This is a genomic window from Paenibacillus sp. JJ-223 (assembly GCF_927798175.1).
In the GTDB taxonomy this organism is placed as follows: Bacteria; Bacillota; Bacilli; order Paenibacillales; family Paenibacillaceae; genus Paenibacillus; species Paenibacillus hubeiensis.
In genome coordinates this window covers 57,672-115,342 of sequence record NZ_CAKMMP010000015.1, presented here as the reverse complement: position 1 = coordinate 115,342, position 57,671 = coordinate 57,672, and the positions used below count along the sequence as shown (strand labels likewise).

General features: G+C 54.1%; 50 protein-coding genes (2 of these 50 cut by a window edge). 30 read left to right on the top strand and 20 right to left on the bottom strand.

The window, feature by feature from the left end:
- Positions 1 to 2,063, bottom strand: partial view of a YhgE/Pip domain-containing protein gene (locus L6H98_RS23975; protein ID WP_236420204.1) — the 5' portion only. The gene continues 124 nt to the left of window position 1, outside the view; 2,063 of the gene's 2,187 nt are visible here — the first part of the coding sequence; it begins with the start codon at positions 2,061 to 2,063; its stop codon lies beyond the left edge, outside the window.
- A gap of 58 nt (positions 2,064 to 2,121) precedes the next feature.
- Positions 2,122 to 2,700, bottom strand: a complete 579-nt coding sequence (locus L6H98_RS23970) for a TetR/AcrR family transcriptional regulator (protein WP_236420203.1) — start codon at positions 2,698 to 2,700, stop codon at positions 2,122 to 2,124.
- A gap of 250 nt (positions 2,701 to 2,950) precedes the next feature.
- Between L6H98_RS23970 and L6H98_RS23965 the strand changes: the two genes are divergently transcribed.
- Positions 2,951 to 3,499: a hypothetical protein gene (locus L6H98_RS23965; RefSeq protein WP_236420202.1), complete on the top strand. Its 549-nt coding sequence runs from the start codon at positions 2,951 to 2,953 to the stop codon at positions 3,497 to 3,499.
- Between the two features lie 53 nt (positions 3,500 to 3,552).
- Positions 3,553 to 3,903, top strand: a complete 351-nt coding sequence (locus tag L6H98_RS23960; protein ID WP_236420201.1) for a DUF4190 domain-containing protein — start codon at positions 3,553 to 3,555, stop codon at positions 3,901 to 3,903.
- 488 nt (positions 3,904 to 4,391) lie between these two features.
- Here the strand turns inward: L6H98_RS23960 and L6H98_RS23955 are convergent, their stop codons facing one another.
- Positions 4,392 to 6,158 (bottom strand): HAMP domain-containing methyl-accepting chemotaxis protein, encoded by a 1,767-nt coding sequence (locus L6H98_RS23955; protein ID WP_236420200.1) that lies wholly within the window; start codon positions 6,156 to 6,158, stop codon positions 4,392 to 4,394.
- 422 nt (positions 6,159 to 6,580) lie between these two features.
- On the opposite strand from L6H98_RS23955, the gene L6H98_RS23950 reads away from it, so the two are divergent.
- Positions 6,581 to 8,602, top strand: a complete 2,022-nt coding sequence (locus tag L6H98_RS23950; protein WP_236420199.1) for a CotH kinase family protein — start codon at positions 6,581 to 6,583, stop codon at positions 8,600 to 8,602.
- Between the two features lie 350 nt (positions 8,603 to 8,952).
- Here L6H98_RS23950 and L6H98_RS23945 read toward each other — a convergent pair whose 3' ends face one another.
- Complete coding sequence (locus tag L6H98_RS23945) at positions 8,953 to 9,870, bottom strand: EamA family transporter (protein WP_236420198.1); 918 nt, start codon at positions 9,868 to 9,870, stop codon at positions 8,953 to 8,955.
- Between the two features lie 117 nt (positions 9,871 to 9,987).
- Between L6H98_RS23945 and L6H98_RS23940 the strand changes: the two genes are divergently transcribed.
- The 7 genes from L6H98_RS23940 to mglC all read left to right on the top strand — a co-directional run bounded on the left by L6H98_RS23940 (position 9,988) and on the right by mglC (position 19,673).
- A complete protein-coding gene (locus tag L6H98_RS23940; RefSeq protein WP_236420197.1) occupies positions 9,988 to 10,884 on the top strand; it encodes an AraC family transcriptional regulator in 897 nt (298 codons plus the stop codon).
- 242 nt (positions 10,885 to 11,126) lie between these two features.
- Complete coding sequence (locus tag L6H98_RS23935) at positions 11,127 to 12,839, top strand: response regulator (protein WP_236420196.1); 1,713 nt, start codon at positions 11,127 to 11,129, stop codon at positions 12,837 to 12,839.
- A gap of 29 nt (positions 12,840 to 12,868) precedes the next feature.
- Positions 12,869 to 14,668, top strand: coding sequence for a sensor histidine kinase (locus L6H98_RS23930; protein WP_236420260.1), 1,800 nt, complete (start codon positions 12,869 to 12,871; stop codon positions 14,666 to 14,668).
- The gene (locus tag L6H98_RS23925; RefSeq protein ID WP_236420195.1) at positions 14,643 to 15,794 is read left to right on the top strand and encodes a substrate-binding domain-containing protein; all 1,152 of its coding nucleotides are present in this window, start codon (positions 14,643 to 14,645) and stop codon (positions 15,792 to 15,794) included. Before L6H98_RS23930 ends, L6H98_RS23925 begins: the two co-directional genes overlap by 26 nt.
- A gap of 193 nt (positions 15,795 to 15,987) precedes the next feature.
- Entirely contained in the window at positions 15,988 to 17,061 is a 1,074-nt protein-coding gene (locus L6H98_RS23920; protein WP_236420194.1) for a galactose ABC transporter substrate-binding protein, read from the top strand.
- 71 nt (positions 17,062 to 17,132) lie between these two features.
- A complete protein-coding gene (locus tag L6H98_RS23915) occupies positions 17,133 to 18,638 on the top strand; it encodes a sugar ABC transporter ATP-binding protein (protein WP_236420193.1) in 1,506 nt (501 codons plus the stop codon).
- Positions 18,639 to 18,653: 15 nt separating this feature from the next.
- Positions 18,654 to 19,673, top strand: a complete 1,020-nt coding sequence (gene mglC / locus L6H98_RS23910) for a galactose/methyl galactoside ABC transporter permease MglC (RefSeq protein WP_236420192.1) — start codon at positions 18,654 to 18,656, stop codon at positions 19,671 to 19,673.
- A 177-nt stretch (positions 19,674 to 19,850) separates the two neighbouring features.
- On the opposite strand, the gene L6H98_RS23905 is transcribed toward mglC, so the two are convergent.
- The gene (locus L6H98_RS23905) at positions 19,851 to 20,180 is read right to left on the bottom strand and encodes a hypothetical protein (protein WP_236420191.1); all 330 of its coding nucleotides are present in this window, start codon (positions 20,178 to 20,180) and stop codon (positions 19,851 to 19,853) included.
- Positions 20,181 to 20,379: 199 nt separating this feature from the next.
- On the opposite strand from L6H98_RS23905, the gene L6H98_RS23900 reads away from it, so the two are divergent.
- Positions 20,380 to 21,954 carry an ATP-binding protein gene (locus tag L6H98_RS23900; RefSeq protein ID WP_236420190.1) on the top strand — a complete coding sequence of 525 codons (1,575 nt, stop codon included), beginning with the start codon at positions 20,380 to 20,382 and terminating at the stop codon, positions 21,952 to 21,954.
- A gap of 91 nt (positions 21,955 to 22,045) precedes the next feature.
- Here L6H98_RS23900 and L6H98_RS23895 read toward each other — a convergent pair whose 3' ends face one another.
- Genes L6H98_RS23895 through L6H98_RS23885 form a run of 3 tightly spaced genes read right to left on the bottom strand, consistent with a single transcriptional unit; the run spans position 22,046 to position 26,139 of the window.
- The gene (locus tag L6H98_RS23895; protein WP_236420189.1) at positions 22,046 to 23,869 is read right to left on the bottom strand and encodes an ABC transporter ATP-binding protein; all 1,824 of its coding nucleotides are present in this window, start codon (positions 23,867 to 23,869) and stop codon (positions 22,046 to 22,048) included.
- Complete coding sequence (locus tag L6H98_RS23890; protein WP_236420188.1) at positions 23,862 to 25,670, bottom strand: ABC transporter ATP-binding protein; 1,809 nt, start codon at positions 25,668 to 25,670, stop codon at positions 23,862 to 23,864. The genes L6H98_RS23895 and L6H98_RS23890 overlap by 8 nt, the downstream gene beginning before the upstream one ends.
- A gap of 34 nt (positions 25,671 to 25,704) precedes the next feature.
- The gene (locus L6H98_RS23885; protein ID WP_236420187.1) at positions 25,705 to 26,139 is read right to left on the bottom strand and encodes a MarR family transcriptional regulator; all 435 of its coding nucleotides are present in this window, start codon (positions 26,137 to 26,139) and stop codon (positions 25,705 to 25,707) included.
- A 280-nt stretch (positions 26,140 to 26,419) separates the two neighbouring features.
- On the opposite strand from L6H98_RS23885, the gene L6H98_RS23880 reads away from it, so the two are divergent.
- From L6H98_RS23880 to L6H98_RS23865, 4 genes are all read left to right on the top strand, one after another.
- Positions 26,420 to 27,349 (top strand): NUDIX domain-containing protein, encoded by a 930-nt coding sequence (locus L6H98_RS23880; protein WP_236420186.1) that lies wholly within the window; start codon positions 26,420 to 26,422, stop codon positions 27,347 to 27,349.
- Positions 27,350 to 27,455: 106 nt separating this feature from the next.
- On the top strand, positions 27,456 to 27,947 hold the full coding sequence (locus L6H98_RS23875; protein WP_236420185.1) for an NADAR family protein: 492 nt from the start codon (positions 27,456 to 27,458) through the stop codon (positions 27,945 to 27,947).
- Between the two features lie 5 nt (positions 27,948 to 27,952).
- A complete protein-coding gene (locus tag L6H98_RS23870) occupies positions 27,953 to 28,849 on the top strand; it encodes a TIGR02452 family protein (RefSeq protein WP_236420184.1) in 897 nt (298 codons plus the stop codon).
- Positions 28,850 to 28,885: 36 nt separating this feature from the next.
- Positions 28,886 to 29,308 (top strand): macro domain-containing protein, encoded by a 423-nt coding sequence (locus L6H98_RS23865; protein ID WP_236420183.1) that lies wholly within the window; start codon positions 28,886 to 28,888, stop codon positions 29,306 to 29,308.
- A 123-nt stretch (positions 29,309 to 29,431) separates the two neighbouring features.
- Here the strand turns inward: L6H98_RS23865 and L6H98_RS23860 are convergent, their stop codons facing one another.
- The 6 genes from L6H98_RS23860 to L6H98_RS23835 form a co-directional block, all read right to left on the bottom strand.
- Complete coding sequence (locus tag L6H98_RS23860; protein ID WP_236420259.1) at positions 29,432 to 30,382, bottom strand: iron-hydroxamate ABC transporter substrate-binding protein; 951 nt, start codon at positions 30,380 to 30,382, stop codon at positions 29,432 to 29,434.
- Between the two features lie 41 nt (positions 30,383 to 30,423).
- Positions 30,424 to 31,461: an iron ABC transporter permease gene (locus L6H98_RS23855; RefSeq protein ID WP_236420182.1), complete on the bottom strand. Its 1,038-nt coding sequence runs from the start codon at positions 31,459 to 31,461 to the stop codon at positions 30,424 to 30,426.
- Complete coding sequence (locus tag L6H98_RS23850) at positions 31,461 to 32,432, bottom strand: iron ABC transporter permease (protein ID WP_236420258.1); 972 nt, start codon at positions 32,430 to 32,432, stop codon at positions 31,461 to 31,463. The genes L6H98_RS23855 and L6H98_RS23850 overlap by 1 nt, the downstream gene beginning before the upstream one ends.
- Before the next feature lie 207 nt (positions 32,433 to 32,639).
- Entirely contained in the window at positions 32,640 to 34,391 is a 1,752-nt protein-coding gene (locus tag L6H98_RS23845) for an AraC family transcriptional regulator (protein ID WP_236420181.1), read from the bottom strand.
- Between the two features lie 37 nt (positions 34,392 to 34,428).
- Complete coding sequence (gene fetB / locus L6H98_RS23840) at positions 34,429 to 35,178, bottom strand: iron export ABC transporter permease subunit FetB (RefSeq protein WP_236420180.1); 750 nt, start codon at positions 35,176 to 35,178, stop codon at positions 34,429 to 34,431.
- Positions 35,179 to 35,192: 14 nt separating this feature from the next.
- Entirely contained in the window at positions 35,193 to 35,939 is a 747-nt protein-coding gene (locus L6H98_RS23835) for an ATP-binding cassette domain-containing protein (protein ID WP_236420179.1), read from the bottom strand.
- Positions 35,940 to 36,151: 212 nt separating this feature from the next.
- Here L6H98_RS23835 and L6H98_RS23830 point away from each other — a divergent pair, with 212 nt between their 5' ends.
- Positions 36,152 to 37,153 (top strand): Gfo/Idh/MocA family oxidoreductase, encoded by a 1,002-nt coding sequence (locus L6H98_RS23830; protein ID WP_236420178.1) that lies wholly within the window; start codon positions 36,152 to 36,154, stop codon positions 37,151 to 37,153.
- Positions 37,154 to 37,513: 360 nt separating this feature from the next.
- On the opposite strand, the gene L6H98_RS23825 is transcribed toward L6H98_RS23830, so the two are convergent.
- Together L6H98_RS23825 and L6H98_RS23820 are read right to left on the bottom strand one after the other, a co-directional pair.
- On the bottom strand, positions 37,514 to 38,347 hold the full coding sequence (locus L6H98_RS23825; RefSeq protein ID WP_236420177.1) for a 1,4-dihydroxy-6-naphthoate synthase: 834 nt from the start codon (positions 38,345 to 38,347) through the stop codon (positions 37,514 to 37,516).
- Positions 38,344 to 39,123: a futalosine hydrolase gene (locus L6H98_RS23820; RefSeq protein ID WP_236420176.1), complete on the bottom strand. Its 780-nt coding sequence runs from the start codon at positions 39,121 to 39,123 to the stop codon at positions 38,344 to 38,346. The genes L6H98_RS23825 and L6H98_RS23820 overlap by 4 nt, the downstream gene beginning before the upstream one ends.
- 379 nt (positions 39,124 to 39,502) lie before the next feature.
- On the opposite strand from L6H98_RS23820, the gene L6H98_RS23815 reads away from it, so the two are divergent.
- From L6H98_RS23815 to L6H98_RS23790, 6 genes are all read left to right on the top strand, one after another.
- On the top strand, positions 39,503 to 39,892 hold the full coding sequence (locus L6H98_RS23815; RefSeq protein ID WP_236420175.1) for a GntR family transcriptional regulator: 390 nt from the start codon (positions 39,503 to 39,505) through the stop codon (positions 39,890 to 39,892).
- On the top strand, positions 39,885 to 40,787 hold the full coding sequence (locus L6H98_RS23810; RefSeq protein WP_236420174.1) for an ABC transporter ATP-binding protein: 903 nt from the start codon (positions 39,885 to 39,887) through the stop codon (positions 40,785 to 40,787). Before L6H98_RS23815 ends, L6H98_RS23810 begins: the two co-directional genes overlap by 8 nt.
- Positions 40,762 to 42,789 carry a hypothetical protein gene (locus L6H98_RS23805; RefSeq protein WP_236420173.1) on the top strand — a complete coding sequence of 676 codons (2,028 nt, stop codon included), beginning with the start codon at positions 40,762 to 40,764 and terminating at the stop codon, positions 42,787 to 42,789. Before L6H98_RS23810 ends, L6H98_RS23805 begins: the two co-directional genes overlap by 26 nt.
- 290 nt (positions 42,790 to 43,079) lie before the next feature.
- Complete coding sequence (locus L6H98_RS23800) at positions 43,080 to 43,985, top strand: hypothetical protein (protein WP_236420172.1); 906 nt, start codon at positions 43,080 to 43,082, stop codon at positions 43,983 to 43,985.
- Positions 43,986 to 44,091: 106 nt separating this feature from the next.
- Entirely contained in the window at positions 44,092 to 44,286 is a 195-nt protein-coding gene (locus L6H98_RS23795) for a hypothetical protein (RefSeq protein ID WP_236420171.1), read from the top strand.
- Entirely contained in the window at positions 44,255 to 45,136 is an 882-nt protein-coding gene (locus L6H98_RS23790; RefSeq protein ID WP_236420170.1) for an alpha/beta hydrolase, read from the top strand. Before L6H98_RS23795 ends, L6H98_RS23790 begins: the two co-directional genes overlap by 32 nt.
- A gap of 96 nt (positions 45,137 to 45,232) precedes the next feature.
- On the opposite strand, the gene L6H98_RS23785 is transcribed toward L6H98_RS23790, so the two are convergent.
- Positions 45,233 to 46,423 (bottom strand): MalY/PatB family protein, encoded by a 1,191-nt coding sequence (locus tag L6H98_RS23785; RefSeq protein ID WP_236420169.1) that lies wholly within the window; start codon positions 46,421 to 46,423, stop codon positions 45,233 to 45,235.
- 235 nt (positions 46,424 to 46,658) lie between these two features.
- Positions 46,659 to 48,656, bottom strand: coding sequence for a S9 family peptidase (locus tag L6H98_RS23780; protein WP_236420168.1), 1,998 nt, complete (start codon positions 48,654 to 48,656; stop codon positions 46,659 to 46,661).
- Between the two features lie 260 nt (positions 48,657 to 48,916).
- Here L6H98_RS23780 and L6H98_RS23775 point away from each other — a divergent pair, with 260 nt between their 5' ends.
- From L6H98_RS23775 to L6H98_RS23755, 5 genes are all read left to right on the top strand, one after another.
- Entirely contained in the window at positions 48,917 to 49,786 is an 870-nt protein-coding gene (locus L6H98_RS23775; RefSeq protein WP_236420167.1) for an aldo/keto reductase, read from the top strand.
- A gap of 175 nt (positions 49,787 to 49,961) precedes the next feature.
- The gene (locus L6H98_RS23770) at positions 49,962 to 50,366 is read left to right on the top strand and encodes a GntR family transcriptional regulator (protein WP_236420166.1); all 405 of its coding nucleotides are present in this window, start codon (positions 49,962 to 49,964) and stop codon (positions 50,364 to 50,366) included.
- A complete protein-coding gene (locus L6H98_RS23765) occupies positions 50,350 to 51,048 on the top strand; it encodes an ABC transporter ATP-binding protein (protein WP_236420165.1) in 699 nt (232 codons plus the stop codon). The genes L6H98_RS23770 and L6H98_RS23765 overlap by 17 nt, the downstream gene beginning before the upstream one ends.
- A complete protein-coding gene (locus tag L6H98_RS23760) occupies positions 51,045 to 51,782 on the top strand; it encodes a hypothetical protein (protein WP_236420164.1) in 738 nt (245 codons plus the stop codon). Before L6H98_RS23765 ends, L6H98_RS23760 begins: the two co-directional genes overlap by 4 nt.
- A gap of 92 nt (positions 51,783 to 51,874) precedes the next feature.
- On the top strand, positions 51,875 to 52,375 hold the full coding sequence (locus L6H98_RS23755; protein WP_236420163.1) for a hypothetical protein: 501 nt from the start codon (positions 51,875 to 51,877) through the stop codon (positions 52,373 to 52,375).
- Positions 52,376 to 52,488: 113 nt separating this feature from the next.
- On the opposite strand, the gene L6H98_RS23750 is transcribed toward L6H98_RS23755, so the two are convergent.
- A complete protein-coding gene (locus L6H98_RS23750) occupies positions 52,489 to 53,379 on the bottom strand; it encodes a WYL domain-containing protein (RefSeq protein WP_236420162.1) in 891 nt (296 codons plus the stop codon).
- Positions 53,327 to 54,679, bottom strand: coding sequence for a WYL domain-containing transcriptional regulator (locus L6H98_RS23745; protein ID WP_236420161.1), 1,353 nt, complete (start codon positions 54,677 to 54,679; stop codon positions 53,327 to 53,329). Before L6H98_RS23745 ends, L6H98_RS23750 begins: the two co-directional genes overlap by 53 nt.
- A gap of 481 nt (positions 54,680 to 55,160) precedes the next feature.
- On the opposite strand from L6H98_RS23745, the gene L6H98_RS23740 reads away from it, so the two are divergent.
- The 3 genes from L6H98_RS23740 to L6H98_RS23730 form a co-directional block, all read left to right on the top strand.
- On the top strand, positions 55,161 to 55,967 hold the full coding sequence (locus L6H98_RS23740; RefSeq protein WP_236420160.1) for a nucleotidyltransferase domain-containing protein: 807 nt from the start codon (positions 55,161 to 55,163) through the stop codon (positions 55,965 to 55,967).
- Between the two features lie 42 nt (positions 55,968 to 56,009).
- A complete protein-coding gene (locus tag L6H98_RS23735) occupies positions 56,010 to 57,431 on the top strand; it encodes a 3' terminal RNA ribose 2'-O-methyltransferase Hen1 (RefSeq protein ID WP_236420159.1) in 1,422 nt (473 codons plus the stop codon).
- Positions 57,432 to 57,544: 113 nt separating this feature from the next.
- Positions 57,545 to 57,671 carry the beginning of a polynucleotide kinase-phosphatase gene (locus L6H98_RS23730; protein ID WP_236420257.1) on the top strand. Its footprint extends 2,456 nt past the window's final position, so the window shows 127 of its 2,583 coding nt (coding positions 1-127); it begins with the start codon at positions 57,545 to 57,547; the stop codon falls past the right edge of the window.

Genomic DNA, 57,671 nt, shown 5'->3' with positions numbered 1-57,671 from the left:
CAGGCTACGCCGAACAAGCCGCTGCTAATGATCGCTTTGTAGCCTGTTACCGAATAGGTCATCGGCAGCCATGGATTGAAGCCTTTCATCCAATCCGGAATGAGCTCCAGCGGGAAGGTTCCGGCACTGGTGGTCAGTTGGAAAATCAACATCAGAATGGCGATGAAACGTCCCGGATTATCCAGCCAGGTCACCAGCGCTTGTATGATGAACATGAAGGTCAAGCTGGTCACAAAGCTGAACAGCAGGAAGAGCGGAACGCTTTGGACCTCCAGCCCGAGTCCGTAAAGCACAAGCAGGGAGGCCAGCAGCGACTGCGCCGCGCTCATGAGGCTGAATGCCAGCGTTTTGCTGACGAACCGATTCCAGCTGCTGGCTTCAGCCACGGCGCCGTCACGCACCGGCACGACCAGTGTGGCGATCAGCGCACCGACGAATAGACCCAGGGACATGAAGTATGGCGAGAATCCCGTACCATAGTTCGGAACTTCATTATATTTCTGTTCTTCGACCTGAACCGGCTGCGCGTACATGGAAACAAGTTCATCTGTTTTGGTGACGCTGGACGTTTCCTCTGCTGCTTCATTTAACTTGTCGGCCAGCGTACCTGATCCGTCAGCCAGCTTGACGGTGGCATCGTTGAGTTTGCCCGCGCCTTCATCCAGTTGGCGGGAGCCGTCCGCAACCGTTGCGATGCCTCCAGCGAGCTGCTGCACGCCATCGGTGAGCCGACCGGTGCTGGCGTTTAACTGTCCGGTGCCCTGAGCGAGCTTTGCTCCACCCGCCGCGGCTTCGGCCAGCTTGGCGTTGAATTGCTTCATATTGTTCGCGAGCTGATCCTGCCCATCGGCCAGCTGCGATACCCCTTGCAGCAATTGCTCCTGGCCCTGCACAAGCTGCGAACTGCCCTGATGCAGCTGCTGCTGGGCAGCTTCCAGCGTCCGGCTGCCTTCAACGAGCTGCTGCCCGCCCTGATAAACCTGCTCGCTGCCTGCGGCAACGGCCTGGCTTGCGGCGAGCAGCTTCTGCACTTCGGGGGTTGCCGCCAGTTGCGGGCTGCTCTGCGCGAGCTGCTCGAGCCCTTGGGCCAACGCTTTCGCACCATCGGCGACTTGGCCGCTGCCCGCCACCGAGGTCTGCAGTCCGGCGGTGAGCTTCGCCGCGCCTGCCTCGGACGAGGCCAGGCCTGCATCGAGCTTGGCTGCGCCGTCACGCGCGGCCTTGGCACCGCTCAGCAGCGGCTGTCCTCCGGCGGACACTTTGGCGGCTCCTGCCGTCAGTTGGTCCCCCGCATCGGACAACCGGGACAAACCGCCCGAGAGAGTAGTTGCGGCGTCATGCAGTTTGCCGACGCCTTGCGCCAATTGTTTCGCGCCGGTTTGCAGCGTTTGCGAACCGTTTTCCAGCTTGCCCGCGCCGCTGGCGAGCTTCGCCAGATTTTCCTTGAGCGTGGTTGTTCCATCATGCAAACGGGATGCCCCGTCGCTCAACTGTCCGGCACCGTCCCCCGCATCTGCCAGTCCGTCCGAGATGACGGCTACCTGGTCGAGCAGCGTTTCCGTATAGGTTTCCGTGACTTTGGCGGACACTTTGGCTTTGATCTGTTTTACCGCCGTTCCCCCGATCTGGCCTGCGAGGAAGTTGTATCCTTCGTTTGGTTCATAGATCAGTTCGGCAGGCTCGGGATGATCGTCCATCAAGGTCGTTGCACGGGCGGAAAAGTCCTCAGGGATTACGATCGTCATATAATACGCGTTATCCCTCATGCCCTCGTCGGCCTGTTCGCGCGAGACGAACTGCCAGTTGAAGTCATCGCTTTTCTTCAGCTCGTCGACCAGATTCTGCCCGACTTCCAACGTTTGCTCATTATAGGTTGCCCCTTGGTCATTGTTGACCACCGCGACAGGCAGTTCGTTCATTTTGCCGTAGGGGTCCCAGAAAGCTTCCAAAAACATGCCGCTGTACAACACCGGAATAAACAGCACAACGACAATCGGTATGATTACTTTCGGTTTTCTGAGGGCGGACCCGAGTTCCCGGAAAAACACAGTCATTGATTTCATGATGTTCTCTCCCCATCGTTTCTTGTTCTCTCTATATGGATTGCATGCGCGGGTTCCTCTAATTCGGGGATAGTCCGTTCTTGAGGAACGGCCCGACAAATGCCTTAATCTGCTCCTTATGGAGCGCAGGATGCACTTTGTTCCAATCGGAGGCCAGGGTGACGTACAGCTTAAACAGCACAAATGCGACGATCTTCGGGTCTTCCTGCCTGATCTGTCCCAATGTCATTGCACGTTTGACCTGCCGCTCCAAATATTCGAGAATCGCCGTTTCCACCTTTTGCAGCCCTTCCTTCGCCTGCGGCGTTCCGAAATCATGAACCTCCTGAAAGAGCTTCAATAACAGCTCGTGCTCCTGCCTGTACTCCAGCAAAACATCCATGCTCTCATGCACATTGTCGAGAAAAGAGTGCTCTTCTTTCACGGTTTGCTCCGTAATTCGTTTCATGTCGGCAATGATGGAGTGCAAAATTTCGCGGAACAGCTCTTCTTTGTTTTCGAAAAAATTGTAAATCGTACCTTTGCCCACATGCGCCAGTCTGGCCACTTGCTCCATGGTCGTCGCCTTATAGCCAAACAGGGAGAAGGATTTCTCCGCAGCGGAGACGACCTGCTGCCTTCGGTTGATATCGGCCATGCATATTCACCTCCTTGTCAGAAAGGGTGTTGATCTCATGTACTGTTGTACCTGATTTAAGGAATTGACCGATTTACTATATTGGTCATTTGGTCGAATTAACTGTAGCATCTGGACCAGAGATCCGCATGTGATGTTCGTCATACTTTTGGAAGGTAATAGAGGAAATGGGAAATGAAAAGAGGGAGTAACAATAATGTCATCCACCTATTGGGTGATTATGGTACTTTTTGTGAATAGGGGGGACGTCATGAAAAGGTTAGGCATTTGGCTGCTGCTTGGGCTCTCGTTGACAGGCTGCTATGGTGAGAAAGAAGCGACGGAAACTTCCCGTCTTGAGGGGATCGGCAGTGAGGCAAGCAACATGGATGAGCTGGAACAACTGCGGAATGAAAATGCAAAGTTAACGCAGCAATTAGAAGCGCAGGATGCTGGTCTGGTGAATGAAGAGGAATTGCAGGAGAACATCCGGGAGACGATGAATCTGGCATTCAAGCTGATTTCCGCCATGGAAAACGAGGACTATGCTTACATGGAGTCCGTGGCTTCTTCTCATGTTGACATCCTCAAAGCGCAAAATTCGATCCGCTTTGAAGACGGCGAGCATAAATACGAAACGGCATTTCTGAAGAACGTCCGTCCGGGAGATTTGGAGTTCAGAGGGTACCATCAGGAAGAAGCGAATCGCTCTGTTCTCATGCTGGCTCGGCTCTATGATGAAGGGTACGCGGAGTTGGTATTCAATTACATTCGTGCCGAAGATGGGGGCTGGCAGTGGGATGGTTTCTTGACGAACTGAATATCAGTACCCTAGTAATGGGGGTTATTGAAGAGAAGTAGGGAGGGTTTACTTTGGAACAGCATCAACCTGGTTGGAATCAGCATAGATTAACCCCACCTCCGCCTTATGGACCAAAGACGAACGGTAAATCCATTGCCGCTTTGGTCTTGGGCATATTATCGATCATCACTCCGTACGTGGGGCTCCTGATCGGCATTGCTGCCATTATTTTTGCGTCGTTGTCTCTTAAAGAGATCCAACGCAATCTGGAACAAGGACGGGGAATGGCCATTGCGGGCCTGGTATGCGGCATCATTGGCACGCTTATTTATGCGATACTGTTTGTGCTGCTTTTGTTTATGGTCTTTTTGTTCAACGAGGTATCCATGTCGGGTGGTGACGTGGGGATTATAGGGATGTAAGGCAGGATTGCTGCAACTCAGACAAAGGTTGATTCAGTCTGTAATCAGGTGCGAATCTCAAGCTCACATGGTTTTCCTAGGGGATTCGCACCTCAGAATTTGTCGAAATTTAGCGAATCATAACCTTTTGGCAACACCTGTCGCAGGAAGTTAGCATGAATAGGGGGTATTGATCATTGGAAGTTGCGGAATAACGTGTTAAATTGTTTAGGAGAAAGACATATACGTCTTTTTTCGCTGTCGCACTCCGTATGGAGTGCGTGGATTGAAATTGTAAAGGGGCGGGGCAGGATGTTTGCCCCGATATCCATACGCAGTGCGTGGGTTGAACTTTTGAAGCTGATAAAGCTAAAGCTGTAATCTTCTTCTTCCAGTCACACTCCCAGGCACCAGCAACCAACAAAAAAACCAAGGCATCGAGTCAACAACTCAGATGCCTTGGTTTTTTGCGTAATAATGGTCTTCTTTTTTGGTCGGTTAGAAACTGATCAGTTTCCTTTCACCTTAAAGAACGAGATCAGTTCCTGCAGCTGCTCCGAAACCGCGGACAGCTCGTCGGAAGCTGTAACGATGGAGGCCATGGAGGCTTCCTGCTCGGCCACAGATTGCTCGATCTGTTTCGTGCTGCTTGCCGCCTTGCTGACGCTCGAGGACAGTTCATCCGCCGTGGCGGACATTTGCTCCGTGCTGGCCGAAATTTCTTGGGTGGAGCTGGAGATGTCCTGAATCTGATTGGCGACTTTGCCCGTCGCAGACAGGATATCCTCGAAGAATACGCCGGTTTCGCTAGTCACGCTCATCCCTTTTTCAACCTCTTGGGAACCGAGCTGCATCGCTTCGGCGGACTGCAAGATGTCTCTCTGGATCTCGTCAATAAGAGCACGGATCTGCGTGGCCGATTCCTGAGATTGTTCTGCAAGTTTCCGGACTTCTCCGGCCACCACTGCAAATCCTCTGCCTTCTTCGCCGACGCGCGCCGCTTCGATGGAAGCGTTCAGGGCAAGCAGGTTGGTTTGCCCGGCAATGTCGGTAATGATATTGACGATGCTGCTAATCTCGTTGGAACGGTTCTCCAAGGATTGGATGGACGCGTACGTGTTCTGTACCGCGCCGGATATCAGGCGCATCTGATCAATGACTTGCTGCATGATCTCATGGCCGGAATTGGAGCGCTGCTCCATGGTCAGCGCTTCGTCGGCCGCGTCTGCCGAGCTGCTGGCGATCGTCTGCACCACTGTGGACATTTCGGTCATGGCACGGGCGCTTTCTACGGTAGCCAGATTCTGTGAGCGGAGTCCCGCAGAGATTTCGCGGATGTTGCTGCTGATCGATTGAATGTTTTCGTTGTTCGCGGCCGAGATCTCCAACAGCTTTTTGGACGAGTCCGAGAGGTGGCCCGACGTCGTTTTCACCTTGAACATCGTATTGTTGATGCGTTCGATCATCGTATTGAATTTTTCGTTGATGATGCCCAGATCGTCCCGTCCCGTTTGGATGGATACGTCGAGGTTGCCCGTGCTGACTTCTTCGATGCCCTTCATCAGGTTGCGGATCGGACGCAGTGTCTTTTTCAACAGAACGTACTGAAGCACCATGAACAGAAGCAGGAAGCCGATAAGGAACATCAAACCGTATGTAAGCAGTTTGTCCAGTCCTTTCGGAACTGCGCTGGCATCGACGTCGAAAAAGAGAGCGGCGTAAATGGACCCGTCGGCATTGTTGATCGGATACATCAAGGTGGTCCATGTTCCATATTCATCCGTATAGAAATCGCTGAAGGCAGGTTTGCCGTCGATCTTCATTTGTTCCAGGACAACGACGTTATTTTCGGGAAGAGGGTACATTGCGCCTGCTGCCAGATTGCTCTCCTCAAAGGGCTCCAACAAATTGGTAGGAACCGCAATAATGGACGTGCCGTTACCTTGCTCCAGTTCCGAACCGAAAATGTACGCTTGCGCGATGTTTGGATAAAACTCATGGATGGAGTCCAGATACGTTCTAAGTTCCGATTGTACGGGACCGGAATAACTTTTTTCGTTGACAGCCTCGGCGACTTTGCCGGTGTCCAGGTCGTTGTACCATTTTTCGGTAATGACGGTGGCCTGGTCGTGCAGCTGTTCAACCAAAATATTTTTTTGCAGCTGATATGCTGCCGTAATCAGGATAATGCCGATCAGCGTGATGCTGCCGAACGAGATGATCAGGTTTTTTGCGAAAAATGGAAGGGTACTCCATCGAAGCTTTGCAAACAACATGGTTCACTCCTCTTTAGTTTGTATTTGTCGAATTTTCATGTTTGTGCAACTTGCTTAATCCTATCCATGAAGGAAGTATTATACGTGCTCATATCATATTTCCCATATATTTCATTTGGAGGGGGTATATTTAACTAAAATAAGCTGTACAAACATGAGGCATTCAAGAAATATATCGGATACTAAGTAACTTTTATGTTAGTTTTGGAATCAAAAGGGTGCTAAAGGACCAACATTTGAAACGCATTTTCCGCGTTTCTTTCACATTTATGTTTATTAATGAATATTTGCGCAAATCTCAGGTATTAAATTTACAACGATTAACTTCTTCTTGGATTTAAGATTCATTCAAGGTTTGTCTCCTAGACTGGGTATATAAGCCAATGTTTTGCTTACAGAAACCAAAAGGGAGGACTTGATACGTGAATAGGGTCATGAAACGTTTTGCAGCTGCGGCACTGTCGCTGTCGATGGTTGCGGCGCCTCTGGCATGGACGTTGGGAACGTCGACCGCCTATGCCGCGGAAGAGGGAAGCACAACATCCACGCCAGCGTATTCTTCGCTGTTTGAGGGAGACCGCGTGATCGATGTGAAGGTGACGATCAGTGATGAGGACTGGGAGAGCATTCTCGCCAGCCCGATGGACAAGGAATACAAAAGTGTAAGCGTAGAGGTAGACGGCAACAAGCTCGATAACGTCGGTTTTTCCACCAAAGGCAACATGACGCTGAGATCGGTAGCCTCGATGGAGGATTCGGACCGTTACAGCTTCAGACTGAAGTTCGACAAATACGATAAAACCCAGACGCTGCTCGGATTGGACAAAATGGTGCTGAACAACAACTACACCGACCCGTCGTACCTGCGCGAATACCTTCATTATGAGGCACTGCGCAGCATCGGGTTGGACGTGCCGGAAACGACGTTCGTCAACCTGTACATCAACGGCGAGTTGTTCGGATTTTATACCGGGGTCGAGTCGGTAGACGACAGCTACCTGGAACGGAACTATGGCGAAGGATATGAAGACGGCGTTCTGTACGATACGGAAGAGAGAAGTTATCTGCAATATGAAGAAAATGAGGAGTACAGCACCCTGACAAAGGATTTGGGCTCCGACAAGGACAAAACAAAGCTCAAAAACTTCATTAAAGTGCTGAATGACATGCCTGATGGCGAAAAAGGCGAGATCGAGAGCGTACTGGACGTCGATTCCGCGCTCAAATATATTGCAGGGAACGTTGTATTCGGCAACTATGACAGCTACAACGGGGACAAAGGGCATAACTACATGTTATACGGCGACGCCAACGGCAAATTCAGCGTCGTGCCGTGGGACTTTAACATGTCTTTCAACGGATACTCCGCTGGAGGCGGTGGACGTGGAACGACAGGCACCACCGCAACAAACACAAATGCAACGACCGCATCCTTAGATGAACCGGTACTGGGCATCAGCATGGATAGCGTGCCAATGATCAGCAACCTGCTGGCCGTGCCGGAATACAAAGCGAAGTATCTCGGCTACGTGAATGAGCTGACCGATTACCTTGAAGGCATTCAAGACCGGATCGCCGATCTTTCCGACCTGATCCGTCCGTATGTGGAAGCCGATCCAAGCAAGTTCTACACGATGGAACAGTTCGAGTCCAACATTACGTATTCCGCAAATGCTGAAGGAGAGGGAAGTATGGGCGGATTCGAGGGCATGACGCCTCCTGAAGGGTTTGAAGGCATGACACCTCCGGATGGAACGACAGCGCCGACGAGACCTGACGGTACGGCAAGCGGAACGGCGGATGGCAGCGACGAGGCGGCGGCTGCCGGGGATAACGGCAGCACGGCAGGCAGCATGCCAACGCCTCCGCAAGGCGGTTTCGGCGGCGGGCAAGGCATGGGTAACATGGCAGCCGGCTCCTTGACCACCTTTGCGCTCAACCGCCTGGCCAACCTACAGGAACAGCTTGGACGCGAAGTAACGCCATTGCCGGAAACGTCCGATGGAGCAAGCGAATCAACGGGTACGGATGCTTCTTCTGGTACGAGTGCAGGAACAGCTGCGGGCAATGCTTCCTCAGGTTCAACGAACAAGGATATTTCCGTAACGCTGGACGGCAAAACGGTGTCGTTCCCGAATCAGGCACCGATTCTGAAAAACGGAAGAGTTATGGTTCCTGTGAATTCGATCCTTGAAGCGTTGGGTGCGAAGGTCACTTGGGACAAAACTGCGAAAACCGTAACCGCCGAGCTGGGCGAGCAAACGCTGGTCATCAAGATCGGCAGCAGTGCAGCCACGCTAAACGGCGCATCGCTGGATCTCGGCACACCGGCCATCCTTCAGAACAATCGCACGCTTGTGCCGATTCGCCTCGTTACCGAGGCATTGGGAATGAAAGTGGACTGGGACAAGACGGCTTCGCAAGTGAGCCTGACATCCAAGTAAGCAGCTTGTGAAAAGAGCAGGGACGTTGATGCAATGATGCATCAACGTCCCTTTTTGGGCTGACGAACCTCAGACACGCTATCCGGTCATCTTTGGGTGTATTTTTTCGCTAAAGAACTTCAGATACCTTATTCGGCTCAAAATGAACCAGATGAACGCGATGTGTTCGGTATAACGCCTCTCATGTTCGTTAGAATTCGAAATGCTCGAAATGACGCCTAATAAAACGTCTCAGGTTTGTTAGGCATGAATGCCTTCCCCGGCTGCGAAGCTCCTGCTCAAAGTTCAGCAGAAGTGCACCGCATCAACCCAAGCAGAACGAACTTCACGCCATCGGTCTGCGCATACGCCTATCCCGTCGTTGAGGTGGTCGATTCCGCCGGTTTGTCGGCAGCCATAAAAGCAACGATGATCAGAATGCACGCCGCGCCGATCCACTGGAACAGGCCGAAGGGGTCATGCAGCCAGAACACGGTCGTGATCACGGCGGCGAGCGGTTCGAGACTTCCGAGCAAGCTTGTTTCTTTGGGGGCGAGGTAGTTCAGGCTTTCGACATAGAACCAGAACGCAAGCATCGTGCCGAACAAGATGACGAAGGCCAGATACAGGTAGGCATCGCCCGTCAGAAGTCCTTTTTCGATCCGCCACGGCGGGTGAATCAGGGAAAGGGCAGATCCCCCGATCACCATCGACCAACCTACGATGACGAGCGAATCGAACTTTTTGAGCAGCGGAATGGCATACAGCGTGTAAAAGGCGGCCGCGACGCCCGACAATATCCCCCATACGATGGCTGGCGTGGGAACGGACAACTGGGAGAACGAGCCGTTGGTCAGGAGCAGGAAACATCCGGCTAGCGCCAGCGATACCGTGATTCCATCCCTGGGCGTCAGCTTGGCCTGTCTGCTTATAAACAGGTACCCGATAATCATAACCGGTGACAAGTATTGCAGCAGGGTAGCTACGGCGGCATTGCCTTCTTTGATCGAAGCCATGTAAGTGTATTGGACGGCAAGCATGCCGATCAGTCCAAAGATGAGCAGACGCAGCGCGTCTTTCCAGTGGGTCCAAATGGACCAGATTTGGCCGCGATTGCGGTTAAAGCCTTGAATGGACAGCAGCAATACGCCTGCCAGGAGCAATCGCACCGCGACGAACCAATTCACGTCCACGCCGTAGTGCTGGAACAGTTTTTTGGCCACGGTGCCGCCAATACCCCAGAATATGGCCCCTGTAATAATGTAAAATAATCCTTTTCCCCGATGCATTTTCATCTCTCCATCATGAATGTAAAAATAGTATGTTATATTGTAGATATTAAAAGGAAACGACTGAATATTATACTCGAATCGGATGAAGAAATATAAATATATTGAGGTAAAGGGATGCAAATCATGGATTTTCAAATCGACCCCGATTTAAGGGAACTGACAGAGCATCGCACGATCGTGCTGCCGCTTGCATGTTACCGGACGACCATTCGCAAACATATGCAGGGACATATTCCGCTTCACTGGCACGAAGAGTTTCAATTTGTCCGCGTGATGAAAGGGCAGGCTGATTTCCGGGTGCAGGATAAGCAGGTTCGTCTGGGTCAGGGAGAAGGTTTGTTTATCAACAGCAGTTGTTTGCATATGGCGACGGATGAACATCGGACGGGGTGCGTATATATCTGCCTGAACGTAGCGCCATCGTTTGTGGTGTCCCAAGAGCTCTATTCGGCTTACGTTTATCCTTACATGCAAGCGACCAATCTGCCTTATGTACGTTTGAATGCAGAAGAGGAGTGGGCTGAAGCCATCCTGGAAGCCATTGTTGCCATTCATCAGCTGGTGGAGCAGCGCCCGGCCCATTATGAACTGGACATTACCGCAAATCTCGCCCGCTTGTGGAAAAACCTGATCGCCAACGGATTCCCGCTGGAATACGAACAGGCAGAGATGCTGAGAAACCGGCGCATGAAGGCGATGCTGGACTGGATTCACCGACACTATGCCCAGAAAGTGCTGCTGGACGATATCGCGCGTGCAGGGCAGCTAAGCCGGTCCGAATGCTGCCGTTATTTCAAGCGAATGCTCAAGAAATCACCGCTTCAATACGTCATGGACGTCCGCATTCGGCAGAGCCTGGTGTTGCTCCAGCAGCCGGAGCGCAGCGTTACGGATGTCGCCTATCAGGTGGGATTCAACAGCACCAGTTATTTCATCCAGCAGTTTCGCCAATCGATGAACATGACACCCATGGCCTATAAAAAGTCCACGCAGAACGGTCTTTCTTCCTGACAAGGCTTGCTGGATCAGGCGGTTAAGCTAAGTAGCATGTTGGAAGTGCATAACGATTCATCCATGCGCAGAGTATGGATATTACGAAGTCATCCTTGATGGGTGGCTTTTTGGCCTGTAATAAAGTAAGCGGTTACAAAACAAGACCGATATTGTATAGTATGATGGCAAGCTTGAGCCGTTGAGACATATATATAACTGCCTGGGCACATGCCCTGCTTGAATAAAAAGGAGGAATCCCGATGTACCGGGTGCTGCTGGTTGACGATGAAGAGGATGTGCGGGAAGGTTTGGTCGTGGAATTGGACTGGGAAGCGCTGGATTTGCGGATCGTTGGTCTTGCCGAAAACGGAAGAGAAGCGCTGGAAATGGCCGAACGGGTCGAGCCGGACATCGTGGTGACGGATATCAGCATGCCGTTCATGGACGGTCTTGAGCTGGCCCGCAGGTTAAGGGAGCGCAATCCGCTCGTCAAAGTCGTCATTCTGACCGGATACGATGAATTCGATTACGCCCGGCAGGCTGTTTCGCTGAGCGTGGATGAATATTTGCTCAAACCGTTTTCTGCCGCGCATCTGGCCGAACTGCTCACCCGCCTGCGCGGACAAATGGCCGCCGAGGTGGCAGAACGCGAAAATGTGCAGCAGCTGCGCGAACATTACTATGCCAGCCTGCCTTTGATGCAGGCCGACCTGATGGCGACCTTGCTTCATCGGCGGAAGCCGCCGGCCTACATTCACGGCAAGGCAGAGCAATGCGGGCTGGATCTGAAGGGCATCCGTTACGGCGTATCCGTGGTAACCCTGCATACGGACGGCAAAACGCTGAAACAGTCCCTGAACGCTTCTTCCCTCAAGTCAGATCAGCGTGAAACAACGGAAGAAGTTCAGGCATCTGCCGCGGGCGCCATACGGGACTCGGAAGACGGGGAGCTGAAGCAGTTCGCCGCCTTGAATGTTGCGGCAGAAGTATGGGCAGAGCATGAAGCAGGCCATGCGTTCATCCATCAGGAGGCCATTGTGCTGCTGTTCGTCGACCGGTGGGGCGGAGAGGATGGCGAGAAACGACAGCAGCAGGCGCTCGAAACGGTCATTCGCAGCATCAACCACTATTTGCGCATGCAGGCTACGATCGGTTCTGGAGCTTTGGTCCAATCGCTGGACCAAGTGAAGCACGCTTACGAGGATGCGCTGCTGGCGCTGGATTACCGGCTTGTGCCAGGAACGGACCCGCTCATCTATATCGGCGACGTGGAGCGGCAGGCGGCTGGCAAGCTGCGCTTCGACGAGTTGAAACAGCAGGCGCTTACGCGCTGCCTGAAGGCAGGCACGCAGGATGAACTGGATGAGGTGCTGGACATCATTTTCCGGGAAATTACAGCCGAACACGGCCGCAGCGACATCCAGCTCTATTTGATCGAGGCGTTGACCACGGTTTGGAAGGCGGCGCAGGCCTCCGGGGAACAAATGGAGGATATCTTCGGAGCGGGATTCCAGCTGTACGCCGATCTGTTCCGGCTGCCCGGTCTGCCGGAAGCCCGGGGCAGGGTGCGCGAAGTATGCGCCAACGTCCAGAGACGGATCGCCAGCGGACGCCAGCATGCATACAAGGATATCGTGGAGCAGGCGCTTGCGTTTACGAAGCAGCACTATGCCGACCCGGAGCTGTCCATCCAGAAGGTATGCGGGCATCTGCACATCAGCTCCGGTTATTTTTGCGCCATTTTCAAAAAAGAAGTGCAGCTGACCTTCCTGCAATACCTGATGCAGATTCGCATGGAGGCCGCGAAAGAGCTGCTTCGTTCCACGGATCTGAAGTCGTTTCAAATCGCCGAGCAGGTCGGTTTTGCCGAGCCGAACTATTTCAGCTTTTGTTTTAAGAAACATATCGGCATCTCTCCCAAGGAATATCGTAAGCAAGCATCCTCCTCTCCGGACGGAGGAAGGATGCCATGAGGAGCTTGGCCGGCTGGATCGGACGCCGCATGCTCCGGGTTCGTACCGGGCTGCAGTCCTTTGCCTGGAACAGCATCGGTGCCATCATCATGCTGTCCTTTTCCGCGTTCATCGTACTTGTGATCACGATCATGTCGATGCTGCTCTACGACAAATTCGCGCAAACGGCCGAACGCAGCGCCGAGCTGAGCACGAAACAGATCGTGGACCAGGTCAGCTACAATCTGGAGGATTATGTCCGCAGCATGTCGCATCTGTATCGCGCGATCGAGGAGCATATGCTGCGGGACGGCACCTGGGAGGGCGAGCAGGTCGACAAACAACTCGACACCTTGCTTAGCAGCAGGGAGGATATCCTGTCCATCACACTGCTGGATTCGGACGGTCGTCTGCTCAAGAACAGGCCTGCGGCCGCGCTGAAGCCGAGCGCCCACGTCACCCAGCAGGGGTGGTTCCAATCCGCGCTGCGGGTACCCGATCATTTGAGTTTTTCGTTGCCGCACATCCAAAACATGTACGAAGGTCCCTATCGGTGGGTCGTCTCCATGAGCAAAGGCATTACCGTTCAGCGGAACGGACAGGAGCAGCAGGTCATCCTGCTGGTGGACATCAACTTCAAACAGATGGACGAGCTGAGCCGCAGGGTCAGCCTTGGACAGCGCGGATACGTATACATCATCGACGAAAGCGCGGGCAACATCGTGTATCATCCCCAGCAGCAATTGATGTACATGGGGCTGCGCAGCGAAAACATCGAACAGGCGCTTGTGGCCACAGGCAGCTACGAAGACGAAGCGGACGGCCAGAAAAGGCTGAACACGGTCAAATCCGTCCCCAATATCGGATGGAAAATCGTCGGCGTTGCCTATCTTGACGAGATGCTTACAACCCGGCAGGAAGTCGGCGGGTATATGGTTCGCGTGCTGGCGGTGGTGCTGGTGCTCGCCGTTCTTGTATCCCTTATGCTCTCCGCCAGCCTGACGCGGCCGATCCGGCGCATGGAACGCAAGATGAAGGCGGTGGAACGCGGCGATTTCAACGTGGAACTGCCCATCGAAGGTCCGCTGGAGGTGGAGCGGGTATCGCGCCGTTTCAACCTGATGGTGCACAAAGTCCGTACGCTGATGGATGAAATCATCCGGGAACAGGAGCAGAAACGGCGTTTGGAGCTGGAAGCGCTGCAGGCGCAGATCAATCCCCATTTTTTGTACAATACGCTGAATTCGGTCGTGCGCATGGTCGGCATGAGCCGCAACGAAGAGGTCGTCACGATGATCACCTCGCTGTCGCGCTTGTTCCGCATCAGCCTCAGCAAAGGAAAAACGATCATTACGGTCAAAGAAGAGCTGGAGCATGCCCACCATTATTTGACGATCCAGCAGATGCGGTTCAAACGCAAATTCCGATTCACTTTAAACGCGGACGACGATACGCTGGACTGCCTGACATTGAAGCTGCTGCTGCAGCCGCTCATCGAAAATGCAATCGTGCACGGCATCGAATACGACATGGACGAAGGGCATATTGAAGTACGCGTATATCGGGAAGCGGATTGCCTGGTGTACCGAATTACGGACAATGGCGTCGGCATGAGCGAGGAGCAGCTGCGTGCGTTGGCACAAGGATATCCCATGGCGAGAAGCGGCGCGGGTTCGGGCGTTGCGGTGCGCAATGTGCACGACCGGATTCGGCTGTATTACGGCCATGCTTATGGATTGGAATATGCAAGCGAGCTGGAGGAAGGCACGACGGTTTGGATTCGCATTCCGGTGCAGCGGGCACCAGAGGAGGGTGGAGCGCAGGATGATCAGAAAAAAACGATGGCTTAGTGCGGTTTGGATCAGAAACCTCCTTCGCAGACGCCGGCTTGCGCTGACGGCGGCTGCGGCATGGGGTCTGCTGCTGATCAGCACCGCCTGCGGCGGCATGTCCGGCAGCAGCAGTTCCGGTTCAGCGCCGCTGCGCATAGCGCTGATTACCCCCGCCGGCGCAGGCGAGCTGGCGCAGGCGATCCGGCTGGGCGCCGAGGCCGCGGCCAAAGAAAGCGGAGCCGCGCTGGTTGCGGTGGAGGCCTATCCGCCGGCACAGCCGACCTCGGGAAGTGCCATGTCCGATAAGGTCGGCACAGGTGCAGACGCCTCGCGCGCCAAGGGCCATGCCGTGTCGGCGGACACCGGCATGTTAACCCTTGAGGAGCGGGAGCAGGCGCAGATCGAAGCGGTCGCACGCGCTTTGAAGCAAGGGGCATCCGCGCTTATCGTGGACCCGATGAGCGAGCATGCGCTGACGGAAATGGTTCGTCAGGCGGCAGAATCCGGCGCGGCGGGGACAGCGGTGCCCGTCATCGTGCTGAACGATGAGTTTCCGGTCGAAGGCATTGCCAGCGTCATTTCCATCGATCATGAAGACGCTGGACGCCAGGCAGGCGAAGCGATGGCGGAATTGCTCCATGGCTCGGGAACCGTCGTTTTGCTTGGCTCGGACCCTTTGAACCATCCGGGCCTTGCACGGCGGGAGCAGGGCATTATGGAGGCGCTGGGATCATATCCGGAGATTGAAGTGCTTCCGGCAATTTCATGCGGCACGCGGGAGGAATGCGGGCAGAAGACAGCCCGGATGCTGGACCGAAACCCGGTGAACGGCATCATCGCCCTTCAGGAGATGGCCTCCCTTGGCGCGGCGGATGAGCTGAATCGGCGCGAATCGGCGGCGGAGGTGAACGTCGTCGCCTTTGGTAGCGAGCAGCAGCAGCTTGCGCAGCTGCAGGAAGGCGTTTTCCAGCAATTAATCGTACAGAATGGCTTCAGCGCGGGATATCTCGGGCTGAATCAGGCGGTGGCCAGACTGCGTGGCGGCCAGACCCAGACGCGCGTCACGCTCGAAACCAAGCTTGTCGGCACGGACAATATGTTCTGGATGGATAACCAGAAGCTGTTGTTTCCTTTTGTGCAATGAACGGGGCGGGATTTCATGTCAGGCTTGTCGGTGACGGGACACGTTCCGCAGAACATGAAGGAACGACGTCGAACTGGTGAATTGAGGAAGATTTCGATAAAACGGATGAAGATATTGTATTCGCATCGGATGTAAACCCTTTCATAATAAAGGCATCGGGTTAACCGAATGAAATTGGGGGAGGTCATCAGGGATGAAGAAAACATGGATGACGCTGCTGGTTACTGCAATGATGGTCGTGGCGGCAGGTTGCAGCAGCGGCGGTGGAGAGAGTGCGGGAGGCAGTACCGGTACCGACACGGGCGGCGACAAGACGGGAACGGAAACGGTCGCAGAGACGCCGAAGATCGGCGTGGCCATCTACAAATTCGACGACACGTTTATGACCGGCGTGCGCAATGCCATGACCGCCGCGGCCGAAGGCAAAGCTGCACTGGACATCGTGGACAGCCAGAACGCACAGCCGACGCAGAACGAAAAAGTGGACCTGTTTGTATCCAAAAAATACAACGCGATGGCCGTCAATCCGGTAGACCGGACTGCTGCAGGTGTCATCATCGACAAAGCAAAAGCAGCGGACATTCCCGTCGTATTCCTGAACCGCGAACCGGTTGCGGAGGATATGAACAAATGGGATAAAGTGTACTACGTTGGCGCCAAAGCGGAGGAATCGGGCACGATTTCCGGCCAGCTCATCGTGGATTACTGGAAAGCGCATCCCGAAGCGGACAAAAACGGCGACGGCAAGCTGCAGTATGTCATGCTGAAGGGCGAGCCGGGCCATCAGGATGCCGAGCTGCGTACCAAATATTCGGTGCAGGCGATCCAGGATGCGGGCATCGAGGTCGAGGCGCTGGCTGAGGATACGGCGATGTGGGACCGCGTCAAAGGACAGGAAAAAATGCAGGCATTTCTTGCGTCCCATGGGGACAAAATTGAAGCCGTGCTGGCGAACAATGACGACATGGCCCTCGGCGCGATCGAAGCGCTGAAGGCGGCCGGATATTTCAAAGACGGCAAAACGATGCCGGTCGTCGGCGTGGACGCAACGGCTCCGGCGATTCAGGCGCTGCAGGACGGCACGATGCTCGGCACGGTGCTGAACGATGCAAAGAACCAGGGCGCGGCAACCGTGGCGCTGGCTTCGGTACTCGCCAAAGGGGAGACGCCGACCAAGGAAAATACGGGCTATGACATTACGGACGGCAAATACGTCTGGATCGCTTACAAAAAAATTACGAAAGACAACATCGCCGACGCCCAATAATAATGCACAGCAGGGACGTCCGCCGTGAGGGGACGTCCCTTTTTGCCAGGCTATGGAAGGGGAGAACAAGCATGAAATCGCCGTATCTGCTGGAGATGGACGGCATATCCAAGGCGTTTCCCGGCGTGCAGGCCTTGAGCCAGGTGACGCTGAAGGTCAAGCCGGGAACGGTGCATGCCCTGATGGGCGAGAACGGGGCGGGCAAGTCCACGCTGATGAAATGCCTGTTCGGCATGTATCGTCCCGATGAAGGCATGATTCGCATTGATGGAGAACAGGTGCAGATTTCCAGCTCCAAAGCTGCACTTGAGCACGGCATATCCATGATTCATCAGGAGCTGAATCCCGTCCCGCACCGTCCGGTAATGGAGAACATTTGGCTTGGCCGATTTCCGATGAAGGGCTGGTTCGTGGACGAGAAACGCATGTATGACGACACGTTGGCCCTGTTCAAAGATCTGAACCTGGACATCGACCCGAAGGCCCAGACCCGGACATTGTCCGTGTCTAAAATACAATCGGTGGAGATCGCCAAGGCGGTGTCGTTCCATTCCAAAGTCATCGTCATGGACGAACCGACGTCCTCCCTCACCGGCAAGGAAGTAGAACAGTTGTTTGCGATCATCCGGGAGCTGCGCAGCCGCGGGGTGTCGATTATTTACATTTCGCACAAGATGGAAGAGATTCTGACGATCTCGGACGAAGTCACGATCATGCGGGACGGCTTCGTGGTGGGCACGTGGGAAGCGAAGGACTTGACCACGGATCTCATTATTACGCGTATGGTGGGCCGCGATCTCAGCGAGCGTTTCCCCGAGCGGAACAATATCCCCGGCGACGTCATCCTGAAGGCGGAGGGACTGACTTCCATTCATCCGCATTCATTTAAGGACGTGTCGTTCGAGCTGAGAAAAGGCGAAATTCTCGGGATCGGCGGCCTTGTCGGGGCGCAGCGCACCGAGCTGATGGAATCGCTGTTCGGCTTGCGCGGACTTGCTTCGGGCACGATCTCGATCCATGGGCGGAAGGTGAGGATCGGTTCCCCGGCGGCGGCGAAACGCCACAATATCGCGCTGTTGACGGAGGAACGGAGGGTTACGGGCATTTTCCCGGTGCTGTCGGTGTACGAAAATACGATCATTGCAAGCCTTGGCCGCTACCGGAATCGCCTTGGGCTTTTGGACGAGAAGAAGGGGCGCGAGGAAGCGTACGAGCAGACGCAAAAGTTCAAAACCAAAACGCCTTCGGTTAACACGCTGATTCGAAACCTGTCAGGCGGTAATCAGCAGAAGGTGCTGTTGGCCCGCTGGCTTCTGACCGACCCGGAAATTTTGCTGCTTGACGAGCCGACGCGGGGCATTGACGTCGGGGCGAAATTCGAAATTTACACGATCATTACCGAGCTTGCCAGACAGGGCAAAAGCATCATCATGATCAGCTCGGAGATGCCCGAACTGATCGGCATGTCGGATCGCATCATGGTCATGAGCGAAGGGCGCATGACCGGGATCATCGACGGTGCCGATGCCACGGAGCAGGAAATCATGAGACTGGCCGCGCAGCAGCGCATGGCTTAGTCGGGAGGGAAACCGATGAACACACCAATCGTGAACCAGGTCAAGCAATACGTGACGCAGCGGGCCATCTTTATCGTGCTGATCCTGCTGGTCGTCGGCATCGCCATTGCCGATCCGAATTTCCTTGCATTCTCGACATTGCGAGACATTTTGCAGCAGTCGTCCACTCGGGCCATCATCGCGCTGGGGGCGGCATTCATTCTGATTACGGGCGGCGTCGATCTTTCTGCAGGCCGGGTCGTCGGCCTGACTGCCGTGGTCTCGGCATCCATGCTGCAGGTGGATGAGTACGCCAACCGTTTCTTTCCCGACCTGCCGCATTTGTGGGTAGGAATACCGATCCTCGTGGGCATCGTGGCCGGTTTGGCCGTTGGCTTGGTCAACGGCATCATCGTGGCGAAGTTGAACGTGCCGCCGTTCATTGCTACGCTCGGCACGATGGTGGCGGTATATGGACTGAACTCGATTTACTTCGATACCGAACCGAACCAGTCGCAGCCGATCGGCGGGCTGCGTCCCGATTTTACCGTTATCGGTTCCGGGTATATCGATTTGGGCGGAGGGTACTCGATCCCGTACATCGTGTTGATCGCCATAGCGATCGCCCTTGTCTGCTGGGTCGTGTTCAACAAAACACGTCTCGGCAAAAACATGTACGCCATCGGCGGCAACATTCAAGCCGCACATGTATCCGGCATTCACGTTGCACGCAACCTGGTGGCGCTGTATGCGATCGCGGGTGCGTTGTACGGACTCGGCGGGGTGCTTGAGGCCGCCCGCACCGGTGGTGCCACGAACAACTACGGCAACATGTATGAGCTGGATGCTATTGCCGCTTGCGTTGTCGGCGGCGTATCGACCGCCGGAGGGATCGGCACCGTGCCCGGCGTCATGGCAGGGGTCCTCATTTTCGGCGTCATCAACTATGGTCTGACCTTTATCGGCGTGAGTCCGTATTGGCAGCTTATTATCAAAGGTTTGATTATCGTCGCCGCCGTTGCGTTCGACATTCGCAAATACGTAGCGAAAAAATAGCTGGATGCACATTCATGCCTTCGTTATACCTAAATATTAGGTCCGGATGATCAAGATAGCCATGGATTGAAACACCTGCATATCAAAAAAGGCGAAATTCCATCCCGGAATTCCGCTTTTTTTGCCTGCTGCTCGGTATGATTTCCGTTTATGCGGCTGGCCTTCCATCCATAACTCTCAAAAGAACCAATCCAGGATGAGGATTAGGGGGCCGATCAGGCAAAAAGCCAGCATTAGCCCGGACAGATAATAGGAGAGACCTGTTCCGTAATGAGAACGGTGCTTGCGCGCAAGCCAGAAAGCCGGAACCCAGAATATCGCAGCTGCCAGGAAGGGATAATGCAGTCCTTGGTTGCCGTTACTGTACACAGGCACGCCCATAAAATGAAACAGGTGATGACTGAAGGAAATGTGATCATGGCCTGTAGGCAGATTGAACAACAGTCCCAGGAAAATGATCAGGAGCGAAAGCGAGCCGATACCCAGTTTTTTGTGTTGAAGCGTCATGAAATCACCTCAATACATATATTACCATAATGTGGTGCAACTTTGCCTGAAGCTTGCGGTTGTGCATGATTACGAATTTGCCCATCTTCCAATAATCGACAACATTAGCTAATCATACTCGATATAATACATGTGAATGAGGTGTTAGGTAGAAGCATTTATGGTCAAAGGGGGCGAGGCGGGTTTGCTGAGCTATAAGATGAAAATGATAATTTTTCCGGTGGGATGTTTGCTTGTGATCCTGTCCTCTTCTTACCTGGGATACACCTCCAATCTCCGGCTTACCATTTTGGCCGGATTGATCTTTATGGCAAGCATCTGTGCAGAGCGGAAATATCCGGCATTGCGTTTGGTGCAATGGATTTTTCTGGGGACATTCCATTATTTCAGCGAACTGGACTGGTGCAGCCTGCTTTACTACATGCTTATTTTGTCGATGATCGAGAATAAACAGCGTGTCACTCACACGCTGCCGATTTCCATGCTGCTGATGTTCCAATATACCATAATTCGGCTCAGTTATACGCCGACAGGCTCTTACACGGCATTAGTTTCGTTGTTTGACATATTAACGGTAATCGTCGTTATTGTTTTGTACCATACGTTGACCAGAAGCGAGGCGGAAAAACGCCAATTGCGGGAACGAAACTTTTTTCTGGCCCAACATGACCCGCTGACAGGGCTTTTGAACTATGAAGGATACATAACCGCATTGAATCGGACCGCTGCGGAACAACGTCCGTTTTTGCTGATTTTGCTCAGTATTCAGAATTTGAACGGCTTTCATCGAGATGGTGAGGATCATTGGAGCACTGTCATCAAAAATATCAGCGTTAGCATTACGCAAGCGTTCCCGGAAGCAGCGGGCATATCCCGATACTCCGGGGACCGGTTCGCGATCATTTTGCCTGAATTGCAGTGTGCCGAACATGTCAAAGAACGGTTAAGCCACCTGCTTGATGCGGATTTCGGTCCATTGCAGGTGGTCTACAGCATTGCCGAATATCCAGGCACCGCAGAGTCATTGCAGCAATTCATTACGATCGCGGAGGACGGGTTGCTTCAGCAGCAGCGCAACAAATGGATACAGAGCGAGGAAGAGCTTTTCCGCTCCGAAAGGCTGCGCGCGGTAGGCGAACTCGCGGCCGGCATGGCTCACGAAATTCGAAACCCGCTGACAGCGATCCGGGGGTTTCTTCAGTTGTCCCGCGGACAGGCCTATAACATTGCTCCGTGGTATGAAGTCATCATGAGCGAGGTTACGAGGGTGACGGATCTCACGGCCGAGTTTTTGCAGTTTTCCAAGCCTCAGGCCAAACATATGAAACCGGAACAGATCGCCCACTGCCTGGAACGGGTGATGTCGCTGACCGAATCGGACGCTGCTTCGCGGGGGCATCGCATGTATTTGAATATGGTGAACGAGACCATCATCGTCAACATGGATCGGGACAAAATCGTTCAGGTGCTGATCAACCTGATCCGCAACGCATTTGAAGCGATGCATGACCCGGGCGAGGTGCATATCGAACTCTTGCATGCGCCGGAACAGGCGCTGATCTCGATTACGGATACGGGCAGCGGCATCCCGGAGCAGGCCCTGACGCAAATTTTCAATCCGTTCTATACTACCAAGGAAGAAGGGACCGGGTTGGGACTGGCCCTCTGCCAGAAGATCGCGCAGGATCACGCCGGAAAAATTACCGTGCGGAGCGAGGTCGGCATCGGATCTACGTTTACGCTCCATTTGCCGATTGTGGCCGGAGTCTCCTGAAAGGAAACCGAATAACGCCGCATCCGATTCCAAGAGAAATCGGTGCGGCGTTCGTCACGATCTTTTTATGGGCAGATGAAATCAGGTAATTTTAGCTGCGCTGGCTTTGATGAAGCTGATAATAGAATCCGTGCTGGCGCATGAGCTCATCATGCGTTCCCCGCTCCGCGATTTGGCCGGCATCGATGACGAGAATCTGGTCCGCCTCGCGTATGGTGCTCAGTCGATGGGCGATCACAAAGCTGGTTCGTCCCTTCATCAGCGTGCGCATCGCCTCTTGAATCTGCAGCTCCGTGCGGGTATCGATGCTGCTGGTCGCCTCATCCAGAATCAGGATGGCCGGATCGGCCAGAATCGCCCTCGCAATCGTCAATAGCTGCCTCTGCCCCTGACTGAGATTTCCCCCGCCGGCCAAAATCGGCGTATCATAACCATCAGCGAGCTTGCGGATGAATCCATGCGCATTGGCGAGTTTGGCGGCCTGGATAATCTGCTCATCGGTGGCATCAGGTTTGCCATAAGCGATGTTGTCCCGAATCGTGCCTGAGAACAGGTAAGCATCCTGGAGCACTATGCCGAGCTTTTGCCGCAGATGGTCCTTATCAAGCCCGGTGATGTCTTGGCCGTCAATCGTGATTTTTCCGCCTGTAATGTCATAGAATCGGGGCAGCAGATTGATAATGGTCGTTTTGCCTGCCCCCGTAGGCCCCACGAGGGCAATCATCTGGCCGGGTTCGGCCGTGAAGCTGACCTCTTTTAATATTTCCTTCCCGGGATCGTATCCAAACGATACGTGGTCGAATACCACCTTCCCATTAATGCGCTCCAGTTGTTGATCCTGTTCCTCTTCATACTCTCCCGGCGTATCCATGATTTGAAAAACGCGTTCTGCGCCCGCAATGGCCGCTTGAATCAGATTGTACTGGTTCGCGAGATCGTTGATCGGGCGTTCAACCTGTCTGGAATAAGCGAGGAAGCTGACGATCAGGCCGATCGACGTCAGATCGTGATAAGCCATCCAACCGCCTACGGCCGCCAAAATGGCGAAACCGATATTGTTCATGACATTCATGGTCGGACCGACAAGGCCGGATACGGTTTGTGCCTGCGTGCTTGCCGTGCGGAGCTTATCATTCAATTCCTTGAAATGTTTGCGCGACTCCTCTTGTCGATTATAGGCCATGACGGCCTTTTGCCCGGCGATCGTTTCCTGGGAAAAACCGTTCAGCTCGCCAAGCAGCTTCTGCTGCGCCGTAAAATGTTTGCGCGTGCGGGAGGCAATCATTTTCGTAGCAAACATGATCAGCGGCACCGTCACCAGGCTAAGCAACGTAAGGCGAATATCCAGCGCCACCATAATGGACAATGATCCGACCAGCAAAATGGCGCTGGACATCAGTTGGGTCACGCTCTGGTTCAGCGTGGTCGAGACATTATCGATGTCATTGGTGGCCCGGCTCATCAGATCCCCGCTCTGGTTCCGGTCAAAAAAGCGAATGGGCAGCTGCTGCAGCCGGGAAAACAAAGCCTGACGCAAATCTTTGACCGTCAGCTGGGAGACCCCGATCATGACATAGGACTGGCCCCATAACATGAGCGATGACAGGACGTATACCGTCAGAAGCAGCAGGCAGTCTTTGAGCAGTCCGTCCGTCAATTTGGGCACGATGTGCTCATTTACGGTACGGCCAAGCAAGTAGGGACCTACCAGATTCAGTAGGGTGCCCAGCGCCGTGAGCACAAGCGCGGCGATGACGCCTTTTCGCTGACGGCCCATGTAGGACCAGATGCGAAGCAGGGTGTGCCCGGCATTTTTGGCCCGCACTTTGGGCAGCGGCATACGGCCCGGAGGGCCGCCTCTTCCGATTGGCGGCATAACATGCTGCTGGTGCGGCGTAGTCGCTGTTTTAGCCATACTGCACATCCTCCTTTCGCTGCTGGGAATCATGGATCGCCTGATAATGCGGCGAACATTCCAGCAATTGCTCATGAGTGCCGCTGGCCACGATTCGTCCTTCGTCCAGCACGTAAATGCAGTCGGCATCCATCACGGAGGAAATGCGCTGTGCGATCAGCAAGGTAGTCCGGTCCTTCATGAGCGATTTCAAGGCCCGCTGGATGCCGGCTTCCGTGCGCAGATCGACCGCGCTTGTGCTGTCATCCAGAATCAGCACGTCCGGCTGCATCAGCAATGCACGGGCGATCGAGATCCGCTGTTTCTGTCCTCCGGACAGGTTGACGCCGCGCTGGCCGAGCTCTGTGCCATAGCCGTCTTTCAGCTTGGCGATGAAATCGTCGGCTGCGGCGGCCTTGGCGGCGGTTCTCATTTCCGTCTCCGTCGCGTCCGGCCTGCCGAAGCAAATGTTGTCCCGGATGCTGCCGCTGAAGAGCACGGCCTCTTGAAGCACGATCGAGACTCGGCGGCGCAGTTCTTCCAGGTTCCAGTCGCGAACATCGATGCCCCCCACGAGCACCTCGCCTTGCGTTGCATCGTAAAGGCGCGGGATCAGCTGCACCAGCGAAGTTTTGCCCGAGCCGGTGGAACCAAGCAAGGCGACCTTCTGTCCGGGTTCAACCGTAAACGTGATGCCGGACAAGGCATCTGCACCGTCGTAACGGAAGTGAACGTCTCTGAATTCGATTCGGCCTACGTCCGGGTTATGCGTAGGTAAGGAATCACCCTTACCCTGAGGTGTCCTTGAGGCTGCGGCTTCTGCCGCAAGCGGATGCACCCTGGACGCTGCTGAAGAATCGGAGTTGGCTGATCGGATGTCAGGCTCGGTGTTCAGCACTTCATTAATCCGCGCGGCAGATACTTTGGCGCGGGAGAAGCTCATCATCATCATGCCGATCGACGTCAGCGAAGAGAGCACAACGGTAACATAGTTGATAAATGCGATCAGATCTCCTGCAGCCAATCCGCCGCTGGTCACCTGGAAACCCCCGAACCACAGCACGGCCACGACGGTGGCGTTCAGCATCAGGTTTAACACGGGAACGTTCAGGGTGACGATGCGCCATGCTTTGACGGCCGTGTTGGTATAGTCCTGATTGGACTCGTTGAACCGTTCCTTTTCCAGCTTGGCTCGCGCAAACGCCTTGACGACGCGAATGCCTGCCAAATTTTCCTGAAGCACGGCATTCACTTTGTCCAGCCTTTCCTGAACGCCGGCAAACAGCGGATAGGATGCTTTGATAAGAACGTACAGCAGGATGAACAGCACGGGCATGGTCACCAGCAGGATCAGGGCCAGCTTGACGCTGATCGTAAACGCCATGATCACGCTCCCGATAATAAGCATCGGCGAACGAATGAACATGCGCAGCAGCATCTGCACGAACGTCTGCATCTGGGTAATGTCGCTGGTCAGGCGAGTAATCAGCGAGCCTTGCTGGAATCCGTCCAGGTTGCGAAAGGAAAACGTCTGGATGTGGTCGAACAGCTCCTGGCGCAGGTCGCTGCCATATCCGACGGAGGCTCTGCTGGAAAACAGCGTACAGCCTGCACCGCCGACCCAACCGATTAATGCAAAGGCAAGCATAAGCAGTCCCGTGCTTACGATGTGGGACAGGTTGCCTGCCAGCACGCCATGGTCCACGATGCTCGACATCAGCTTTGGTTGAAGCAGGTCCATGGCTACCTCGAGCACCATCAGCAGCGGTGCAAGAATGGCCGCCGTTTTATAGGGGGCCAAATATTTTTTGAGCGTCCACAAGTAGATAATCACCTCATTAAAATTGATGAATGAATCAAAGCTCCTTGAGATTCTGCACCATGCGCTGCACCAGCGAAGACATCAACTCCGCTTCCTCGGGCGTAAATCCTTTGCGCGCATGGCGCTCAAGTTCCTGAAAGGCTTCCCGCAAGTCACGAAGGGCCGCATGGCCGAGATCGGTGAGATACACCCGCAGACTGCGCAGATCGTTGGGGTCCGGTTCGCGGCGCACGTATCCGGCGGCTTCCATGCGTTTCAGCATGACGGTAACGGTGGCGGGGGCACGATGAAGCTGTTCGGCCAGGCTTTTCTGGGTTTGGCCGTCTTCCCGTTCCAGCTTGAAGAGCAGGGGCGGTTGGCCGGGGTACAATTCCGGGTGGTTCGTCAGCATTTCGTGGACCTTGTATCGCTGCAATTTGACGAGTTCGGACATCTGTCCCATTAACCGATCGTTTCCGGCAGGTTTCATAATAGCTCCCATCCTTTTAATTAGTCGACTAACTAAATAATAAGTTTGGTTTGACATATGGTCAAGTGAAAACGCGATTAAAAGCAAAAAATGCCAGAAACCTTGACCTGCATTCTAGGGAGAACAATGGTGTTTTGTACCATAGTTTTGGAATGTAAAGATATCGAGAATTGGAAAATTTGACAGCCGGAAGAGAGGTGTGTTAATTTGTTAATATCATTTTGTTAATAACAAATTGTATATAACAAAATACGATGTTCGTGGATTGGGGTTTTCGTTTATGGAGCATGAAGAGAAATTCGAAGGAAAAGAGCTGGACCGCGGCGATCATGAACGAATGAGCGAGGAGCAGTTTCTGGCGTCGTACGATCCGGCCGATTATGAGCGTCCCTCGGTAACGGTGGATATGCTGGTGTTTACGGTGCGCAGCGAAGTTCAGGAAAATTACCGGAAGCTCGCCGAGCCTGCGCTCGAACTGCTGCTCATCCGCAGGGGAGGGCATCCTTTCCTGGGCCAATGGGCACTGCCGGGCGGATTCGTCTCCATGCAAGAGTCGCTGGAAGATGCCGCAAGACGGGAGCTGCGGACAGAGACCGGACTGGACGATATCTATCTGGAGCAGCTGTATACGTGGGGCGACGTGGATCGCGATCCGCGCACAAGGGTCATCAGTTGTTCGTATATGGCGCTGGTGGACAGCACGGAATTGGAGCTTGAGGCCGGGGACGATGCGAGCGAAGCCGATTGGTTTCGCCTGCAGGAGAGGCTGCTGGAGGAGAAGCGGCATATTCATGAGCGTGGACGCACGTTGGAGCGCAGGGTACAGCTGGTGCTGACGAACGGCACGGAGGAGCTGACGGCGATCGTTGAAACGAAGGAAATGACGTCGGGAAGGGTACAGAGCAGCAGCATGAAAGTCGTGCAAACGGACGGCATTGCCTTTGATCACGCACAGATCATTCATTATGCGCTGGCGCGGCTGCGCTCCAAGGTGGACTATACGGATATTGCGTTCAATTTGATGCCTGAAACGTTCACGCTGACGGCATTGCAGAAAGTGTATGAAGTCATTGGCGGCAAAAAGTGGTTACCTGCGGCATTCCGGCGCAAAATCGCCGATTGGGTCGTCGAGACCGGCGAATATGCGGATCATGGCGGACATCGTCCTTCCCGTTTATACCGGTTGAACCCGGAACGGGAAAACATGTAGACCTGTTCTCAGGAACTCTCAGGAACTCTCAGGAACGGTGATGAGCGTAGGACAACCACACTGAGTATGAGATCAGCAAATCGTTCAAGCAAAGGGGGATAAGAGTATGAGCAAAGAGAGCAAAGAGAAATTTACGTTTTTTTGGCGGACGGCTTCCCCGTTCTCGCAGTGGCATCCCGCCCGTTTCACGGTAAACGGCACGAGTTACTCCAGCGCGGAGCAGTACATGATGCATCAGAAAGCACTGCTGTTCGGGGATCAGGCCATCGCGGACAATATTATGAAGGCAAATTCTCCTTCGGTCCAAAAAAGGCTGGGCAGGCAGGTGGCGGGCTTCGACCAGGCTGTATGGGAAGAACACTGCAGGCGCATCGTTTACGAAGGCAACTACGCCAAATTCACGCAGGACGAACAGCTGCTGAAGGCCCTGCTGGATACGAAGGGAACCACCCTTGTGGAAGCAAGCCCGGATGACCGCATCTGGGGCGTTGGGCTGGCGGAAGAAGACCCGCGAATTCGCAATCGAAGTACATGGAGAGGCAGCAATTGGCTGGGTGAAATTTTGACCCGGCTGCGAGAAGAACTTATAGGGAAGTGATCGAGATGAATACAAACCATAATGGTCTGAAAAGTACGGGACAGCGCGCGGGCCGTGCGCGCATCGCGCAAGAGACGTTAGCGATTCTGGAGGCAGGCGAATACGTGAATGGCTATGATCGCCGGGTGAGCATTGCCGCGGATCTGCAAGAGGCCATTCGAAATTCGGTGTTGTACCGACCGGAGGAATTGCCAAAGGTGAGCGAGCAAGTTCATGCGATGCAGGCGGCCAATTCCACCACTTCGGCAGGATTATCGCATATCGAAGTAACCGGGGAAACGACGCTGGCTGCGGCAGCTCGTCTGATCGTAGGCGAAGGACGACAGGACGCGGCCTGCCTGAACTTTGCTTCGGCCAAAAATCCGGGCGGCGGTTTCCTTGGCGGGAGTCAGGCCCAGGAGGAAAGTTTGGCAAGGGCTACGGGTCTGTATCCATGCATTGCCCAAATGCAGGAAATGTACGAGTTTAATCGTAAACTCCGAACCTGCCTGTACTCGGATCATATGATCTATTCCCCTGGCGTTCCGGTCATTCGGGACGATGAAGACCGTCTGCTCGACCAGTATTATGCTTCCGCGTTTATCACGGCACCTGCGGTCAATGCGGGCGTCGTGAAGGAACGGGGCGAGGCGGATGACGAACGGATTGAAGCCGTGATGAAACAGCGTATTGCCTATATTTTGGACGTCGCTGCAGGGCATGGACATCGCACGATGGTGCTTGGGGCATACGGATGCGGCGTTTTCCGAAACGACCCGTCCAAGGTGGCCGCTTATTTCCATGACGTGTTGATTGGTCAAGGATACGGGAATCTGTTTGACCGGATCGTATTTGCCGTGTATGACCGCAGTCGCGGTCAGCAAACCTTAAAGGCTTTTCAGGAACGTTTGGCCAAAGCCTGACGGATTCGGATTCATGCCCGGAGGAGGGGACCCGCGATGGAATTTCGCGAAATACAACAAGACCTGTTTGCCATGGATGACCGTTACGTTTTGGCCCACTGCATTTCGGCGGACGCACGGATGGGGGCAGGCATTGCCGTACAGTTTCGGCAGCGGTTCGGTCTGGAAAACTTGCAGGAACAGGCCAGGATCGAGCCATTGGAGATCGGGCGATGTTACCGCGTCGGCCGTACTTTGAACCTGGTCACAAAGGCTAAGTTTTCGTACAAACCGACGTATGCTTCCTTTACCCAAGCCGTAGAGTCCATGAGGGATGTCTGTCTCGAAGAGGGGATCGAGAAATTGGCCATGCCGCAGATCGGCTGTGGGCTTGACCGATTGAAATGGGAGAAGGCCAGCGGCATCATTCGCGATGCTTTCGCCGATACAGATGTCGAGATCGTGGTGTGCAGTCTATGACTCGAGGCTCAAAACAACAAAACCTCTGCTCCGTGAGGGGAGGGAACGTGCTTTTTGCATACGCGTTGCACGTTTCCCGCCGCTTCCGGAGAGAGGTTTTTTGTGTTTTCATTGGCCCTGCTGTTATTTCGAGAACATTTCTTTGGCTTCATCCATCGCCATCTGGTTGCCGATGGCGGAGTAGTCGAGCCATGGCTGGGCGCCGATGGTGTATACATGTCCCGCTTTGACGGCTTTCAGGCCTTGCCAGATCGGATTGCTTTGCAGCTCGGCGAACATGTTTTTCGCTTCGTCATCCGAATTCACCACAACGAAGATGGCATCGGCATCATAGTCCGGCAGCACCTCGCGAGAGATGACCCGATAGGGCTTCGAGGTATCCATATCGGTAATCCCGTTGGCCGGGGTCAATCCGAGATCGTCAAACAGGATCGGTCCCATTGGACGAGCTGTACTGAATACGCGCAATTCCTTGGCGGTCACGCGAATGGCCATGACTTTGCCGTCGCCGATCTTGTTATGGATGAGCGATTTCACTTCTTCCGTTTCCTTGGCGTAATGGTCGATGAACGCATCGGCTTCTTTTTCGCGGTTCACCAGTTTGCCTATGGCTTTCAAATGGTCGCGCCATGTTCCATCATCGAGGTTAAAGACGTGAACCGGCGCGATTTTTTCGAATTTGGCTTGATCGTCGCCGGAGAATTCCTCATCCAGGTAGATGACATCCGGTTTCAAAGCGAGCAGGGCTTCCATATCGGGGTCTTTGACCGGGCCCAGGGGCGTCGTGTTCTGCAAACGGTCGACCACATGGGACAGGAAGGCTTTGGCCTCGCCGCCAATAACTGAACCAACGGGCGTAATGCCCAATGCGAGCAAGTCGTTGGTCAGGTGGATCGACATGGACGCGATGCGTTGTTCGCCGGTGGAATCGTAAGCAGGACGGTCACCCGCTTGTCCCGAGGAGGCATTGGAAGAACGGTTGTCGGCAGCGTTGGTTGACGTGCCTGCATTGCCGCATGCTGCCAGCAGAAGCAGCAGGACGGCGCATATGGATAACATCAGGTTTTTCTTGATCATGGATATTCGAAATCTCCTTGGTTTCATTGGAATAGGAATTAACGCGTGCGGACGAGTAAATACAGGAAATAGGGTGCGCCCAGTGCAGCAACGACAATTCCGGCAGGAATCGCATTGGGCTGAAAAAGGGTTCTCCCCACCGTATCGGCTGCGACGAGAATGACCATGCCGATCAATCCGGCAGCCGGAATCAAGTGGCGATGCATCGGGCCGACAAGCCTCCGTGCCAGGTGCGGAGCCGCAAGCCCGATGAAGCCGATGCCTCCCGCCATCGACACGCTGACGGCCGACAAGGCGACCGTGCACAAGAGCAGCCATATGCGCTGGGATTTTACGGCCGTGCCGATTCCCGTGGCGGCGGCATCCCCAAGCCCTAGGGCGTCCAGTGTTTTGGAACGGCTCCAGACGTAAGGGATGCACAGCAAGATCCAGGGGAGCAGGGCGGCGACGTGGATCCAGTCCCGTCCCCAGACGCTTCCCGCCAGCCAGCGAGCCGCGAAGGAGTAGGTGTCCTCATCGAGGCGCAGGGACAAATACAACGTCAGCGCGTGAAATCCAGCCGCAACGGCGATTCCCACCAGAATGAGTTTGATGGGGGATACCCCGTTATGGCGATCATAGGCGAGCAGCATGATGATCAATGCCGAGAGCATGCCTCCCACAAAGGTAAACAGCGGGATCAACAATGCGACAGAGCTGTCCATCGAAAAAGAAAGGCTGGCGAACGCCATCAGGCCCAGCGCTGCACCCGCGTGAATGCCCAGAACGCCCGGATCGGCCAGCGGATTGCGCGTGATGCCCTGCAACGCAGCACCCGCCACGCCAAGACCAGCTCCGGCGAGCACGGTGATCAGAATGCGCGGCAGGCGATAATCGAACAGTACGATATGGTTCGCCTTTGAACCGCCGCCAAACAGGGTTTGCAGCACCGCCAGGGGCGACAGGCGAATCGTGCCCGTGTTCAGGCTGACGATAATGACGACACAGGCGATAGCCAACAGGATCAGGCTGACCGTAATGGATCGTCGTGTGCGCGAAGCGGCGTTCTTTTGGTTTTGATTTTGGTTTCGGTCCACTATAAGGCCCTCCTTTCCTTACGGGCCAGATAGAGGAAAAACGGCACGCCGACAAAGGCGACCATGATGCCTACGGCAAGTTCCTCCGGCGGATTGACGATGCGTGATCCAAGATCGGCCAGCACCAGCAGAATGGCTCCGAGCAGCGAGGACATCGGAATGATGAGCCGATAATCGACGCCAACCAGTTTGCGGGAAATATGCGGGATGACCAGTCCGACGAAACCGATGGAGCCGACGGCGGAGACGGACACGCCTGCCAGCACGACCACGGCGGCGAGCGCAAGCATCCGCGTCCAGCGCAGGCGGATGCCCAGGCTGACGGCAGCCTCTTCCCCGAGGGACATCAGCGATATGCGGCGGGCCAGCGGCATGGTAAGCAGCAGCGTGATCAGCAATACCGGAACGATGAGTTTGACATGCCGCCATTCCATGCCGCCAAAGCCGCCGGCATACCAAAATGCAAGGTCCTGGCTGAGGTCGAAATAGATGGCGATGCCTGCACTCAGGGAGCTGAGCATGGCCGCGACGATGGCCCCGGCCACCGTGAGCCTGATCGATGACAGCCCGCCCGGCGCAGCCGAGCCAAGGATGAAAATAAACAGCGTGCTCAGGACCGCGCCGACAAAGGAAATGCCCATCAGCCAGGCATAAGGCAAGCCGGGCCACAGGGCAAAGCTGAGCGCCACCATAAACGATGCGCCGGCATTGATGCCGAGCACGCCCGTATCCGCAAGCGGATTGCGGGTGATGCCTTGCATGAGCGCACCGGCAACGGCGAAGGCAGCGCCGACGACAGCCGCGGCAATGACCCGGGGCAGGCGCAGCTCATGGATGATCTGATGGGGCGTCAGCGCCGGGTTATATTGAAATATGGCTGCCCACACCGTTTCCAGCGTCAGCGATTTGGCTCCAAGCGAGATCGAGACGAACAGGATCATCAGCAGGACGGCGAGGGCAGACAAGAACATCAGTCCAACCGTTGCCGCATTTCTGGACGAGTTGGGCTTCCGATTTGGCCAAGCAGGATGTTGGATGCGGGTCACTCCTTTGTTGCCAGCACAACGAAGCATTGCTGCTGTTATTGATTATCATTATCAATTAGAGATCATTATAAAATCTTAATTCATGCCCGTACATGACATAAATTAAGATGTTCGGGATGGATATTTTTCAGATTACATAATCGGTGCTTTGCCCGTCAACAGCTGAACGGCCTCATCCAGCTGGAGGTTGATGGAATAAGGAGCATACACCACCCACGAATTCCAATCAATGACATGCACGCGCCCATGGCGTACGGCAGGATGACGCTGCCAGCGCGGATCGGCTGCAAGCTGCTGCAGCACCGCTGCGCGGCCCTGCATGGAGGTGATGGCTACGATCAAGATGTCCGCTTCAAGGCCATCCCATTCGCCGGGGGTAAAGGGCAACCAGTTGAAGCCGACGCCCGGCGGTTTGCCTGCCAGTTCAGCCCGGATTCGATCGGGCGGCGTCAAATGCAGGCTGCGGTAGAACACATGGCCGAAATTGCGGTTGCTGTACATTCGCGGTCCTTTGTCCGTCAAGGTGCAGACGGCTACGGCAGCCTGTCCCCACGTCTCCCGGATGCGTTTGCGGGCGCGCTCCGCCTTGCGGTCATGACGTTCGAGCCATTCCTTTGCGGCATGTTCACGGTCCATGATGCCGGCTATTGTTTGAAGATGGCCGAACATGTCTGTTTTGTTCCAGGGAATGGTGATAATCGGTGCGATGTCCCCGATATGTTCCAGCGCTTTGGCCGCAGCATTGTCCTTGGTCAGAATCAGGTCGGGCTTGACGTCAAGGAAGGCCTGGCGTCCTTGTTCCCAAGGCTCGTGAGCATGGAACGGCAAGGTCAGTGATTTGGGCAAATGGGGCAGCTGCCCCTGGATTTGCGCCGCACAGGGAGTGATGCCGAGCGTTATCAAATGATCCGTATATGGATAAGACAGGGAGACGACGTTTCGATGCACTTGTTTGACATAGATGGTCGGTGCGAATCCCGAGTGGCTGCGGAAGCGGCGGCTGAAATAAAATTCGTCCCGGTATCCGACGCTGCGCGCAACGTCCCGAATGCGCAGGTCCGAGGTCAGCATGAGCTCTTTGGCACGATTCATCCGCAGATGGGTCAGGTATTCAATAGGGTTTTTATGCATCCGGCTTTTGAACAGCTGGGAGTAATACGATGGATGCATGCCTGCAATGTCGGCCAGTTTCTCCAATTTGATCTCGTGCATGTATTGATCTCGCATGTACTGCATCGTGGCATGGAGCCAAGCATCCGGTTGTTCCTGATCGTGAGCAGGGGCATCCGATTCTTCCTGGGCCCACAGCATGCATAACAGATCGGTGATCAGCCGTTGGCGTTTAAATTCACCCAGTTCGGCATTTTCCGCCAATTGGGAGGCGATGCGCTGTATGCCGTAAAAAGGACCCCGAATCCAGCCTTTTACCGGAAAATCGGACTCTCGCTCGTAAGTGCGCCTTGCATCCGTCTTTTCGATTGCACGGAACAGATCGAAAGCAAGCACGAATATCTCTAGTTCTTGGTCCGCATCGCCGATCAGCTTCAGAGGGGCTCCCGGGGGGCAGAGGTAAGCCGATTTGCGGGCGACCGATTGTTCCGCGCCATCCACGATCAGCTTGCCTGCAAATTTATGCAGATAAATGAAAACATGCCGTTCCGGGAAAGGATTGCTCCAATCGATGCCGGAGTCGTTCGCGATGCGTACCGCTTGGCGAAGTTCGATCAGGGCATTGGCCAGGAATGCGTCCAGATCGGGTTGAACCAAGGCTTCCGGCGTACTCTTCGATTCGGTGTGCCGTCTGGATGCATGTGACGAATGGGAAACGGAAACGGCCAATCCGGAGGAATCAGCTCCTAAAGAATCAGGTTGGTTAGTAAACATGAGCGAATCCTCCTCTAGAAAAATGGATGAAAGCCGATTATAGGGAACGCAACCGCATATCGGAAGTGAACCATTGCCTGTATGTCAGCAAACTTAGAATGATGCTGGTAATCGCGGCGGAGCTGGTAAAGGCAAACACGATCAAAATCTGATAACGTACTGCTTCAACAGGGTCGGCGCCGGCAATGATCATGCCTGTCATCATGCCGGGAAGCTGAACGAGACCAACGGTTTTCATGCCGTCGATGGTTGGAATCATGCTTGCTTTGACAGCCCGCTTCAGCACGTCCTGGAAAGCACGTCTGGGGGCAGCTCCAAGAGCGAGCAGCGTTTCGATTTCGCCTTTGGACGTCTCGACTTCGCGTTTCATCTGGTTCAAGAACAGTCCTGCAACCACCATCGCATTGCCGATGGTCATGCCGCTGAGCGGAATGATGTATTGCGGCGTCGGCTCCACGATGTGCAGGCCAAGCAGCAGTCCCATCATAAGCATTTCCGTCACGGCGAGCGAAATGGCAATATGCAGGCCGACCCGTCGTAGTCCTTTGCCGCGTTTGGCAGCATTGAACGAGGCGACCATAATCATGAAAGCGACGATGGCCACGATGAGGATCGGATGATCGGTATTGAATATGAATTGCAGCACATAACCGACAAGCAGCAGTTGAACGGCCGAACGAACCGTGCCCACGGCAATGTCGCGTTCGAGCCCGAGCTTTTGCCATACGGAGACGAGCATGGTAATCATGATAAACACAACCGTGAAACTTAATGCAAAGATGGACATAAGTGCACCACTCCTTAATCTGCCTTCAGGGCGGAATCGGATTGTGAAAGGTATTGCCGGGCAGGCTCCGTTTCCGGCGCGGCAAAGAATCGGGTCGTGGTCTGGCGCTCCAGCAGCGTGTGATTGCCCATGAACCAGACGGTGTCGCTGAAGGAGCGGGCTTGTTCCTGGTCATGGGTGATCCATACCAGCGAAGTTCCTTCCTGCTTGCTCCACCTTGTGAGCTGAGCTTCCACGAGCTTTGCGTTGACCAGGTCCAGAGACGCCGTAACCTCGTCCAGCAAAAGGATTTCGGGACGCAGCAGCAAGGAGCGGATCAGCGCGACGCGCTGCTTTTCCCCGCCCGACAGATCACCGGCCCGCTTGTGCAGATCAAGCCCGGCAAGCCCCATGCCGGCCAGCAGCTCGACGGCGAGTTCTTTTTCGTACGGTTTGCGATGCAGCAGATGCACGGTTTTCAAATTATCCTCCACGCTGCCTGCAAGCATCACCGGTTGCTGCGCGACATACGTCATGCGCATGCGCCAGTTTCGGGGATCGGAGGCGCGATAGGAGATGCCATTATACAGCATGTCGCCTTCGCTGGGCGCGTCAAGCAGGCCGAGGATGCGAAGCAGCGTGCTTTTCCCTTGACCGGAAGCGCCCAGTACAGCGATCCGTTCGCCTTGATCGATCGCGGCCTCAACGCTGCTGAACAGAAGGCGCTGCTCTTCGGTGCCGATCACTTTGGCCAACTGATGGATGGATACTAATGTAGACAAGCCGCATACGTCCTTTCCAACATGATGTTAATCATCTTAGCAAAAATGATGAGCAATGAAAATCGCCGTCCGTGACGGCTTCGGAAAGCAACTGCAACAAAAGGTTGTTTTTGGTAAGATAAAGGGGAGTCGTCTTCGACTTGTGCCATAAGGGGTGGAATCATAATGTTGAACATCCGTATTTCGATGATCCATGACAAGGAGGATATATCATGACAGACACGGCCGGACGAAATCAAGTAAATTGGGGCATTATGGGTACAGGCTGGATTGCTTCCCAATTTGCGAAAGATCTTGCCCATGCGGGAAATGCGGCAAAATATGCCGTGGCTTCGCGCTCGGAGGAAAGTGCAGCCCGATTTGCGGGAGAGCATGGATTTGAACGCAGTTATGGTTCGTACAACGAAATGCTGCAGGACCCGGAACTGGATATCGTTTATGTCGCGACGCCGCATCCGTTTCATAAAGAAAACGTGCTCGCCTGCCTGGAAGCCGGAAAAGCGGTGTTGTGCGAGAAGCCGTTCACGATGAATGCCCGCCAACTGGAGCAGCTGGTTGAAACGGCGCGGGAGAACAAGCTTTTTCTTATGGAAGGCATGTGGACCCGTTTCCTGCCGCCCGTTGTACAGGCTAAACAATGGATTGCCGAAGGGAAGATCGGCGAGGTACGCCTCGTAAAGGCTGATTTTGGTTTCCGGATCGGCTGGGAACCGGAGAGCAGGCTGCTTAATCCGGATTTGGGCGGAGGCGCTTTGCTGGACGCTGGCGTGTATCCGGTTTCATTTGCGTCGATGATTTTTGGCGAGCAACCACAGAATGTGTGGAGCACGGCCCATATCGGCGAAACCGGCGTGGACGAGCAGTTCTCGGTGTTGTTGTCCTACCCGGGCGGGCGCTCGGCTTCGCTGAATGGCGCGGTGCGGCTCAACCTGAGCAATGAAGCGGTCATTTACGGTACCGAGGGTTACATTCGTTTGCCATTCTTCCTTGCAGGCAAAGAGGCCTATTTGCACCAGACCGGTCAGGACGAACCGAAAACGTTTAAAGATGATCGGACTTGCATCGGTTATGCTTTCGAGGCTGAGGAAGCCGGTCGCTGCATCTTGGAAGGGCGCACGGAGAGCACGGTCATCCCGCTGGAAGAATCGCTGGAAATCATGAAGCTGATGGATACCATTCGCGGTCAATGGGGATTACGTTATAAATTTGAGTAAATGTCGGGTGCGAAGTGCACGCAGACGGTAGTCATGAGTTTTGAAATGAGTGCTGGGGTTGCTCCATTTTTGAAGTGGACGCAGTTCCAGCACTTGTTTTATAAATCAGAGCTCTAGCGAACCTCAGACACCTTATTTTGCAGATTTTCAATGATGAAAATGGCTAACGAACCTCGGACACCTTATTGGAGACAAAATGAGCAATTCGGACCCGAATTCCGGTTAATAGGGTGTCTAAAGTTCGTTAGAAATAATGTTGGCGAAATGCGGCCAAATAAGATGCGTCAGGTTTGTTAGAATATACAACGTTTATAGGAAAGGGCTGGAGTGACCACTTATGTCATTCCAGCCCCATTTTGTTTAATTGCGCAGCAGATTTAGATCAAATTCGGGAACAAGCCCTTCCTTCATGGCCCGCCCAAGCAGGGCAGTGATCGCGCCGTAACCGTCCTCGCCCAGGTTGGCGCTGAACTCGTTCACGTACAGGGCGATATGCTGGGCAGCGACGTCGGGGTCCATCTCCTGGGCGTGCTCCATGACGTATGCCTTGGATGCCTCCGGATTGGCCCAGGCATATTCGACGGAAGCACGAGCCCATCCGGCCAAGGCTTGCACATCCATGCCGCGGCGCGCAATGATGGCGCCGAGCGGAATCGGCAGGCCTGTATCGCTCTCCCACCAGCTGCCGAGGTCTGTCATCAGTTTCAGCCCGTACGTTGGATACGTGAAGCGGGCTTCGTGGATGACGAGGCCAGCATCGATCTGGCCGTCGCGGACTGCAGGCATGATCTGGTCGAACGGCATGACGACGATTTCGCCGACGCCGCCGGGAACATTCTGTGCCGCCCATAACCGGAACAACAAGTAGGCCGTTGATTTTTCGCTCGGAACGGCAACGCGGCGTCCGGACAAGTAGGCCGGATCGGTTGTTCCGTTTGCGGTCAGCACGAGCGGTCCGCAGCCTCGGCCAAGCGCGCCTCCGGCAGGCAGCAGGGCATACTCGTTCAGCACGTATGGCAGCGCGGCGTAGGAAATTTTCAATACGTCCGGGCCGCCTGGATTGGCAGCCAGACCGTTGGTGATGTCGATATCGGCATAGCGGACGTCCAGCTCGGGCGCGCCCGGAATCAGGCCATGCACCCAGGCATGGAAAATGAATGTGTCATTGGGACAAGGGGAAAAAGCGATCTTCATGATGTAAGTACCTCCCTGAGAATGGAACTGGCGGTTTGGAGCGCATCCAGGGCATCCTTGATGCGCCATGCGTCACGGTCGCGCGGGCCGACCGCGTTGGAAATGCCGCGCAGCTCGAGCACGGGGATGCCGAACCGCGCGGCCGCCGTAGCCACGCCGAAGCCCTCCATGCCTTCGGCGGCGGCATCCGGCACGCGGCGCAGCAGCTCCGCGGCCATTTCGGCCGTCCCGGTCGCCGTGGATACGGTGACCGCGGTGCCGCCGCTGGCCGCGTGCCCCGCACGCTCCAGCGCCTGGCGCAGCCGGGCGGCGAGCGCAGCGTCCGCCGCCACCATGGACGAGCCGAATCCGAGCTCGTCCACGCTGAGGAAGCCGTCTGGCGTCTGCGAGCCCAGATCGGCTGCAACGATGGCGTCGGCTACCACGAGGGAGCCGACGGCGGCCCGGCCGGGAAAGCCCCCGCCGATGCCCGCGCTAACCACCAGCGCATAGGGCGCCGGTGGGTTAGCGGTGTCGGTCGGGCTGCCCGGTCCGGGCACTGCTGCCGCGGCCGGCGAAGCATAGGCCAGCGCAGCGGCAGTGCCCGCTGCGGCGGAGGCGGGGCCGACCCCCGCAGCGATCACTTCGAAGCGCGCGGCGGCGTTGTCGCCCAGACCGCGCAGCACGGCCTCCTTTTCCGCGTCGACGGCGGTGACGATTAATACGCGGGGCACGGAAGCGCCCGGTGCTTGAGCGGTTTGTCCTATATGAGTCGAAGCTTCATTTGACGAATTCATCGATGGTTCTCCCTTTTAGACTGAAATAGTCGTATTTGGACAGTACACGTCATGCCAGTGCATGTCCTCTTCTCCATATTAACGGAATCCAAAAGCGGAGAACAACCTTGAAGCGTATGAAATTCCATGGCATTCCTGCCAATCCGCACAAATGGCGAACCTAGTCAAAGTAAAATGTTATGTTACTTTATTCATATTCAATCTTAAAAATAACGCGATTCCGATGAGAAGTCAAAAGTTAAGGTTGACATACTGTATGGGGTGTACTAATAATAATAGTACAGTTAATACACTTGAATCGTATCCATCCAATCCGGCTCTGAATTCGGCAGCAGCATTGGGTGTAGGTGTATTACCTATTTCAGAGAGGAGGTGCGGGATGTTCGAATTGGATGTGCGCAGCCGTAAGGCGATCTATGAACAGCTGGTCGATAAATTCAAAGAAATGATCGTATACGGCGTTCTCAAACCCGATGAGCAGCTTCCTTCCGTGCGCAGTCTGTCGACCGAACTGACGGTGAATCCGAATACGGTCCAGAAGGCTTACCGGGAGCTGGAACGCGAAGGTTTCATATACTCATTGCAGGGAAAAGGGAGCTTCGTATCATCGTCCGTGGAACATCCGAATACAGCCATGAGGGATGAAATCAGAGCGTCTTTGGTAAAACTGATCGCCGAAGCCAGCTATGCGGGCTTGACCAAGGCGGATATTGCGCTTCTATTCCAGGAGGCCATGGCCCGGATTGAAAAGGGGGAGCCGAATGATTGAACTGAATCAGGTCATCAAGGCATTCGAGCATGAGAAGGCCGTTGATGGCGTAACGATGCAGGTACATAAAGGATCGATCTACGGACTGCTCGGTTCCAACGGCGCAGGCAAAACATCCCTGCTTAAAATTCTGGCAGGCATTTATCGCCAGGATCACGGTACGGTCCGGATCGACGGCAGGGAGATTTATGAGAATCTGGACCTGAAGGATCGCGTCATCTTTATGGCGGATGCTCCCTATTTCTTTCCCCAGTCTTCGATTATGCAGATGGCTTCCTTCTACCGCAGCGCGTATCCGCGTTGGAACGAGGAGCGCTTCGAACAGCTCGGCCATGTATTCAAATTGGACAGGAAACGCAAGCTGCACCGCATGTCCAAAGGCATGCGCCGCCAGGCCGCTGTCTGGCTCGGACTCAGCTGCATGCCTGACGTTCTCCTCATGGACGAACCGATCGACGGACTTGATCCGGTCATGCGGCAGCAGATCAAAAACCTGTTGTTCCAGGAAGCTGCGGAGCGTCAGGTGACCATACTGATTTCATCCCACAATTTGCGCGAAATCGAGGACCTGTGCGACCATGTTGCCATCATGCACAAAGGCCGCATCATCGTGGAACGCGATTTGGACGACCTCAAGGCCGACACGCACAAAATACAGGTGGCTTTCCGCGATCCGGCACATGCCGATGCGCTTGACGGGCAGCTGGAGATTTTGCACGAAGAGAAACGCGGCAGCGTCTCGCTGTTTATCGTCAAGGGGAATCGCGACGAAGTGACGGCCAGCTTTCGGGCGTTCGAGCCGTATCTGCTGGATGTGCTGCCCTTGACGCTGGAGGAAATATTCATTTATGAAATGGAGGATGCGGGGTATGACATTCAACCGATTGTACTTTAACCGGGGCATCCTGATCCAAAATTTCAGGCAGCACGGCTGGATCGGCATTTTATATCTGTTTGCGCTGCTGTTTGCCGTGCCGCTTCATATTGCCACGGAATACAGGGAGGTGCCGCAGGAGATCGCAAGCCTTTTCCTGGTCAATGGCGAGGCGCAGCTGTTATTTGCGATCACTTTTCCGGTTGTTGCCGGACTGTTTATTTTCCGGTATCTGCAATCCGGTGGACCGGCGGATCTGTTCCACAGCCTGCCTTTGCGCCGCGAGCATCTGCTTACGGTTAATCTGTTCAGCGGGTTCATCCTGCTTCTGGTGCCGATCTGGTTGACCGTGGGCATAACAGGGTGGGTGTGGGCCGCGCAGGCGGAACCGGCGTTTATTTTTGGCGGTGCAGAGATATGGATGTGGGGCCTGAGCATGACGATTTATACCCTGTTCATGTTCATGTTGACCGTAGCGATCGGCATGTGCATCGGGCAAACGGTCCTGCAAGGCCTTACGGTATATGCCATTTTGTTGCTGCCCGTCGTCGTTTGGGGCGTTTTCGAACTTCATTTGCAGCATTATCTGCTTGGTTTTCCGAGCGAAGCCATCGGACGTTACGCCGAAAAAATATCGCTTGTGACACGGGTGGCTTCGATCAGCAGCGTTCCCCCGTACACGATTGAACTGACGATATACGGAATTCTAACCGTTATATTCATTTTGCTCAGCTACGTGTTATATGCACGCAGGAAAGTTGAATCGGCTACGCAAGCTGTGACGTTCCGGATCGTGAAGCCGGTATTCCGTTTCGGGTTCATGTTCACGCTGGTGCTGATCGGTGGAGCTTACTTTGAAGTGATCTCTCCTGAGGGCTCATCCGGTTGGGGTATCATGGGATACGTTCTAGGCGGTATTGTCGGTTATATTGGAGCCGAAATGATTATTCGCAAAACCTGGTTGATTTGGGACACAAGGCTTCTGCCCCAATTTGCCGTTTACGGCATCGTGGCAGGACTGATTCTGTACGTGCCGGTCGCCGACTGGAACGGTTATGCTTCCAGAGTGCCTGAGCCTGAAAAGGTTCAGAGTGTCAAGCTTGGCGGGGATTATTACGTTTATGTAGACGGCGTGTATCTGAAAAGCGATGACAGCCACTTATACTCCGATAATCCGGAATATATTGGCGCCGTCCTGGCACTTCATGAAAAAATCGTTACGTCGGATCTTCCGCTGCCGGCCAACTCGTCGAGCATGGATCGTCTCCGTGATGAAACGGTGATGATCAATTACCAATTGGATAACGGCAAAACCATGCAGCGCAAATACCAGATTCCCGAAGAGGAATTCAGGCAGGAATTGAAGGCGATCAAAGAGACCGACGAGTATAAACGCGTCGCGTATTCTACCGATTTGCTGGATGGGGACGTGCGAAGCATCGGTTTGAGTTCCAACGTCAGCGGAAACCGCAAGGCCTATATCAGTAATCCCGGACAGATCCGCGAATTCAAGGCCTTGTTGAAGCAGGATGTCCTGAATCAGACTTATGACGATCAGTTAACGCCATGGAGTCCAAAATTCAACGTCGAGGTTTATGCACTGTCCGACGCTTCATCCATAAACCAGCAGGTACCCATGACGTATTATGAAATTAAGCCGAGTTACAAACAAACCATCGAATGGCTGAAGCAGCATGGGCAGTACGAACAACTTGAGGTATCCCCCGATGAAATTTCGTCCGCGCAATTTGTGAAAGAGGAGATCAACAGTCCGGGCAAGTTCAAATGGGTGTATGCAGAGGAAAACTTTATGAATGGAAGTCCCGATGGCAGCAAGCAGGTCGCGACCAATAACAAAAAGATCATCGGCGACTTGCTGGAGCGCCAGCGTTCGGCATTTTATACCGATCAGGACGTCGTCTACCACATCAAGCTGAACGTCGATCGGGGCGAGAGCATCTACATGATGCTCAAACAGGAAGATTTGACCAAGGAAATGAAAGAAATCTTGGCTGAGCAGTAACCCATGAAGGCTCCGGGAAGGGTTCTCCCGGTCATGGGCTGCTCCAACCAGGCTTGACTGCAAGAGTGGTATGGAATATATTAGAAAAAGATGATCGTGATTCGCCGCCAAACAAATATGAAGGCGAATCACGGCAATGAACGGCTTATGGGGAAGCACCCGTATGACACAGGTAGTAATCACACACCTGTCATGCGGGTGTTTTTTTGTTGTTTAATACTGCCGATTCATTGCAGCTGGAGCAATTCATGCTCCCATTTCAATACTTCTATCGGGGAGGACGAGAGCTAATGAAAACGTTGAACGGGAATGCACGTACGGCTGTATCGAATCATCGCTCAATCAAGGGCAAGGAGGCGGGTAAACCGCGTGTTCGCCGCATGATTACCGTCTGCGCGGCATGGTTTGTGCTGTTTGGCCTGACGATGTTCGTTTGGCCGCCCACCGGTGCCGAGGCTTCGGGGCTTGAGCTGAGCCCGACCTATCAGAAAGCGTGGGACAAAGTGCTTGGACAAGCGGATGCAAAGACGAGCACGGCCTTGAAGGAAGCATACGGGCATGCGGGAATGTGGGTAGCCCGGAAACAGGCATGGGAGCAGAAAATCAAGGTGCTCCATGCCGCCAATGCAGCCGAGGCAGATCGGTTGCGTTTGGCGATCCGACAAACGGATGCAGCCAAACTGGACGGACTTCTAAGCGAGGTGAAGCAAACAGAAGCACGTTACGCCCCGATGTTCAAGCTATATGAAACGCTTAACAAACAGCTTAAGGCAGCCCGTGCGGCAAAGAACAAGGAGTGGACCGCTGCCATCCGGACACAGGTGGAGAGCATGAAACCGGTCGTGCAGCTGGCAAGACAGGACATTCGTGGGAAGAAACAAAAACTGGCCGATGCACGCAAACAAAAAAATGCAAAAATGAAACAGCTGCGAAGCGGGCTTGCGAGCGCCGACACCGTCAAAAAACAGATTCAAACGGCCAAACGGCAGGCAAGCTCTTCCAAGGAACGGTACTCCAGCGCCCTGCAGAGGTTGAAGCAGACGATGAAGACAGGACAGGCTGCCCGAACATTAACCGATGCCAAATCATTGGCCACCGCCGCTGAGAATTGGTCGGGCTCGCAACAGCGGATTCATGAACTGGAGCTGAAGGTGACGGCTGTTTACCAGAAGGTAAAACAGCAGTTAAGTTCTTGAACGATACGCTGCAGAAGGCGAAGCGAAGAAGAACAGATGTGACCGCGGAAACCTAAGGGGCTGCCTGTGCGTAAACAACTTTGAATGTTAAGGAACGCTTCAAGGAATGAATTGGGGTGAAGCTTTTGCAGTCAAAGTTGAAATCGAGTCCACGGGATCGGCCTATGTTTGCAAGGAAAATGCTTTGGCTTCCGGCATTGGTTTTGGCATTGTTCGCATTGGGACTCTGGGCTATGGGACACATCACACCGAAGGTAAATGTTTTTTTGATGAAGTCTGTTATGCGCCTTGCCTCGCCTGACCATGGATTGGATGAACGCTTCATGAAAGGAGCGGGTGTTTCACGCTTGCAAGATGTCGTTTATGGGCAAGAGCATGACAATAGCACGCTCGACGTGTATTATCCAACCGAGGCGAAGAAGCGGCTGCCCATCGTTGTATGGATCCATGGCGGCGGCTGGGTTATGGGGGATAAAGGACAGATTGCCCATTATGCAGCGGAACTGGCGAAGCGGGGTCACGTCGTCGTCAGCATGAATTACGCACTGGCGCCCCAAAAAAAATATCCCTCGCCTGTCATGCAGGCCAATCAGGCGCTTGCTTACGTGAAGGAACATGCAGCCGAGTTTCGCGGCGATGCATCCAAACTGTTCTTGGCCGGCAATTCTGCGGGTGCGCAGATCGCCAGCCAGATGGCAGCCGTGATCACGAACCCGTCCTTGGCCAGGTTGATGGATATTCATCCCGCCGTTGATGCGGAACAATTAAGAGGGGTGCTTCTGTACTGCGGTCCGTACAATCTGAGCACGGTCGGCAAAACCGGATTCCCGTTCATGCGCACGTTCCTGTGGTCGTATACGGGTATGAAGGATTACGAGGAATATCCGCGCTTGAACGAGATGTCCGCGGTATTGCAGGTTACGAAGGATTTTCCGCCTGCATTTATTACATCGGGGAATAAGGACCTTTTGACGGTTCAGTCGGTCGAGCTTGCCCAAGTGTTGAAACGGCTGGAAGTGGAGACCGAAACGCTCTTTTTTTCGGCTTCAACGGCCAAGCTGGGCCATGACTATCAATTTGCGCTGGACACGGCCAGCGGCAAACAGGCATTGCACGCCGCAGCGCGGTTTATCGAGAAACATAGCCAATGAATGCGCGATGCCTTCGTATTGCGTATGCCTTCGTATAACGTGGGAAACCCGCCATTTTCCGGTATGGAGATGGCGGGTTTCCCATTCTGAGTCCACTTACTTCGAGGATTCCAGTCGACGTATAAGTGCATGAAGCCTGCGCATCGCTTCTTCCACCGTGGAACGCGGACAGGCCACGTTCATCCGCATGAATCCGTCCCCCTCGGAACCGAAGGCAGTCCCGCTATTAAAGGCAAGTCCTGCCTCATTCAACAACAGGTCAACAAGCTGCTCCTGGGGAATGCCCAAGGCACGAAAATCGAGCCACAGCAGGTAGGTTGCTTCCGGGAGATGAACCCCCACCTGCGGCAAATGCTCGGAGACATATTGCTGCACAAACTCCATGTTTCCTTGGACATACATGAGGCAGTCGTCCAGCCAGTCTTCGGCACCGTTATATGCCGCTTCCGTGGCGACGGCGCCAAAGGTGCTGATGCTTGATAGCCCCATCGTTTGCACGCCTTGGCTGAATATCTCGCGAAGCTTGGCATTCGGAATAATGATGTTGGAGGTGCTAAGCCCCGGAATGTTGAACGTTTTGCTTGGGGCTGTGCAAATGATGCTTCGCTCGGCGATCTCGGCCGAAACCAGCGAAAGCGGAGTATGCGTTCCGCGTTGGTGCACAAGGTCGGCATGGATTTCGTCCGAAACGATGAGCACGTTGTATTGCAGGCATAGCTCGGACAGTTTTTCCAATTCCTCCCGTGTCCAAACCCGTCCAACCGGGTTATGCGGGCTGCACAGAATTAGCATTTTGACACGTCCGGTTTGCAGGCAGGATTCCAGTTGCTCCAGATCCATGGAATAATGGCCGTTTTCCAGTTTTAACGGGTTGGTCATCAGTTCCCGGTCCTGGCCGCGCACTACCTGGTAAAATGGCGCGTATACCGGGGTTTGGATAACGACGGCATCTCCCGGTTCGGTGAAACGCTGCACCGCAATGCTCAAAGCCGGCACAATTCCCGGCGTAAACACGATCCACTCGTCCTGAATGTGCCAGCCGTGACGTCGCTGCATCCAGCCCCGCACAGCCTCGTGATAATCACGGGTACGCACAGTATAACCATAGACCCCATGCTGCACGCGGCGTTGGAGTGCCTGTACGACAGATGGCGGCGCAGCGAAATCCATGTCTGCGACCCACATCGGCAGCGCGTCCGCGACGCCGAATATTTCCTCCAGCGCATCCCATTTTTCCGAACCGGAGGCAAGCCGATTAATCGGTTCGTCAAATGTATTCTTTTTCAATGGAAAATCCCCCTTCAGATCCGTTCTTGCGACACTAATCGACAGACTATTATCTGATAAATTCGTCGATTGCGCAACCGTCTCCCATAGGTTTAGGTCATATCCTGTATCTGCAAAATCAAGGGGGTTTATTCGCTTGTGCGGCATTACAGGGCGCCAAAAAAACAACCACCGCAAGGCATCCTCCGAAATATAGGAGATCACCCGTATGGTGGTTGTTCATCTTGCCGATATTTTATAAATGCTCGTTAAACCAGCCGACGATGTGTTCCAGCCGCCGCACTCTCAGGTACGGATTGCCGCCGCGGGACAGTTCGTGATTCGCGCCGGGGAAGCGGACCAAACGCGTCTTTTGCCCGCGTCGCTTCAAGGCGATGAATAACTGTTCTGCCTGTTCGATCGGGCAGCGGAGGTCTTGCTCTCCGTGCAAAATCAGCAGCGGCGTATGGATCTGTCCCACATAAGCAAGAGGGGAGTGCTTCCACAGCTTTTCCGTATCTTCCCAAGCGTTGCCGCCAATCTGGTCTTCCGTGAAATAGTATCCGATATCGCTGACTCCGTAGAAGGAGAGCCAATTGGAGATGGAGCGCTGCGTAACTGCGGCCTTGAAGCGGTTCGTATGCCCAACGATCCAGTTGGTCATGAAGCCGCCGTAACTGCCTCCCGTTACGCCCAATCGGGATTCTTCGATGTACGGGTATGCGGATAAAGCGTAGTCCAATGCTTCCATCAAGTCGCGATAATCCCCGCCTCCGTAATCCCCGCGGCATGCGTTAACGAACTGCTGCCCATAGCCCAAACCGCCACGAGGGTTAAGGTAGACGACGGCATAACCTTGCGCGGCGAGCATTTGGAATTCATGCATAAACGTGAAGCCGTACATCATGTGCGGACCCCCGTGGATCTCCAAAATGGTTGGCACTTTGACGTCCTTGGTCGTATGTGCGGGTTTCATGATCCATCCCTGCAAACGCAGTCCGTCCGAAGCATCGAACCAAAACGTTTCAGGAGTGCAGACACCGATTTCTTTCCCCAATTGCGGGTTGCTGCAAGTCAGTTGCACAGGCTCCTGTTCCGATGCTTTGCTGTGTTCGTACAGATAAATATCACCCGGATTCAGGACATCGGCTTGAGCGGCAATGATCGATCCGTCAGGCAATTCCGCGAACTGATAAATTTCCTTTTCCGCAGGCAGCAGGTATTCCCCCTGACGTCCATCCAGCGGGAATCGGGCAACGCGTACGCTGCCATGAACGGTGGCCAGGCACAAAATCGTTGAGCCATCCCGTGTATATACCGGTCCGGTCGTGGTAAGTGTTGATCGCATGTCGCCAACGATGGCATGACCGAGCTGAACATCCCAATCCTTGCTCACACAGCGAAGTTCCCCACCTGACGCAGGAAGGACATATAACTTGGTGAGCGTGGCATTGCCATAAGAACGGTCGCTGGCAAACAGCGCGATGGACCCTGAATCCGGCGCAAAGGCCAAACGGCTGAATTGATAGCCCTCCGGCGTCAGTTGCTGGACATCCGAACCGTCCGGACGGGCAAGGTAAACATGGTTAGTCATTGAAAAGTCGTTGTTGTCCTCGCCCGCCTTTGGCATTTGGGTGATCCAGGCGATGCTGGACCCGTCGGGTGACCATGCATAGTCAGCCACATCGAAATGGCCGGAAGTGACCTGCCGGGATTCGCCTCCGTCTACAGGTAAAACAAAGAGGTGAGCTCGCTGCCCATTCCACAACCCGCTGGCATCGGATTTCATCCGGATTCGATCCACTACGAGTTCCCGCAGCGGTTTGTCCGGTTCATCCGCATCCTCTCCGGCTCCCGTATCCGGTTTTACGGATGATTTCACGAGCAAGGACGAACCGTCGGGCGACCAGCACAGGGAACTGACACCTTGTTCAAGGTGCGTGACCCGAATCGCCTCTCCACCATCGGCAGCAATCAGCCACGCTTGGGTTTTGCCTTCATGTTCCCGCAGAAAGGCCAGCCGTGTTCCATCCGGCGACCAGGCAGGCGAGTGATCACGCGTACCTGAGGTGAATGGCCTATCCTTGAGCCCATCCAGTTCCAAAAGCATCAAGCGGGATACATAGCCATCCTGCTGCTCATTGACCCTGCGGCTAACGTAGACAAGCCGAGTGCCATCGGGAGAGGGAATTGGGTCATGGACCCATGTAATCTGATATAGATCCTCCGGCGTAATGCCACGCTGTTTGCTCAATGTGTCTCCTCCTGCCATTGTTTTATTTTCCTGACCTTTCCATTTATCATAAATCAATGCGCCGACCTGGACAACACTTTAAAATCAAGTAAAGTTTGCGGAAAAGGAATTGCTCACGGGGTGCCGAATCCTAGAAGATATGGCTTGAATGCGGTTGATTTCGATGAAATTCCGCCACGGCGCTGGAAAAGCGTATAGGGTCATCATTCAATCCAATCGTCCAATATCGCTCTGAACAGGCGGGAAAAGGAGGAAGACACATGACCAGAAACAAAGCAGAAGCACGAACGGTGCGGCTTCCCGATGGAACGGAATTGCCGGCCATCGGGCAAGGCACTTGGTATATGGGCGAAAGCATCCATCAACGCGATAATGAAGTGAGAGCGCTGCAGAGCGGACTGGCGCTGGGCATGACGCTGATCGATACGGCGGAGATGTATGCCGACGGTAGAGCGGAAGAAGTGACGGGCGAGGCTATAAAGGGCCGTCGGGACGAAGCATTTATCGTTTCGAAAGTGTATCCCCATCATGCCGGTCGCAAGCACATGCAGACCGCCTGCGAGAACAGCCTGAAACGGTTGAACACGGATCGGATCGACTTGTATTTGCTGCATTGGCGCGGTCATATACCGCTGGAAGAGACGGTGCAGGAATTGGAGCGGCTGAAGAAGTCCGGCAAAATTTTGCGTTGGGGCGTCTCCAATCTGGATACGGAAGACATGGAAGAATTATGGGGCATACACGGCGGAGAACAGTGCGCTGCCAATCAGGTGCTGTACCATGCCGCTTCGCGCGGGATCGAGCATGATTTGCTGCCGTGGCAGCGGGAGCGCCGGATCCCCGTTATGGCTTACTGTCCTCTTGCCCAAGGGGGACGATTGCGCCGGGATCTGTTGGAGCACCCGGTCATTCGAGATATCGCCTCGGCCCGATCGGTGCGACCGGCCCAGATTGCGCTATCCTGGGTTATACGAGACGGTGACGTGCTAGCTATTCCGAAAGCGGTGCAGCCGGACCATGTGGCAGACAATGCCGCCGCGATGGACATCGTCCTGACGGCTGAAGAATTGGAACGGATCAACGAGGCTTTCCCCGCACCGGGGCGCAAAGTCCCGCTGGATATGGTCTAGTTCTTTTTTTGAACATCAATGGAACAGGAAATGATTGAAGGGCAGATGTATGCATCTGCTCTTTTTTCATGGGTGCGAACTGCTTTTTATTGAAAATTAGAAAATGGGCTTTACAGTAATAGAATACCAGTGTACTATGTAACTAACACACTGTTACAGAAAGGAGAGACACGATATGGCTATGGAATTTGACAATAACTTGCCGATTTATTTGCAGATTATGCAGCATATCAAAAAACAAATCGTGACCGGAAAACTCAAGGCCGGCGACAAGATTCCTTCGGTCCGCGAGCTTGCGGCGGAATTGCAGATTAATCCCAATACCGTGCAGCGCACGTTCCAGGAGCTTGAGCGGGAAGAAGTGGTGGAAACCAGGCGCGGACTGGGCAGATACGTGACTAGCGAGGAGGCGAAAATCATGACGATCAAAAAAGAGATGGCCGGCGAACTGTTGGAGCGGTTCCTGACCGGCATGCAGGAGCTTGGCATCGAAGATCGGGATATTGTGGCCATTGTGGCGGACGCCGTTGCCGAAGGGCAGCAGGGAAAGGGAGGAACTGGACATGAGCAGCATTCTTGAACTAAGCAATGTCAGCAAAAACTATGGCAGCAAAAGGGCGCTTCGCGATGTTTCGCTGCGCATTGAACCCGGCAAGATCGTCGGTTTGTTGGGCAGCAATGGCAGCGGCAAAAGTACGCTGATGAAGCTGGCTGCAGGTCTGCTGCATCCGAGCAGCGGAACGATTGAGATCAACGGCAGGCCCGTTGGACTGGAAACGAAAACCTTGGTGTCGTTTATGCCGGATCGGCCCTTGACCGAAAGCTGGATGAAGGTGCGTGATGCCGTGGCTTATTTCCGGGATTTCTTTCCGGATTTTGATGAAGCAAAGGCCCGTGAAATGCTTGCTTTCATGAAGCTTGATGCCGGGGAACGGGTACGCAATCTGTCCAAAGGCATGAATGAACGCCTGCAGCTGACCTTGGCGCTTTCCCGAAAAGCACATCTTTACTTGCTCGATGAGCCGATCGCAGGCGTGGACCCGGTGGCCCGTGGCAAAATACTGGATGCCATCGTCAAGTTCTACGACGAAGATAGCAGTCTGATCATATCGACGCACCTTGTCAGTGATATCGAACGGATCTTCGATGAGGTTGTATTTATACGTGAAGGCGAAATGTTAATGAAGGAAGAGGTAGAGACACTTCGTCTCCAGCACGGGAAAAGCGTGGATGACATGTTCAAGGAGGTATATGCGGAATGATGACATTGCTGAAATACGATTTTAGAAAAAACCTCAACAGGTTGCTTGCCTCGCTCGTGGTATTGGCCGCGATTCAGGTTGCCATGGCGCTTTTCTTCCCAGCGCAGCAGGAGATTTTGGCGGTATTCAGTTATGTTGGCGTGGGCGTAGCCATCTTCATCAAAGTCATCCGCACCTATCTGTCCAACCTGAGATCGTACAGTCGAAGGCTTGTACCGGTACATGGATTGTCCCACGTCCTGTCACCGTTGTTGTTCGGCACGATATGCGGACTGGTTTTGCTTGGTTTGGCCGCCATTCATTTCTATATTTATAAAGCAGCGCACGGTACGCCAGGCCTCGGCTACTTTATTGAAATGATGGGATTTGGGCCTTCGAAGGTGGCCTCGATTATCCTTTTTGCTTGGTGGGTCGCGATGTTCATGGCCATTACGATTTTCCTGTCCATTTCCATTGCAGGGGCGTTCCGCTGGAAAACCGGCCCTTGGATCGGCATTCTTGCGTTTTTCGTGTTAACCAACGTGGTTTCGTGGCTGGATAACATCATTTTCTCGGGACGGATCAATCCGATGGACGTTTTCGTTGTAACGGAAAGCAGCAGCGAAATTTCCATTGTCTCCACGAATTTTGGCTGGGATTCGATGGTGTGGGGCCATATCGTCTTTGAAGCGGCGTTGGCTGCCATCTTTGTGGGTGTGACGGTTTATCTTAACCATCGGAGGGTGGAAGCCTGAGTGAATGAAACCATTCCCTCTCTTATACGTAAAAAATGATATATTGTCTTTTTTGGCAGAAATGTTAATTTTGTCGCATAAGGAGGGGGATCATGGAACTTTACTTCAGGGATAACTTCTTCAATGCCGGTTATACGGAGATCATGAATCATGCACAGGAACAGGCCGGTTATCTGGATCTGAAAAGCGCATGGGGTTCATCGCTGGATGTTTACGACCGATCCGGCCTGGCGTGCAGCGGGAAATTCCGCATGCTCAGTAACCGATGGGAGATCGATCGCGCGGATGGGTACCCGCTCGGCGTGCTGAGGGCCAGATTCAGCTTCTTCAGCAAAAAGTACGAATACGATGCCGGGCAGCGCGGCATATACGAAGTGAGTGCGCCTGCATTTTCCCAGGATTACGAGATCGCGGGCACGGATGGAAGCGTGGTTGCGCGCTTTCAGCGAACGAGTGGATGGTTCAGTTCGGGCGCTTTTATGCTAAGCAATACATCCGATCAGCTCGATAGCTATGAATTGGTCGCCGTAGTCATGGGCGTACATGCTATCAACAAAAGACGTAACTCGGCCGCATCCAGCAGCAGTACGTAGCATCATAGCGTATTTACGGAGCGGCCATGAAGAAAAGCCCTGGCATAGAGCAGGGCTTTTTGGCATGTTTTCCTTTCGGTATGGAGAGCGGGCTGAGCCTTCCCAAGGATATGCTAAACGCTGCCGCTGATTTCCTTTTTTTCAATGGAGCTGTTGTTCATGCCCCTGGATTTCCTATCCTTTTCATTGCCGATCTCCTCCATGTCACTTTCGGCATACCGAGCCAATACTTTGGCTGCCGTTTCAGACATGCGTCCACGTAAGACCTCATCCTCGATGATGCGTACGCGTTTGCCCAGAAAGCGCATTTTGGATAGGACATAATCGATTTCGCCGCGAGGCACGCTAAGCTCAATCCGATAAGTTTGTGTAGGCTCATCGTACGTGACTTGTTTCTCGAAGCAGGAGAAGGCGTACAGAATACGCGACAATTCGGGGTTGTATTCAGGCAGCACTTCAATGGTGATGCTTGTTTTTCGGCGGTCGGTCAACAGGGCAATCTGCCTGTTGTAGCGGCCGATATCTTCAGGCTTCAACTCCACGGGCTCTATGGCCACGATGCTGTGCAGTTTGGTAGCCATCAGTTTGCGATAACGCGGAGCGTACCACAGGACATACCATTCCTTTTTGACCATGGAATATTCGAGGCGATACGGGTATCCCAGCTGATCATGGCTGACGCGCCCGTGACGCACCCGGCCTGTCAGCCGGAAGCCCTGCCGCTTCAGCAGCATCTCGCGCAGCGGTTTCAACAGCGGATGATGGACGCTGGCTTCCTCGCTTTTTGCTTTTTCGGTCAAATACTCGCCAAGGTGCATGTCTTGCTCCCCGTCCAGCATGTGCACCAGCTTCTCGCGTGTCTGCGGGGTCAGCGCGCCTTGCGCCGACGGGTGATCCAGCATCATGCGAAGCCAGGCGCGTTCCTGCGCCGTCCAGGTAAACAGTCCGGTTTCATTCAGCTTCGTCATCATCTGGTAATTGAACATTTTCTCGAACAGGTTCATAATACGCCGCAATCTCCTTCCATTCCTGGATCATTTCCTGCCGCAGCCTGCGCGGCTCCAGCACTTCGCAGCTGGAACCGAAGCTGCGCAGCCATGGCTTGATTTCCGTTGTGCCGTTGACCTGGATTTCGTAGAGGAAAGATTCGTCCGTTTCCGGCGTGATCGTTCCCCATTGTCCTTGCAGCCGAACGCGATCCAGTATGAAATTGCGTTCATTGTGCAAAGGATGGAAGAAACGTACCTTTACCGTCACCGGTTGGCCCGTGTCCACAAGCCAGCTATAGCGGCTAAGTTCTGCCCATTCCTGCTTCAGTCGACTCATGTATTTTTCCTCGATGTCATCCTGTTCCTCCAGTTGGGTAATGCCTTCCATCCGGAATTTGACGAATCTGCGTCTTCCCTGATAGCCGATGACATACCATCGTCCGTACTGGTGGTCGTATACAATCTCCAGCGGGATGATGCGATTGAGCCGCCCGCCCGATTCGCGCTCGAACAACGGATTTGTATTCTGCGAGCTGTAACTGGACGGTTTTTTGGGCGAGTAGTATATGAACTGTACCCTTTTGCGCTCCCGGATGGCAGAAAGGAGAGGATACAAATGGGCTTCGTCGAGAATGCGCGAGTAATAATGATACTTGTAAATGAACGGGTCCATCGCTTCTTGCGGATAACTCGCGGCAATGGCCTTTTTGAGACTGTCGCGCAGCAGGTAGCCCTGTACCGACGGAACCTGAGTATTCGCCATAATATCCACAAAATCGTACAGCTCCAGTTGTTCCTCTGCCGTCAGTTCCGTCAGCGCGTCCTGTTCCAGCTTGTAGCGATACGGCCTGCCGCCGGGCTGCTTGCGAATAACCCCGACTTCTTCCAGGTATTTCAGGTCGGAACGGATCGTTTTTTCGTCGGGCAGCGCCATGTCTTCAGGCATTCCCTCGCAGCAAGCATCCAGCAGCTCCATGGCAGTAAGCGGTTCATCCTGAAGGGCATGCAAAATAACGGATAAGCGCTGTACCTCGGTTTCTTTCATCGATTTGGCCCGGTACAGAAACAGCAACAGAGGCTCTGCGGAATCCCCGTATTGGAACCGGATGAGGTCTGCTATTTCGACTCCTTGTTCAGGCGCGCTTTGCTGCTCTGCGACGGTTTGCACGATTTCCTTTAAACGGCGGGTCGTTTTGTCGAACGTATGTATAGATATTCCAAGTCTCTCTGCGTATTGCTTGCGGCTGTAAGCCCCGCTTGTCAGCGAGAGCATGCGAAGAAACTGGATTTCCTTGTCAAAGCTTTCTTTGGCCATGCGTTTCACTCCCCAATGGCTGATGTCGGGTGGGGCCGACCCGAATGCCCGACGTTGCCTGTTTGCTGCTGTTGTCAGATGTGTATCCTCTATTGTAACAGGCTTCCCGGCATGTTTCATGAAGGAGTGCCCATATTGGAAATATTGAAACTGCATTAATCAATCACACTAGGCCACTACGAGTGCAGTACCATCTTCCGATCGCTGTTATCCCCAGATTTTTTTGAATCCCCCTTTTCTAAGGGAAAAATCCGGTGATAAAGGCGAACGCTTCGCTTCTTCAGATTGGTTCTGCCTCTTCGTTAACGTGTGTATGTTTTTACAGTTTATATAGATGCATTTAACGGACATCTCGCCATACTTTCGCCATGTTCCCTCACGCGCACGCGAGGCATAATGAAGAGGAAGAGCCAGTGAACGATGAACCATTGAAGCACGAACCATTGAAGCACGAACCATGGTGCGGAAGGAGTTGAACAAGATGAACATGAACATTCAAGATGAGATGAAACACACGATACGGCAGGAACTGGAGCGAATCGAACGGGACGAGCAGGTGAAAATCATCTATGCTTGCGAATCAGGCAGTCGTGCATGGGGTTTTCCCTCGCAGGACAGCGACTACGATGTGCGTTTCTTATACGTTAGGCCTTTGGAATGGTATCTCTCTATCGAAGAACAAAGAGATGTGATCGAAGTTCCGATCAGCGATCAGCTCGACATCAATGGCTGGGATTTGCGCAAAGCGTTGAAACTGTTCCGCAAGTCAAACCCGCCGCTGCTGGAATGGCTGCAATCCCCGATCCAATACGATGAACGGTATAGCGTAGCCGAACGTATTCGTGGGTTGTCGCCGCTTACCTTTTCGCCAAAGTCATGCATGTACCATTACCTGAACATGGCCAAAGGGAATTTTCGCGATTACTTGCAGGGCGAACGCGTCAAGATCAAAAAGTATTTTTACGTGCTGCGGCCATTGCTGGCCTGCGGTTGGATCGAACGCCACAATACGATGCCGCCGATGGAATTTGGGCAGCTCGTAGAAGAGTTGATTCCGGCAGACACGCTTTTATACTCCGAAATTACAGAGTTGTTGCGGCGAAAGAAATCCGGCGACGAACTTGATCTGGAACCCCAGCTGCCGGCCATTCACTCCTTTCTGAAGGAACGGATCGCGTGGTATGAACAGCGTGCAGCCGCCATGGCCCATGAAACGGTCGTCGATGTGGCCGAGCTGGATCGCATCTTCCGTGCCGCGCTGGATGAGGTATGGGCAGCATCGGAGTAAATTCGAGTGGTATATCAATTTATGGCAAGGAGGCCAATTTGAATGCATCTCATGATCAGGGCTAGCGGAGACGGCGCGGGTGCCGTTTCGCATTTGCTCGCCAAACATCCGCAGAACGTCTATGATCGGACGGACAAAGGCGTTCGCGTCAGAATGGTGTATACCAGGGACGAAGAAAACGATACAGAAGTGTTGATTCATGCCGAGCCGGACCCGGTGGATTTGGTTAAAGGCACGCCGGAAGGCTACGATATCACGCAATATATCAATGACCGGGAGTTTGTGACGAGCAGCTTGTTTTGCTCCTACATTCGCTCTGCACTCGGAACTGCATTAAACGGCAAACCGAAGGAGCCTTATCTGCAGTGGGTGGAGCATCCGTTTGACCTGGAGCTGACCTTTGGCCCGGTTGCCTCGGATCTGCCGGATAACGTGGTGGAAGCCTTGTTTTCCCATGTCGGGTATGAGGTGTCCGTGGAGCGCGGCGAGTTATCCTATGCGTTCGAGTTGAAAAAAAGAAGCACGGTGCGCCGCATTTCCCTGCGCGGGAAAGCGACGGTACAGAATGCCCTGCGCCAGTTGTTCGTACTGATCCCGGTGTTGGACGATTACAAGCACTATTTCATCGGAGAGGACGAAATCGATAAGCTGAGACGATACGGCAGCGGGTGGTTGGACGAACATCCGTTGAAGGAACTGATCGTGCGCCGCACGTTGAGGTTCACCGATCTGATCCGGCAGTATGAACGAGTTGCCGGGCCAATTTCGGCAGTGCGTGCAGTAGAGCAGGAGGAGGAAGGCCCAGACATGGAAAGCCCGGACATGGAATCACCCCAAGAGCGGCCCGTTCGCTTGAACGAGCTGCGATACCGGACGATTGTCGATATGGTGGCCGAGCTTCCGGCACGCAAGCGCATCGTGGACATGGGTGCCGGGGAAGGCAAGCTGTCTGCGCGGCTGGCCTATATGGCCGGCGTGGAATCCATTCTGGCCGTGGAACCTTCCGGACAGTCCCGCCTGCGAGCCATGGAACGCTTTGCGAAGCTGGAGGAGCGCAGGGATGTCGTCGCTTTGCCGGAGGCCGTGATTGGATCCCTGTTTTATTTTGACGAACAACTGCAAGACCAGGACGTCATGATATTGTGTGAAGTCATCGAGCATGTCGAGGAGTATCGCCTTAGCGGCATCATGGAGATGCTCTTGCATGATTATCGGCCTAAAGCGCTTATCGTAACAACGCCGAATCGAGAGTATAACGCTGTCTACGAAATGGAGCAGGGGAGCATGCGGCATCACGATCACCGATTCGAGTGGAGCCGGGCTGAACTGGCCGAACGCTGCAAGGCATGGACGCAGCATAGCGGCTACACCTACGACATCCGGGGAATCGGGGAAGAAGCAGCCGGTTTCGGGCAACCGACACAGTTGGTGATCTTCACGCAAGGAAAGGAGCGGAACGCATGAAAGAGGATCGGAACACAGATGTCCTGAAGAAGGAAAGAGGGACAGGCAAAGATACAAACAAGGATCAAGCTGACGCAAAATCAGTGGGTAGGGCACATCACCGCGTGGTTCGCATGCCGCATGCGGGCATCGTCGTGCTGGTCGGGCCATCGGGCAGCGGCAAAACGACGCTGCTGCGGCGGCTCGTTGCCGAAGGTGCCCTTCTGTCTACCGAGGCGGTATCTTCCGACCAGTTCCGCA

Coding starts and splice junctions, on each gene's coding strand:
- L6H98_RS23945 (WP_236420198.1), bottom strand. CDS start 9,870: ATGCATCGGGGAAAAGGATTATTTTACATTATTACAGGGGCCATATTC.
- L6H98_RS23825 (WP_236420177.1), bottom strand. CDS start 38,347: ATGAAGATCGCTTTTTCCCCTTGTCCCAATGACACATTCATTTTCCAT.
- L6H98_RS23815 (WP_236420175.1), top strand. CDS start 39,503: ATGTTCGAATTGGATGTGCGCAGCCGTAAGGCGATCTATGAACAGCTG.
- L6H98_RS23875 (WP_236420185.1), top strand. CDS start 27,456: ATGAGCAAAGAGAGCAAAGAGAAATTTACGTTTTTTTGGCGGACGGCT.
- L6H98_RS23760 (WP_236420164.1), top strand. CDS start 51,045: ATGATGACATTGCTGAAATACGATTTTAGAAAAAACCTCAACAGGTTG.
- L6H98_RS23920 (WP_236420194.1), top strand. CDS start 15,988: ATGAAGAAAACATGGATGACGCTGCTGGTTACTGCAATGATGGTCGTG.
- L6H98_RS23755 (WP_236420163.1), top strand. CDS start 51,875: ATGGAACTTTACTTCAGGGATAACTTCTTCAATGCCGGTTATACGGAG.
- L6H98_RS23935 (WP_236420196.1), top strand. CDS start 11,127: ATGTACCGGGTGCTGCTGGTTGACGATGAAGAGGATGTGCGGGAAGGT.
- L6H98_RS23870 (WP_236420184.1), top strand. CDS start 27,953: ATGAATACAAACCATAATGGTCTGAAAAGTACGGGACAGCGCGCGGGC.
- L6H98_RS23955 (WP_236420200.1), bottom strand. CDS start 6,158: ATGTTGTTTGCAAAGCTTCGATGGAGTACCCTTCCATTTTTCGCAAAA.
- L6H98_RS23745 (WP_236420161.1), bottom strand. CDS start 54,679: ATGGCCAAAGAAAGCTTTGACAAGGAAATCCAGTTTCTTCGCATGCTC.
- L6H98_RS23770 (WP_236420166.1), top strand. CDS start 49,962: ATGGCTATGGAATTTGACAATAACTTGCCGATTTATTTGCAGATTATG.
- L6H98_RS23820 (WP_236420176.1), bottom strand. CDS start 39,123: ATGAATTCGTCAAATGAAGCTTCGACTCATATAGGACAAACCGCTCAA.
- L6H98_RS23805 (WP_236420173.1), top strand. CDS start 40,762: ATGACATTCAACCGATTGTACTTTAACCGGGGCATCCTGATCCAAAAT.
- L6H98_RS23930 (WP_236420260.1), top strand. CDS start 12,869: ATGCTCCGGGTTCGTACCGGGCTGCAGTCCTTTGCCTGGAACAGCATC.
- L6H98_RS23850 (WP_236420258.1), bottom strand. CDS start 32,432: ATGTTCTTGTCTGCCCTCGCCGTCCTGCTGATGATCCTGTTCGTCTCG.
- L6H98_RS23765 (WP_236420165.1), top strand. CDS start 50,350: ATGAGCAGCATTCTTGAACTAAGCAATGTCAGCAAAAACTATGGCAGC.
- L6H98_RS23895 (WP_236420189.1), bottom strand. CDS start 23,869: ATGGCTAAAACAGCGACTACGCCGCACCAGCAGCATGTTATGCCGCCA.
- mglC (WP_236420192.1), top strand. CDS start 18,654: ATGAACACACCAATCGTGAACCAGGTCAAGCAATACGTGACGCAGCGG.
- L6H98_RS23915 (WP_236420193.1), top strand. CDS start 17,133: ATGAAATCGCCGTATCTGCTGGAGATGGACGGCATATCCAAGGCGTTT.
- L6H98_RS23940 (WP_236420197.1), top strand. CDS start 9,988: ATGCAAATCATGGATTTTCAAATCGACCCCGATTTAAGGGAACTGACA.
- L6H98_RS23925 (WP_236420195.1), top strand. CDS start 14,643: ATGATCAGAAAAAAACGATGGCTTAGTGCGGTTTGGATCAGAAACCTC.
- L6H98_RS23800 (WP_236420172.1), top strand. CDS start 43,080: ATGAAAACGTTGAACGGGAATGCACGTACGGCTGTATCGAATCATCGC.
- L6H98_RS23970 (WP_236420203.1), bottom strand. CDS start 2,700: ATGGCCGATATCAACCGAAGGCAGCAGGTCGTCTCCGCTGCGGAGAAA.
- L6H98_RS23905 (WP_236420191.1), bottom strand. CDS start 20,180: ATGACGCTTCAACACAAAAAACTGGGTATCGGCTCGCTTTCGCTCCTG.
- L6H98_RS23880 (WP_236420186.1), top strand. CDS start 26,420: ATGGAGCATGAAGAGAAATTCGAAGGAAAAGAGCTGGACCGCGGCGAT.
- fetB (WP_236420180.1), bottom strand. CDS start 35,178: ATGTCCATCTTTGCATTAAGTTTCACGGTTGTGTTTATCATGATTACC.
- L6H98_RS23735 (WP_236420159.1), top strand. CDS start 56,010: ATGCATCTCATGATCAGGGCTAGCGGAGACGGCGCGGGTGCCGTTTCG.
- L6H98_RS23810 (WP_236420174.1), top strand. CDS start 39,885: ATGATTGAACTGAATCAGGTCATCAAGGCATTCGAGCATGAGAAGGCC.
- L6H98_RS23885 (WP_236420187.1), bottom strand. CDS start 26,139: ATGAAACCTGCCGGAAACGATCGGTTAATGGGACAGATGTCCGAACTC.
- L6H98_RS23865 (WP_236420183.1), top strand. CDS start 28,886: ATGGAATTTCGCGAAATACAACAAGACCTGTTTGCCATGGATGACCGT.
- L6H98_RS23845 (WP_236420181.1), bottom strand. CDS start 34,391: ATGTTTACTAACCAACCTGATTCTTTAGGAGCTGATTCCTCCGGATTG.
- L6H98_RS23750 (WP_236420162.1), bottom strand. CDS start 53,379: ATGAACCTGTTCGAGAAAATGTTCAATTACCAGATGATGACGAAGCTG.
- L6H98_RS23740 (WP_236420160.1), top strand. CDS start 55,161: ATGAACATGAACATTCAAGATGAGATGAAACACACGATACGGCAGGAA.
- L6H98_RS23795 (WP_236420171.1), top strand. CDS start 44,092: ATGAATTGGGGTGAAGCTTTTGCAGTCAAAGTTGAAATCGAGTCCACG.
- L6H98_RS23830 (WP_236420178.1), top strand. CDS start 36,152: ATGACAGACACGGCCGGACGAAATCAAGTAAATTGGGGCATTATGGGT.
- L6H98_RS23790 (WP_236420170.1), top strand. CDS start 44,255: ATGAAGTCTGTTATGCGCCTTGCCTCGCCTGACCATGGATTGGATGAA.
- L6H98_RS23965 (WP_236420202.1), top strand. CDS start 2,951: ATGAAAAGGTTAGGCATTTGGCTGCTGCTTGGGCTCTCGTTGACAGGC.
- L6H98_RS23900 (WP_236420190.1), top strand. CDS start 20,380: ATGAAAATGATAATTTTTCCGGTGGGATGTTTGCTTGTGATCCTGTCC.
- L6H98_RS23775 (WP_236420167.1), top strand. CDS start 48,917: ATGACCAGAAACAAAGCAGAAGCACGAACGGTGCGGCTTCCCGATGGA.